The sequence below is a fragment of the Pseudoalteromonas rubra genome, from assembly GCF_004212645.1.
Lineage (GTDB): Bacteria > Pseudomonadota > Gammaproteobacteria > Enterobacterales > Alteromonadaceae > Pseudoalteromonas > Pseudoalteromonas rubra_G.
Genome location: NZ_PPUZ01000039.1, coordinates 115,344 through 173,014 on the forward strand (window position 1 = coordinate 115,344; position 57,671 = coordinate 173,014).

The 57,671-nt window shown below is 45.7% G+C and carries 51 protein-coding genes and 1 tRNA gene (2 of these 52 cut by a window edge); 19 read left to right on the forward strand and 33 right to left on the reverse strand.

Annotation, left to right across the window (positions count from 1 at the left end; genetic code table 11):
* The 7 genes from C3B51_RS14720 to C3B51_RS14750 form a co-directional block, all read left to right on the forward strand.
* A protein-coding gene (locus tag C3B51_RS14720) for a M4 family metallopeptidase (protein WP_130245528.1) crosses the window boundary here: on the forward strand, positions 1 to 2,539 show its 3' portion. 752 nt of this gene lie to the left of the window's left edge; only the last 2,539 of its 3,291 coding nucleotides appear in the window; its start codon lies off the left edge, out of view; its stop codon occupies positions 2,537 to 2,539.
* A gap of 84 nt (positions 2,540 to 2,623) precedes the next feature.
* Positions 2,624 to 4,678 (forward strand): Hint domain-containing protein, encoded by a 2,055-nt coding sequence (locus tag C3B51_RS14725; RefSeq protein ID WP_130245529.1) that lies wholly within the window; start codon positions 2,624 to 2,626, stop codon positions 4,676 to 4,678.
* Positions 4,679 to 4,726: 48 nt separating this feature from the next.
* Positions 4,727 to 5,974, forward strand: coding sequence for a hypothetical protein (locus C3B51_RS14730; RefSeq protein ID WP_130245530.1), 1,248 nt, complete (start codon positions 4,727 to 4,729; stop codon positions 5,972 to 5,974).
* A gap of 11 nt (positions 5,975 to 5,985) precedes the next feature.
* Positions 5,986 to 6,840: a GEVED domain-containing protein gene (locus tag C3B51_RS14735; RefSeq protein ID WP_125717311.1), complete on the forward strand. Its 855-nt coding sequence runs from the start codon at positions 5,986 to 5,988 to the stop codon at positions 6,838 to 6,840.
* An 11-nt stretch (positions 6,841 to 6,851) separates the two neighbouring features.
* Positions 6,852 to 8,330 (forward strand): internalin, encoded by a 1,479-nt coding sequence (locus C3B51_RS14740; protein WP_125717312.1) that lies wholly within the window; start codon positions 6,852 to 6,854, stop codon positions 8,328 to 8,330.
* 60 nt (positions 8,331 to 8,390) lie between these two features.
* A complete protein-coding gene (locus C3B51_RS14745; RefSeq protein ID WP_125717313.1) occupies positions 8,391 to 9,458 on the forward strand; it encodes a hypothetical protein in 1,068 nt (355 codons plus the stop codon).
* 188 nt (positions 9,459 to 9,646) lie between these two features.
* Positions 9,647 to 12,175: a TonB-dependent receptor plug domain-containing protein gene (locus C3B51_RS14750; RefSeq protein ID WP_130245531.1), complete on the forward strand. Its 2,529-nt coding sequence runs from the start codon at positions 9,647 to 9,649 to the stop codon at positions 12,173 to 12,175.
* Between the two features lie 80 nt (positions 12,176 to 12,255).
* Here C3B51_RS14750 and C3B51_RS14755 read toward each other — a convergent pair whose 3' ends face one another.
* Positions 12,256 to 13,119 (reverse strand): hypothetical protein, encoded by an 864-nt coding sequence (locus C3B51_RS14755; RefSeq protein ID WP_130245532.1) that lies wholly within the window; start codon positions 13,117 to 13,119, stop codon positions 12,256 to 12,258.
* A gap of 829 nt (positions 13,120 to 13,948) precedes the next feature.
* Here C3B51_RS14755 and C3B51_RS14760 point away from each other — a divergent pair.
* Together C3B51_RS14760 and C3B51_RS14765 are read left to right on the forward strand one after the other, a co-directional pair.
* A complete protein-coding gene (locus C3B51_RS14760; protein ID WP_130245533.1) occupies positions 13,949 to 14,554 on the forward strand; it encodes a hypothetical protein in 606 nt (201 codons plus the stop codon).
* Positions 14,555 to 14,565: 11 nt separating this feature from the next.
* A complete protein-coding gene (locus C3B51_RS14765; RefSeq protein WP_046004026.1) occupies positions 14,566 to 15,300 on the forward strand; it encodes a zinc-dependent metalloprotease family protein in 735 nt (244 codons plus the stop codon).
* 99 nt (positions 15,301 to 15,399) lie between these two features.
* Here the strand turns inward: C3B51_RS14765 and C3B51_RS14770 are convergent, their stop codons facing one another.
* The 15 genes from C3B51_RS14770 to C3B51_RS24170 all read right to left on the reverse strand — a co-directional run bounded on the left by C3B51_RS14770 (position 15,400) and on the right by C3B51_RS24170 (position 29,774).
* Positions 15,400 to 15,783 carry a metalloregulator ArsR/SmtB family transcription factor gene (locus tag C3B51_RS14770; RefSeq protein WP_130245534.1) on the reverse strand — a complete coding sequence of 128 codons (384 nt, stop codon included), beginning with the start codon at positions 15,781 to 15,783 and terminating at the stop codon, positions 15,400 to 15,402.
* A gap of 69 nt (positions 15,784 to 15,852) precedes the next feature.
* On the reverse strand, positions 15,853 to 16,647 hold the full coding sequence (arsM, locus tag C3B51_RS14775; protein WP_130245535.1) for a putative arsinothricin biosynthesis methyltransferase ArsM: 795 nt from the start codon (positions 16,645 to 16,647) through the stop codon (positions 15,853 to 15,855).
* 12 nt (positions 16,648 to 16,659) lie between these two features.
* The gene (locus tag C3B51_RS14780; protein ID WP_130245536.1) at positions 16,660 to 17,892 is read right to left on the reverse strand and encodes an MFS transporter; all 1,233 of its coding nucleotides are present in this window, start codon (positions 17,890 to 17,892) and stop codon (positions 16,660 to 16,662) included.
* The gene (locus C3B51_RS14785) at positions 17,876 to 19,123 is read right to left on the reverse strand and encodes an ATP-grasp domain-containing protein (protein WP_130245537.1); all 1,248 of its coding nucleotides are present in this window, start codon (positions 19,121 to 19,123) and stop codon (positions 17,876 to 17,878) included. Before C3B51_RS14785 ends, C3B51_RS14780 begins: the two co-directional genes overlap by 17 nt.
* Positions 19,123 to 19,437, reverse strand: a complete 315-nt coding sequence (locus C3B51_RS14790; protein ID WP_130245538.1) for a hypothetical protein — start codon at positions 19,435 to 19,437, stop codon at positions 19,123 to 19,125. The genes C3B51_RS14785 and C3B51_RS14790 overlap by 1 nt, the downstream gene beginning before the upstream one ends.
* A 14-nt stretch (positions 19,438 to 19,451) precedes the next feature.
* Complete coding sequence (locus tag C3B51_RS14795; protein WP_130245539.1) at positions 19,452 to 22,550, reverse strand: efflux RND transporter permease subunit; 3,099 nt, start codon at positions 22,548 to 22,550, stop codon at positions 19,452 to 19,454.
* A 17-nt stretch (positions 22,551 to 22,567) separates the two neighbouring features.
* On the reverse strand, positions 22,568 to 23,455 hold the full coding sequence (locus C3B51_RS14800) for a hypothetical protein (RefSeq protein WP_130245540.1): 888 nt from the start codon (positions 23,453 to 23,455) through the stop codon (positions 22,568 to 22,570).
* On the reverse strand, positions 23,437 to 24,711 hold the full coding sequence (gene arsL / locus C3B51_RS14805; RefSeq protein WP_130245541.1) for an arsinothricin biosynthesis radical SAM protein ArsL: 1,275 nt from the start codon (positions 24,709 to 24,711) through the stop codon (positions 23,437 to 23,439). Before arsL ends, C3B51_RS14800 begins: the two co-directional genes overlap by 19 nt.
* 33 nt (positions 24,712 to 24,744) lie before the next feature.
* Positions 24,745 to 25,494, reverse strand: coding sequence for a methyltransferase domain-containing protein (locus C3B51_RS14810; RefSeq protein WP_130245542.1), 750 nt, complete (start codon positions 25,492 to 25,494; stop codon positions 24,745 to 24,747).
* A gap of 10 nt (positions 25,495 to 25,504) precedes the next feature.
* A complete protein-coding gene (locus C3B51_RS14815) occupies positions 25,505 to 26,308 on the reverse strand; it encodes a phosphate ABC transporter ATP-binding protein (RefSeq protein ID WP_130245543.1) in 804 nt (267 codons plus the stop codon).
* Positions 26,305 to 27,156 (reverse strand): phosphate ABC transporter permease PstA, encoded by an 852-nt coding sequence (gene pstA, locus C3B51_RS14820; RefSeq protein ID WP_130245544.1) that lies wholly within the window; start codon positions 27,154 to 27,156, stop codon positions 26,305 to 26,307. Before pstA ends, C3B51_RS14815 begins: the two co-directional genes overlap by 4 nt.
* A complete protein-coding gene (locus C3B51_RS14825) occupies positions 27,153 to 28,022 on the reverse strand; it encodes a PstC family ABC transporter permease (protein WP_130245545.1) in 870 nt (289 codons plus the stop codon). The genes pstA and C3B51_RS14825 overlap by 4 nt, the downstream gene beginning before the upstream one ends.
* 2 nt (positions 28,023 to 28,024) lie before the next feature.
* Positions 28,025 to 28,828 (reverse strand): phosphate ABC transporter substrate-binding protein, encoded by an 804-nt coding sequence (locus C3B51_RS14830; RefSeq protein WP_130245546.1) that lies wholly within the window; start codon positions 28,826 to 28,828, stop codon positions 28,025 to 28,027.
* A 36-nt stretch (positions 28,829 to 28,864) separates the two neighbouring features.
* A complete protein-coding gene (locus C3B51_RS14835; protein WP_130245547.1) occupies positions 28,865 to 29,359 on the reverse strand; it encodes an arsenate reductase ArsC in 495 nt (164 codons plus the stop codon).
* Positions 29,360 to 29,597: 238 nt separating this feature from the next.
* A complete protein-coding gene (locus tag C3B51_RS24170) occupies positions 29,598 to 29,774 on the reverse strand; it encodes an ATP-binding protein (protein ID WP_430929844.1) in 177 nt (58 codons plus the stop codon).
* A 252-nt stretch (positions 29,775 to 30,026) separates the two neighbouring features.
* Between C3B51_RS24170 and C3B51_RS24175 the strand changes: the two genes are divergently transcribed.
* Positions 30,027 to 30,269: a transposase gene (locus C3B51_RS24175; protein ID WP_130245580.1), complete on the forward strand. Its 243-nt coding sequence runs from the start codon at positions 30,027 to 30,029 to the stop codon at positions 30,267 to 30,269.
* A gap of 380 nt (positions 30,270 to 30,649) precedes the next feature.
* Here C3B51_RS24175 and C3B51_RS14850 read toward each other — a convergent pair whose 3' ends face one another.
* Positions 30,650 to 31,138: a GNAT family N-acetyltransferase gene (locus C3B51_RS14850; protein WP_130245548.1), complete on the reverse strand. Its 489-nt coding sequence runs from the start codon at positions 31,136 to 31,138 to the stop codon at positions 30,650 to 30,652.
* A gap of 414 nt (positions 31,139 to 31,552) precedes the next feature.
* Between C3B51_RS14850 and C3B51_RS14855 the strand changes: the two genes are divergently transcribed.
* A complete protein-coding gene (locus C3B51_RS14855) occupies positions 31,553 to 31,990 on the forward strand; it encodes an ISAs1 family transposase (RefSeq protein ID WP_130245549.1) in 438 nt (145 codons plus the stop codon).
* 344 nt (positions 31,991 to 32,334) lie between these two features.
* On the opposite strand, the gene C3B51_RS14860 is transcribed toward C3B51_RS14855, so the two are convergent.
* Positions 32,335 to 33,987, reverse strand: coding sequence for an alpha/beta fold hydrolase (locus C3B51_RS14860; RefSeq protein ID WP_130245550.1), 1,653 nt, complete (start codon positions 33,985 to 33,987; stop codon positions 32,335 to 32,337).
* Positions 33,988 to 34,550: 563 nt separating this feature from the next.
* Between C3B51_RS14860 and C3B51_RS14865 the strand changes: the two genes are divergently transcribed.
* The 5 genes from C3B51_RS14865 (at position 34,551) to C3B51_RS14885 (ending at position 38,312) form a co-directional block, all read left to right on the forward strand.
* Positions 34,551 to 35,906, forward strand: a complete 1,356-nt coding sequence (locus tag C3B51_RS14865; protein WP_130245551.1) for a hypothetical protein — start codon at positions 34,551 to 34,553, stop codon at positions 35,904 to 35,906.
* Positions 35,907 to 36,023: 117 nt separating this feature from the next.
* The gene (locus tag C3B51_RS14870; RefSeq protein WP_240701909.1) at positions 36,024 to 36,656 is read left to right on the forward strand and encodes a hypothetical protein; all 633 of its coding nucleotides are present in this window, start codon (positions 36,024 to 36,026) and stop codon (positions 36,654 to 36,656) included.
* A gap of 168 nt (positions 36,657 to 36,824) precedes the next feature.
* A complete protein-coding gene (locus C3B51_RS14875) occupies positions 36,825 to 37,268 on the forward strand; it encodes a hypothetical protein (protein ID WP_130245552.1) in 444 nt (147 codons plus the stop codon).
* 269 nt (positions 37,269 to 37,537) lie between these two features.
* Positions 37,538 to 37,822 (forward strand): polymorphic toxin type 44 domain-containing protein, encoded by a 285-nt coding sequence (locus tag C3B51_RS24180; RefSeq protein ID WP_130245582.1) that lies wholly within the window; start codon positions 37,538 to 37,540, stop codon positions 37,820 to 37,822.
* Positions 37,815 to 38,312, forward strand: a complete 498-nt coding sequence (locus tag C3B51_RS14885; protein WP_130245553.1) for a hypothetical protein — start codon at positions 37,815 to 37,817, stop codon at positions 38,310 to 38,312. The genes C3B51_RS24180 and C3B51_RS14885 overlap by 8 nt, the downstream gene beginning before the upstream one ends.
* Before the next feature lie 393 nt (positions 38,313 to 38,705).
* Here C3B51_RS14885 and C3B51_RS14890 read toward each other — a convergent pair whose 3' ends face one another.
* The 7 genes from C3B51_RS14890 to C3B51_RS14920 all read right to left on the reverse strand — a co-directional run bounded on the left by C3B51_RS14890 (position 38,706) and on the right by C3B51_RS14920 (position 45,319).
* Positions 38,706 to 39,020 carry a DUF6693 family protein gene (locus C3B51_RS14890; protein WP_130245554.1) on the reverse strand — a complete coding sequence of 105 codons (315 nt, stop codon included), beginning with the start codon at positions 39,018 to 39,020 and terminating at the stop codon, positions 38,706 to 38,708.
* A 1,098-nt stretch (positions 39,021 to 40,118) separates the two neighbouring features.
* Positions 40,119 to 41,390, reverse strand: a complete 1,272-nt coding sequence (locus tag C3B51_RS14895) for a sensor histidine kinase (protein ID WP_130245555.1) — start codon at positions 41,388 to 41,390, stop codon at positions 40,119 to 40,121.
* A 7-nt stretch (positions 41,391 to 41,397) separates the two neighbouring features.
* Complete coding sequence (locus C3B51_RS14900; protein ID WP_206076640.1) at positions 41,398 to 42,093, reverse strand: response regulator transcription factor; 696 nt, start codon at positions 42,091 to 42,093, stop codon at positions 41,398 to 41,400.
* A 72-nt stretch (positions 42,094 to 42,165) separates the two neighbouring features.
* Positions 42,166 to 42,585, reverse strand: coding sequence for a hypothetical protein (locus C3B51_RS14905; protein ID WP_130245556.1), 420 nt, complete (start codon positions 42,583 to 42,585; stop codon positions 42,166 to 42,168).
* Between the two features lie 39 nt (positions 42,586 to 42,624).
* Positions 42,625 to 43,101: a GNAT family N-acetyltransferase gene (locus C3B51_RS14910; protein ID WP_206074706.1), complete on the reverse strand. Its 477-nt coding sequence runs from the start codon at positions 43,099 to 43,101 to the stop codon at positions 42,625 to 42,627.
* A 316-nt stretch (positions 43,102 to 43,417) separates the two neighbouring features.
* The gene (locus tag C3B51_RS14915; protein ID WP_164518162.1) at positions 43,418 to 43,750 is read right to left on the reverse strand and encodes a winged helix-turn-helix domain-containing protein; all 333 of its coding nucleotides are present in this window, start codon (positions 43,748 to 43,750) and stop codon (positions 43,418 to 43,420) included.
* A 447-nt stretch (positions 43,751 to 44,197) separates the two neighbouring features.
* Complete coding sequence (locus tag C3B51_RS14920; protein WP_240701910.1) at positions 44,198 to 45,319, reverse strand: type 1 glutamine amidotransferase domain-containing protein; 1,122 nt, start codon at positions 45,317 to 45,319, stop codon at positions 44,198 to 44,200.
* Between the two features lie 80 nt (positions 45,320 to 45,399).
* On the opposite strand from C3B51_RS14920, the gene C3B51_RS14925 reads away from it, so the two are divergent.
* Positions 45,400 to 45,849, forward strand: coding sequence for a DUF3293 domain-containing protein (locus tag C3B51_RS14925; protein WP_130245558.1), 450 nt, complete (start codon positions 45,400 to 45,402; stop codon positions 45,847 to 45,849).
* Positions 45,850 to 45,860: 11 nt separating this feature from the next.
* Here C3B51_RS14925 and C3B51_RS14930 read toward each other — a convergent pair whose 3' ends face one another.
* The gene (locus C3B51_RS14930) at positions 45,861 to 48,674 is read right to left on the reverse strand and encodes an EAL domain-containing protein (protein ID WP_130245559.1); all 2,814 of its coding nucleotides are present in this window, start codon (positions 48,672 to 48,674) and stop codon (positions 45,861 to 45,863) included.
* Complete coding sequence (locus C3B51_RS14935) at positions 48,671 to 49,606, reverse strand: cytochrome-c peroxidase (RefSeq protein ID WP_130245560.1); 936 nt, start codon at positions 49,604 to 49,606, stop codon at positions 48,671 to 48,673. Before C3B51_RS14935 ends, C3B51_RS14930 begins: the two co-directional genes overlap by 4 nt.
* A 227-nt stretch (positions 49,607 to 49,833) precedes the next feature.
* Here C3B51_RS14935 and C3B51_RS14940 point away from each other — a divergent pair, with 227 nt between their 5' ends.
* Positions 49,834 to 52,227, forward strand: coding sequence for a HAMP domain-containing hybrid sensor histidine kinase/response regulator (locus C3B51_RS14940; RefSeq protein WP_130245561.1), 2,394 nt, complete (start codon positions 49,834 to 49,836; stop codon positions 52,225 to 52,227).
* Here C3B51_RS14940 and C3B51_RS14945 read toward each other — a convergent pair.
* From C3B51_RS14945 to C3B51_RS14955, 3 genes are all read right to left on the reverse strand, one after another.
* Entirely contained in the window at positions 52,207 to 52,521 is a 315-nt protein-coding gene (locus tag C3B51_RS14945) for a cupin domain-containing protein (RefSeq protein WP_125717328.1), read from the reverse strand. The two genes, C3B51_RS14940 and C3B51_RS14945, sit on opposite strands and share 21 nt — an antisense overlap.
* A gap of 79 nt (positions 52,522 to 52,600) precedes the next feature.
* Positions 52,601 to 52,676 (reverse strand) — tRNA-Ala (locus C3B51_RS14950).
* A 161-nt stretch (positions 52,677 to 52,837) separates the two neighbouring features.
* On the reverse strand, positions 52,838 to 53,362 hold the full coding sequence (locus C3B51_RS14955; RefSeq protein WP_130245562.1) for an NADPH-dependent FMN reductase: 525 nt from the start codon (positions 53,360 to 53,362) through the stop codon (positions 52,838 to 52,840).
* A 143-nt stretch (positions 53,363 to 53,505) separates the two neighbouring features.
* Between C3B51_RS14955 and C3B51_RS14960 the strand changes: the two genes are divergently transcribed.
* Positions 53,506 to 54,414 (forward strand): LysR family transcriptional regulator, encoded by a 909-nt coding sequence (locus tag C3B51_RS14960; RefSeq protein ID WP_130245563.1) that lies wholly within the window; start codon positions 53,506 to 53,508, stop codon positions 54,412 to 54,414.
* Between the two features lie 40 nt (positions 54,415 to 54,454).
* Here C3B51_RS14960 and C3B51_RS14965 read toward each other — a convergent pair whose 3' ends face one another.
* The 3 genes from C3B51_RS14965 to C3B51_RS14975 all read right to left on the reverse strand — a co-directional run.
* Positions 54,455 to 55,477 (reverse strand): tetratricopeptide repeat protein, encoded by a 1,023-nt coding sequence (locus C3B51_RS14965; protein WP_130245564.1) that lies wholly within the window; start codon positions 55,475 to 55,477, stop codon positions 54,455 to 54,457.
* Positions 55,478 to 55,542: 65 nt separating this feature from the next.
* Positions 55,543 to 56,757, reverse strand: a complete 1,215-nt coding sequence (locus C3B51_RS14970; RefSeq protein ID WP_125717332.1) for a hypothetical protein — start codon at positions 56,755 to 56,757, stop codon at positions 55,543 to 55,545.
* 59 nt (positions 56,758 to 56,816) lie between these two features.
* Positions 56,817 to 57,671 carry the 3' portion of a trypsin-like serine protease gene (locus tag C3B51_RS14975; RefSeq protein WP_130245565.1) on the reverse strand. The gene runs 786 nt beyond the window's last position, so the window shows 855 of its 1,641 coding nt (coding positions 787-1,641); its start codon lies off the right edge, out of view; its stop codon occupies positions 56,817 to 56,819.

The window sequence follows — 57,671 nt, forward strand, 5'->3', positions numbered from 1 at the left end:
TATTTTTGCTAAATTTAGCGGTTTCCCTCTTGTCGTGAAGAAGGATGGGGATACCTGTCGACTGGAAAACCCTTATCTCAGCACTTTTGATGCCAGGGACAGCAATGCCCAAACGGTTTCTTACCCTTGCGGTACAAACAATGAAAATTTTGACTCTGCGGCTGTAACTCAAAACTTTAGCACCTGGTTTACCTACAGCCATGCCAGCGAAGCACACTTCAATGCCGGGCTGGTCATGCAATATTTTCATAAGCAGTTTGCCGAGCTGTACCCGTCACAATCCTCAGATTGTGACACCAATGGTTACTGCATAAAACCGCTCAAGCAAAAGGTCCATAGCAATACCATTTATGGTACCAACAAAGCATTCTGGGATGGCGAATACGTCAACTATGGCTCTGGTGATGGCTTCGATTTTTATTCACTCGCAACCTTGGGCATAGCGGCCCATGAAATTGGCCATGCCATTAATAGCTGGAATGCCGGGATAGGCTCTGATGGCATTGATGGCGCGATCAATGAAGGTTTTTCAGATCTGGTGACTATCGCAGTCATGGATTACTTTGAACACAACGCGAGCGGTCCATATACTCAGTCAGAGGCCTTTGTTAAGCAATTTCAGGATCAGGCCGGTCAATATAATCAAAACCGCAAATGGTGGTTTGGCTGGGACGCCATTTATCAGGATAATGGCGTACGTTTCTATGAATTACCTTCCTGGGATGGCACCAGTATCAACCATGTTGCTGACTTTTCACTGGCCAAAACAGAGCATGCCAATGGCGGCGTATTACGCAAAGCGTTTTATGAGTTGGTAAAAACTAAACAATGGTCAATTCAAGACGCGTTTAAGGTCTTTTTACGCGCAAATACCGCGGGCTGTATGTTTCCAAACATGAGCATGGACGAATTTGGCTATTGCGTAGCACAGCAGAGCGTGCACATTGATATCGCAGACAAGAGCGCTGCGCAGCGCAAAGAGGATGTCGTTGATGCCTTGCTTGGTGTCGGTATCGTCGCAGACAGCAACCTATCCAACCTGGAAGCCAATACTCAGGTCAGTTATGATGAGCTAAGTTATGACATCAGCCACTTAAACGCCGATGCGATTGAGCAAATTAGTGCACACTGGGGGGATGGTACAAGTAGTGTTTGGCGTAACAGCGACAATCAGCCTATTTACCCATTTTTGCAAAAGGTACATAAGCTCCCCGTCAATACAATGGCCAGAGCTGCAATCAGTGTCACGCTGACTGGAGGAGATACTCGCTCGGCTTATCGCCACTTTTTCAGCCGTCCAGCCAATGTAAACTGTCCACCCTATCTGAATACGCCAAAAGTACACACGAGTAGCCTGAAGATAGCCAATCAAGAGATAACATCCATATCGAACGATTACACTTCTGCTGTTGATACTCGTATTCCATTGGCTAAAAAACGCCTTTACAGCTTGACGTTCGATAAAGATTTAAGCGGGAAAAAGTTAACCGTTTTATATGATTTCAATAAAAATGGCGAATTTGCTTACACTGAACACTTGCTCGACGACGTGACTATCTCTGGCAACACCGCTTCTTTTGAGCTCAACAACAGTGTACCTTCAGGCATTGGTCTGATGCGGGTTGCTATTGCAGATGTTGACTATTCTTTCATCGACGGCTGTGGTGTTGTTGATGATGGTCAGGTCATTGACGTGATAATCGACGCGGACTCGCCTGACTTACCCATCATTGCCGATTTCACCTATCAATTGTTAGATGGAAATCGCGTGAAATTCACCAATAACAGCACCGCGAATCAAGCCAAGCAGCCAAACTACAGCTGGCACTTTGGTTTTGACAATCAATCTAGCAGTGCAGAAAATCCAACGGTGCAATTTCCACAGGAAGGGGGAACCTTCAACGTGTCACTAACAACTCACTATCAAGACAACAGTGACAGTGATACGACCACCCAGACACTGACCTTACAGCCTGTATCAAGCTGTAGTGCAAACATCACCGATCCGAGTAATGCCGGCGTGATCTACATCGACAAGCTGACATTGAACTACTATTCGACCGTACTGCGAGATGTCACTCAAGTGGGAGGCCAAAATGGTAGCGGATATAACTACACAGAACTCAACGACTTTTCACGGTCTGACAATAGCTATTTAACTGTGGTCGGCTCAACCAATTTTATGCCCCGTACAACCATAGATAACTTGTATGGCAATAATCAGATCGGCGCACGTTTCAGTGTTTGGATAGATAAAAACCACGATGATACCTTTACCAAGGACGAAGGCCATAATGGGTCTAACGACTATAGCTATGACTACTACACGACAGACTGCCATTCTCGTAATGATGGCCAGGAGTATTGCCGTGTCACGTCAAGTAAAATAATCCGCCTGCCTTGGGTTTCTAGAGATAAATTGTTCACGTTGAGAGCCAAATTTGAGGAAAATCCTCAATATCCCCTAAAGCAGGATGCTTGTAAATCCTTCGATTATGGAGAAGTCGAAGACATTCAATTCAAAATTACTAGATGGTAATTAATACCTTGTGCTCGCAGTTAGGTAGATAGGGCAAAGCCCTATCTACGAGCCTTTTCAAAAACAAATTAAAAGGAAAATTGTATGAAACTGGTTAGCCTAGCAGTCGCCGCTGCTTTGGGAGGAGCGTCTTTTGCCTCTGTATCAGCGCCAATGGTGTCAAAAGTCGAGAGCCTCCCTCAGCACATCGCTGAATTTCAACAACTCAGTGAATTGGAACAAGCTAAACAACGTTTGGCTAGACATGGGATCACGGAAAAAAACCGCCCTTTCCTGTTTCGCTCCATGCGAGAAACCATTAACAAAAGAAAGCTGCGTGCTCAAACCGCTGACATTATGAGCGAGGCGCAAATGTCGACCGCAGACTGTAGCACCGGCAAGCTGTGCTCATTTTTCAAGCATATGGGCATACGCTCAATGACACGCAAAGATGGTCAGGAATATCTGGTGTTGACCGCTGTCAACAGTGAGCTCAGTACAACCTACTACACTTTGATTGACCTGACACTCATGAATGAGAAAGGTGAAGAGCTCGTAATGCCTAGCTTCACCGAGTATTTCGGTCAGGGTACCGCTGATGAGCCACAAAAACGGGTCAGCGTCGCTTCATTAGGTCGAATGGAAGATGTACTCCCTAAACTGGTTAATTCAGAGCGTATTTTTGCCGACGCTTACGTCACAGTTTCCTATCAGGGACCAAATGGTGACACCATCACAGAAAACCGCAGTTCAGTGATTGAATACTCTCCTGAAACCCTGCTTGCCGATCTCGGGGTGTATAAAACATCTGGTACCGCAACACACCTAGCGGCGATGCAGGCGAACACAGCGGGTATCGCTTCAACGTTGCCACCAGGCTATGGCCGCAATCCAAACGCCATCTTGGAAAATGATGTGATCCACCCGGTAGATGTCAAAGAGCGTAATGAGGCCGATCCAAGCCTTAATCGAATCAAAGTCTGTCTCAACCGTAAGTACAACGACTGCGATTACGAGGCAATGTATGATCCAGGCACACCCAACGATCAGTTAAAGCTATTGATCCCATTCAGCGGTTATCGCGAAGTAATGGGAGAAGTAAAGAAAATCTATACACCTGATTTTCACCAACTGGCAGTCACATACGACGACAATACCGGCGTTGGTACCAAGAAATTGGTTACTGATGATAAAAACCAGCCTGTTGTCGAAAAGCCCGATAGCATTCATTACGGCTCTGAAATCTTTATCCAAACTCGCGAAGGCGGTGGCGCATCACGGATCGGTGATGATTATCAAGGCTCAGACTCCGTCAATTTATTCTCTGACTATCTGACACTGAGAAAAGGGGTGAAAACCGTCGGTGGCAACGAGTATCCGTACACCCGCATTTCCTGGAACATTCCCAGAAACATGGGCGTATTTGGCGATGCCACCTTGTACGGTCGCTACCAAGATGCTCATTGGATCATGAACCTGGCCGTTGAAGTGGAGCAAATACGTCGTAACCGTCCTATGATCCGCCACTTAACCTATGTGATCGGCAGCTCAGACATGCCAGAAAGTAACTGGAAGGACATCAAACACCCGCCAATGCAAGTGGTTTACAGTTGTCTGGCGAAAGGTTCAATGATCACGCTCGCAAATGGCAAGCACCTGCCCATTGAGCATCTGAGCGTCGGCGACACCGTTCTGGGTGCCAGCCAGTTTGCACCTGATCAGCACATGCCTCTTGAAATTGAAGATATCTCAGTCGGTGTTGAACTGATCCCTATGGTTAAGCTGACGACCGCCAGTGGCAAAACTTTGCTGCTGACCGAATCGCACCCAGTTGTGACGGTTTCCGGACTGTCGGCTTGGGCAAACAAGATCAAAACTGGCGATCAGATCCGCACTGAAAGTGGTGTTGAGATGATCACAGCCATTGAGGAAGTGAAATACAACGACAACGTATACAACCTCAAGCTGAAGCGCGCTGCTACAGACGAGACCCATGTTACAGGCGAAACCTTCACCATGTTCGCAAATGGCTTACAAGTCGGCGACCTGGCAATGCAAGGTGACAATGAGTTCTCGAACGGTGAAGTGACCACTCAGGATGTACTCAACAACCTGCCGGAAGCTTGGCACCAGGATTACTTAAACAGCCTTAAAGACTAAGGAACAAGCGAACAGAGGCCCATCGGGCCTCTCATGGAGAGACTAAATATGAATTATATTAAACTCATTCAAGTCACACTGGCCTGTGCGACTTTGCCAGCACTTGCCGCATCACAGGCGCTACCGACCAAACTGAGTGAAATACATGGTCAGGCTGCCACATCGAGCGCTGTTGATCTGGCCCCGCTCGGAACTGCCTTTCAAAGTAAGGGAGATATTTTGCTAGGGCTCAAGTCTGTCAGTGGTCAGACTGTTGAGCATCTCGGTAATACCAATATTGATTTTCGTGTTGGTGTTGACTTGAGTTACCAGCAAGCTTTGAAGTTGATTGACGGAAAAGTCGATGCTGGTTTTAAATTTCCTGCGGTACGTGTTGATGCTGGCGCCAACTATGCCAAGGATATCAGCGCCGATAAATACACCGGCACTTATACCGTGTATTCGTCGATCAAGCCCAAATCACGCATTCTGATGCCACTCACAGATGCTGGTTACCAGCCAACGCAGGCGGCACTGGACCTCGCGCAAGCATACCCAGGCAACAAAGCCGCCAACCTGGGAGACGGCTTCATTCAGGGCTTTGCCTATGGCTCCAACGTGGTGATCAACATGAAGATTGATTATCGCAATGAATCCGATAAACGCACTATCGGTGGCTACCTGAGCGTTGACTGGATCGGTAAGGTAAAAGTCGATGGTCAGCTACAAAAGATAGACGACAAAACACGTCAGTCGGTCAAAATTACCATTAGTGGTTACCAAAGTGGCGGCGATCCTAACCGCCTGCTGGACATCATACCCAACGGTATTATGCAGTGTACTCTGTTAAACCCGCAGCCGTGTTTCAACCTGTTTGAGTCAGCCGTCAACTACCTGAAAACTGACTACATCAACCAGTTTAACTCTTTAGACGACTACAACGTGACAGATACTTATGTCGCTCAGTACCTGGACTCAGGAGCAAGCCTGCAACAGCTGATCCCAGCACAAGGTTATGAGGCAGTTAACTATCTGACCAAAATTGTGGTCAAAGAGCTCACCGCTCGTTGGATAGAAGAGCGCCTGACATATCGTCGCGCGAAAAACTTACAACGCTATTATGCCGCCCAATTCACAGCAGAGCAGCTGAATCAATTATCGCAAATAGAGTCAGACAGTCGCGCCAATGCCAACCTGTTTGCCGATCTGGTCGATTATTGTGAACGCAACCCAGAGGGTAACTACTGCATTGATTACGAAGCCGCAAACCTGGGTTACTACCGTGACTACAGTGACTATAGCGATGTTTTAAAGTAAGGATACGCACCATGACTATGTTAACTAAACTATCAAAGGTTGCCCTACTGTGTGGCCTGTCGGCTACAGCCAACTACACCATGGCCAACCCAATTGAACAAGCCAGCTTTAACGAGCTGGGTGATATGCTCACAGTGACCGAAGCAAAAGGTCGCTACGACTGGCTTAAAAAGTGTTATGACGGACTATTGGTTGAAATGTGGGAGCAAATGTATGACTCACGTGAAATCATCAGTAAAGAGGAAAAGCTCAAGCAGTTAAAGCAACTTTGGCTGTCCGATGCTGCCCTTGCAGCAGGTAAGGCACAGTACCCGACCTTCGCCAACGAAGATTTCAGTAACCCCTATAACTGGTATGCGGGCACCAGTGCTGAACAGGCTTGTTCTACCATGCCACCCGAGTACCGGGCGATTGCACTCAAGACCACCGTTTTATCTCACCACTACTGTGAAAACCGCAGCTTCGATAACGAGTGGGAATGGATAGAGCAAGTCAAAGTAGATAACTTTGTTCACACTTCGGGAACTACTGCACATACGCTAGTTTCGGGCAAAGTACTTAATTTGCGCGCGAATCGTGATGCAAGTGTCGAGATTAAGCCCGGCTTGCTCGACCCTAACTATCCCACTTTATTTGCTGTGCGTGTATGGGTGGACTGGGATCACAACGGCCAATTTGACAACGACGAACTGGTCCACAATTCAACGACAGGTGCCACAGTGAAGTTTACTTTACCTGTACCTGCGAATACCCCTGAAGGGGTGACTGCCATGCGAGTCGCACTCGATGCCGGTGGCGGTTCAAACAACGCATGTACCAATATTCAGTACGGCGAAGTTGAAGACTATTTGCTAACGGTTCGTTAAGGAAAGATGATATGAAACCAGTCTATTTATCTGTACTTGCAATGGCATTTGCAGGACAGGGCCTAGCTGCTGAGCAAGCTAGCGCTGAAATTTCAAGCTCAAATGTATCTGGCTCAGTAATATCGGGTCTGATCAATGACCATGTGGCGATTGGTACCGCGTACGACAGCCAGAAAAAACGCTTTTTGAATGTGCAGCCGGTCGCCGGTGTCATTGATGAAAGCTACGGCAATACGGAGCTAAAGTTTAAAACCGGTATTGATATGAGTTACGACGATGTACTCAATACACTCAACGGTAGCGTCGATGTAGATGTAAACTTTCCCGTTGTGCGCGTCTCCGCCGGGGCTTCTTTAGCCAAAGAGATGGCATCCAGTTCATACTCAAGTTCTTATACTTTCAGCGCGTCCAGCACGCCGAAAAAACGTCTCTACCTACCCGAGAACCAGAACACTGGGTATACCCTCAGTAGTGTAGGTCAAGCAGTCGCTGACAACCATCAGGCCAAAATGCAAACCCTGGTTGGCGATGAATTTGTAACCGGTATCGAATACGGCGCAAACGTGCTGGTCAACCTTAAGATCGATTACGGTAGCAACAAAGACAAGTCTGATATTGGTGGTTATCTGGATGTCGACTTATATGGTGGCGTCTTTAATGTCGGCGGACAGTTGAGATATCTTAAAGATGAAACTAAGTCGTCAGTCAAGATCACAGTACGGGCAATCCAGCACGGAGGCGATCCTAAGCAACTGCTAACCATTATCCCTAATAACATCATCACGTGTTCACTGGACAACCCGAAGCCTTGCTTTGATATGTTCTATGAAGCCGTGAAGTATGCCAAATCAGGGTTCAAGTCGCAGCTAAACTCATTGAGTGACTATAATGTCGTGCGCTACTACACCACACGTTATGAGAACTCCTCACTGCCGCTGCGTGCACTGGTACCTGAATATCAGGTAGTCAGAAACGCAACCAAATGGTTGATCAGCGAACTTGAGGATGACTTTAAGCAGGCCATTTTGGATGAGCAACGCGCACAAAACCTGCTAAACAGCTACTATGCGTATCTGCCTGACGCACAACGTACTGCAGTACAGAGAATTAAAGATCTGGCATACAACAACGCCTGGTTCTTTTTCAATGCAGCACAGTTTTGTCGCGACAACCCATTTGGCTATGCCTGTGAGAACAAAGTCCAGGAGATGAAAACCGCATGTGAGCAACGTGGCAATGCTTGCCCGGCATCTTACGATGTAACTCAACTCCAGCTACCCAGCAGTGATGAGTTTGACTGGAAGCAATGTGAACTTGCACGCCAGGAGGCCGTCAGAGCTGGCATCGTCAGCGAAGAGGACAGCGCCCGTTTTAGAAACATGCGCTGGGCACCCACCTTCATTGATGTCACAGCCCCGGCCCGCGGGATCCTGAACTGGCGTTTATGTGAAGGTGCACTGACCACCTACGGTACGGCATTTGCGCAATAACCTGCCATACTTAATCGCAATGTGCCTGTGCACATTGCGATTTCTATTCAGGGAGCGGATATGAAAAGCTTTTTATCAGTTCTGGCGCTAAGCTGCTCATTCGCAGCACATAGCCAAATTTACTACAGCGAACAAGTCGGGCCTAACGATCTTGGCCGGGCATTTGACCCCACGATGCATCAACTGAACAATGCCTGTTTGCAAGGTACACCGGTGCAACATTCAGAGTTCAGTGGCAGCCTGGATTACTTTCAGCGCGTTGACGAAACCTTCATCAAGCGCCGTACTTTTGGCGAGGTTCACGGTGGCGTTAACCTGTTCATTATTGCCGGCAGTGTTTCAACCTCAATGACACACCGCAATGCCACCGACCAGCGTACCTTAACGTCGCAGTTGCACCTCAAGTTTGAAGAGGGCTACAGCACGCTGGAAGATCGCCAGGTAAAACCGGGGGTTGACCTGAAAAATTGTGGCAGTCATTTTGTCTATCAGGTGAACTACGGACGCGACTTGTTCGTCAACACCCGACTGCACTTCAAAACCGAGGAAGATTACAAACGGTTTGTGATCAAAATTAAGATACGTTTGTTGTTTTTCAAAAAAACCATCACCAAAGTCAAAGAAATCGAAAAGTATGCCGAAAACGCGGTATTCAGCGTAGACGTCAACTCCAACGGGCCCTTACCGGCAAAGCTGCAGCAGCAACTGAACGAGCAACCCACGTATTGTCGCGGTGGTAACATTACCCCATGTCTGCAAACCCTGCAAAACCTGGTGTCTTACAGCTTTGACCCCAATGGCCTGATGCTGGATTTGGCTGACCTGGACAAAGTGCCCCGAAGTTTTGTAGTAAAAAGCTATCAGGACTCTGGTCACTATGGCGCAGCCGACTGGGAGTCGGTAATGAGTAACACTTTATATGAACCGACCTGGCGTTGGGCGGAACATCAATACGGTGAAGCAGTCAGACACTTAGAGCGTACCAAGGCGTTTCTGAGCGTTGCCAGTGAAGCTGAAAAGCCAGCACTGGAGGCCCAATATGAAGCGGCTCAGATTGCACTGAGTGATGCCGAAATGCTACGTCAAACTTGTCTGGCTTCTCCCTGGTTAAGTCAGTGTGGTCCGTAAATAGGCATGTATTTTTCTCACTGAAATGGTTGGTTTTTTCAAGCCATTTCAGTGTGTTTTCCACTATCAATTGAATAAAATTCATATTCTACTTTGGTCCAATCCGATTGCACTCAAATTTGATTTATGTCAACGTCTGCTCAATCAACACAGAATAATTACATAACATCAACAGAGTAGTAGAAGTGATGACAACGACTATTAAACTTTCGCCAGTTGCACTGGCACTCTTTGCGTGCTCCGCCGCGATGGCCGAACAATCTAACGAACAAAACATGGAGACCATCTCAGTACTCGGTTCCAAAGTATCCAATCGGACGGCAACAGAGTCGACTTCTCCGATAGATATACTGGATACCGATCAGCTCAACAAAGGCGGCTTTACCGAATTAGGCCAGAGTCTGCAATCCATCGCCCCCTCGTTTAACTTTAGCCGAACTCAGGTTTCGGATGGCTCGGATCTGTTCCGCCCGGCAACATTGCGAGGGCTACAACCGGACCAAACATTGGTGCTGATCAACGGCAAGCGCCGCCATACTCAGGCTATCTTTGGTCTGTCTGGCACGGTGGGGGCAGGTGCAGCTGGCACAGATATGAACTCCATTCCCATGATGGCCTTAAAAAATGTCGAGATCCTCAGAGACGGCGCTGCGGCGCGCTATGGTTCAGACGCCATAGCGGGCGTTATTAACCTTTCTTTGAACGACAGCACTGGCGTCACCACCGGCTTTGTGCAGGCAGGATCGACTGGCGAGGGCGACGGGGACACCTATTCACTGGGCCTGAACCGAGGTTTTGAGCTAGGCAGTCAGGGCGGCTTTATCAATGTCTCTGTGGAATATCGCGATGCCGATGGCACCAACCGGGCCGAGCGTGATACCGGCGGCTCCTCGACCATCGCCCCGGGTAGCTTATCTGATGAGGTACGCTGGCGTCAGGGTAACTCACAGAGCGAATTTATGTCGGTATTTTATAACGCGGCACTACCGGTCGGTGACAAAGAGCTCTATTCATTCGCTGGGTTTTCGAATCGAACAGCACTGGGCAATGGCTTTTATCGCGACTTTAACCGCGCGGAGCGAAACATTCCCCAGGTGTACCCGGATGGCTTTCTGCCCAGGATAGATAACGAAGCTGAAGATCTGTCCTTCGCTGTTGGTCTCAAAGGCGATATCAACCCAGACTGGACGTTCGATGTATCCAGTGTATACGGCGAAAACCAGTACGACTATTCGTCATCCAATACCATTAATGCCTCTTATGCCGCTGAATACCTGGCAAATAATCCCAGCGCATCGGATCAGGACATTGCCAACAATGCCGGACCCAGAGGTGGCTACTCCGGTGGTTTCAGGTTCGATCAGTGGACGACCAACCTGGACATCAGCGGCATTATTGACATAGATGGTGGTGAGCCGATTTATCTGTCTGTGGGGGCCGAATATCGTAAGGAAAACTATCAGATAGTGCCGGGTGAAGTGGCGTCTTATGCATGTGGTTTATCTAACTCCGACCGCTCTTTCCCCTCTGTGATTGACGCGGAAGTGTTTGCCGACTGTGGTTTTCAGGCTTACCAGGGGCTCAGACCGGATGCAGCAAACAAAGCAGAGCGCTCCAGCCATGCTTTATATATAGAAGCTGAAACCCTGCTCAATGAAGACTGGCTGGTCAGCGCGGCGCTGCGCTACGAAGATGTGTCTGACTCAAACGATGACACCATCTGGAAGCTGGCAACCCGCTATGAATTGACCGAAGATCTGGCAGTGCGAGCGGCGGCCTCGACGGGTTTTCGGGCACCGTCCTTACAGCAGTCTGGTTACACTGCCTTCACCACCACACTAGGTGGCGATGGCTCGCTGGCAACCTCCTATACCGCAACAGCCGGCTCACCATTCCCGGCAGCTCTGGGTGTAGATGGCCTGAAGCTGGAATCTTCTGACAACTACAACCTGGGCCTGGCCTGGGATGTCAGCAGCGACCTCTCTGTTACGTTGGACTTCTATCAAATCAAGATTTACGACCGGATCAACCTGGGTAGCTTCATTGGCGTCAACAGCGATGAGCTGGAGGCTTTCCCGGCCGCCAATACTGCGCTGACCGCCACCGGGGCTGTACAGGGTAATTTTTTCTCCAACTCGCTGGATTCAACGACCCGTGGGGTGGATTTCATCGCGTCTTATTCGACGGCCGTCGCCAGTGGTGAACTGGACATTACCTTTGCCGCCAATAAAAATAAGACAGAAATTGATAAGGTTAACGCACCTGAGGGGATCCCTGAGGGCATCGTTCTGGATCAACAAAGACGCTCATTCCTGACCCATGGTCAGCCTAGAGAGCGGGCAACACTGACCTTTGATTATCAGCAAGACGACTGGAACGCCCTTCTACGCTTTAATTACTTCGGTAAAACCGAGGTCAGTTACTTTGCAGGCGGACACATTGTACTGCCAGACTTCCTGTCTCCCACCAACAGCTGGCAACAAACCAGTGTGGTTGAATCTGCCGTCCTGGTTGACGTAAATATGGGCTACCAGCTGACCGACAACATTAACCTGTCTGCCGGTATTGATAACCTGTTCGATGAAACGCCGGATGAACTGGGCGATGATGAGGTACTCAACTTCATTACCAATGGTGCTATGCGCTACCCGCTGCGCGCTTTGCCCTATGGCTTTGATGGTATGACGTACTACGCCAAGGTGAGTTTCAGCTTTTAACCATGATTGAGGGGTGATGTGAATCACCCCTCACTTTTTAGTAAAGATACGCAAGTGCATGCTTTGCACAGGTAGACTTATCACCCACCAATACTGGATGAAACTCTCTGGCTCATTTGCGCATCTTCAGCAAACTCACTCATACCGGGTCGCTTATAAAATAGGGTACGCGTGTAGTTTGAAATGGCCCAGATCACGCCGTCTCTGTCGACATCAATATTGTAAAAAGCACCAAACTTAACCAGCTCACCATTGTTCAGCGTATACACACTTTGCGGGCCATCATTACTACCGTACACACTGGCCACCAGGTAAACCTGACCACTTCCCACAGCGATATCCTTAAGTGTACACAGCTTGCCGCAGGCCAGTGATTGCTGCTCCCAGCTTACCCCATTAAACTTAAACAGCTTATCACTTTCAGTAATTGCCCAAATTTCTCCACCCAGTGCCACATCAATTTTGGTAATGACTTCGTTGTCAATTCGATAACTGCCTTCGAAGTTTTCCGTGTCATCATTGAATTTCTTTAAAGTGCCATCCCCGTTGACGCAGTAAACATGATCTACCGTGAATGAACTGACATCCGTTGCCCCCCAGCAGCCGGTCACAGGCTGCCAGTTACCGTCTTGATATCTGAATGCATTACCACTTTCAGAGACACTAAATGTCGCGCCTTCATAGTAAGCATAGCCTGGATCATCCGGTGAAGTGCCAAAATGATAATGGAAGTATCCTCCAGAAGCAGCGACCGCTTTTTGACCATAAGGCAGCGCAGCTTGTTGCCAGGCACCCAATGAGTCATCTTTTTGCACATAAGGTATGCCCTGATGATCAATCGCAACACGCACGGGTGAATTGACATGCCCTTCTGCCAATGCGCTCGCGGAAGAAAAAGTGGCCGATGCGATTATTAAAGCCCGTACTAGGTGTTTTATTTTCATTTCCTTACTCCTATAAACGGCCAGATTTAAAAAGGTACAAGCGGAACTGACGCGTAGCAAAAGCACTGCACCCAAAATCTAGCCAGCATTATTTTGGTAACATTTTTAACCATGCATGGCGATCGCAACCTTGATTTCAATCAAAGGTTTGCTTTAGTTCCTAAAATTAATACTTTTACCAAGATAACGGCCGCTCTGGTAATAAATTATCAGGCATTGAGACCACTATGAGCGAAGCTCCGAGGCGCCCGGTCAGTAGTTGAAGAGAGTTTCATTAAACACCGATATAATAAAAATGAATAATATATTCCCATGAGTTTATTCATAAACCTCATAAATATCTCACGTGAGAGTAAATATCTGCTCTCTTATTAACTACAAGCAAGCATTGATAACAAAAAACAGATAAAAAATTCGCTGCAGATAACACCCACGGGGCCATAAGGTTTAATCAGATAAAAATTAAAAAGCAACAAATACAAAAACATAGACTCTTATATTTGATGTGATCGAAGCGTTGTAATTGCTTATCTTTGCCCTGTAACTACCATTTCTTGCACGGATTTTGTGACTAATACTTATTCACTATTAACAACAACCATTCGTTATATCATAACAAAAACATCAAGAAAATATCACTTTGAAACCTATTTGACACATTTGTTAACTTTAATTATATTCACTTTCCTTCCAGCCAACCGAAGAATAAAAAATGAAGAAACTGACATTTTCGCTTATTTTAATAGGTATATTTATATCATATTGGCTTTTTTCCGGATCTGAATCAGAAGTCACCCAACCCCCATCAGTGCAAAAAGATGCGCTAATAGTGAATAAAAACGTAGATAAGGTAGCGCCTGTTGTTGTTTCCAGCTCCCCTAAGCAACAAACAGTAATTACCACAAACACAACAACAGAGCTAACGCAAGACATAGAGCGATTGCCGCTGGATATTGGGGAAATCGCATCAATCTCTGATGACGCAAGAGCCGTGTTAGTAGAGGCGGGCGTGCTGGCAAGGGATATCAGTGAAGAGGCCTATGTTGAGTTTAACCTTGCCGCCATGCAGCAACTGGAAGTCGGCGATACCTTTGACCTGACTATCCCTCAGACCACCGAAATGCACCGCGCAGAAGTCACTCAGGTGGATGTCTTTCCCAATGGTGATAAAAGCGTTTTTGCGACAGTCACCGGCTCTAATAACCGCTTTCATAATTCAGTGATGACGGTGGGCAGTGACGCAATTTACGGACAATTCACTGTCCCCTCTGGCAATTATGTTTTTGAATCCCATGGCAAGCATGGCTGGATTGCCGCCAAACGCGACCTTTATAAGAATCATGTAGAACACACGCCTCAGGCGCGTGCACCTGCTGAAGGGGCAAAAGATCTCTTTACCCCGCCCATCAACACTCAAACAACAAGTAAGAAGTAAGGAAAATCAATATGAAAAAAGCAATTTTAGCGACGGCGCTCACCTTAGCCTCTGGATTAGCTCAGGCAAACACCATAGATATTGCCATTTTATATAGTGATGAAGCAGCAGCTAAAACATCCAATATCCAGACAAAAATCAATCAGCTGATCTCGTTTTCCAATCAGGTTTACAGCCAAAACGAAATCAACCTGAGACTGAACCTGGTTGCTTCTGATTCAATTGGCAGTGCACAGGTCACAGCTGATGAAGACTGGCTAAATGCACTGACAAACAGCACATCCATCGCGCAATATCGTGATGCAAATAGTGCAGACATGGTAGCGTTACTGGGTGTTGGCTCAGCAACGGGCAGCAACCTGATCAGCTGTGGTATTGCCTGGGTTGGCCAGGGCAGCAACGGTAACCTGTATCCGTCTCAGGTCGACAAAATGTACTCTATTACCGCGGTAGATTGCGGCGCAACCACCTTTGTACATGAGCTAGGCCACAACCAGGGCTTGACGCACGCGCGCAGACAAGGGGACACCTCTGGTGGCGTATACACAGATGGCATGGGACATGGCGTTTATAATGTATTTACCAGTATCATGGCTTACCCGCATGTGTTTGGTAGCGCAACACAATACGACTACTTCTCAAACCCGAACTGGACAGCAAACGGCTATCCTTTCGGAGTTGAAGGCGAGTCATATGCCTGGAAAACCGTGAATGCAACCAAAGACGACATTGCTAATATGAAATAGCAAACAGCCTTGTTCTGCGATCAGCTAAACGGGCTTCGAGCGCTCTATAATGAGCGCTCCTTTTTGAATTAAGACCAGGTAGCGCAGAGCAAGCTCGTGTTATTTGACTTGTACTAGCTCAAGCTCATTTCCCGTCAAACAGTCCTTCTTCGTTTCGCCGTTAAACTTCCTCCCCCACGCATTTACGTCTTCTATTAAGTAAGATGCTGACGTATTTAAAATATCTAAAATCTCGTTTGGAATATCAGGGTGCAAAGAATAGTAAACCCATTGCATGTTCTTACTCGTGGTTAATATTTTGCACTTTCTCAATACCGCCAAGTGCCTAGAAACTTTTGGCTGAGAGGTCTTTTGGATCTTGTCAGTCAAATCACAAACACAAAGTTCACCACTTTGGTAAATTAACAATATTATCGTCAACCTTGTTTCGTCTGATAGACATTTAAAAAGCTGTAGTAACTTGTTGTATTTAGCTAAGTCCATTTGTTAACTCTTAATGAAAACAATGCGTAATAAGGTAAGCCAGTTCTGCTGGCTTACCTATCCAATCATTTATTTTTTAGCCATGATCACATAGTAGCCAATTTTGTTTTCTAAGAACTCCGCTGTTTCAGGGTGATCGGCAACAAACTTCTCCCATTCACTGCGCATTTCTTCACTTTCAGCTCTTAATTCCTCATAGCGCTTGTTCTTATCATCCGTGAAATTAAAAATTTCAAAATGCTCGAACCCTATCGATTCTAATTCTGAGATATTTTGACTCAAAGGCACGCTACCGGCACGACAACCGCTCACCAGTTTCAAGTTTTCTTTAATTGAATTTGGTGTATCTGCAAAGCTCACAAAGTCGGTATAAATAAAGTACCCACCTTTTTGCAACATGCGATATGCATTCGAAATAACTTCCATACGGTTTTCAGTTAAGTTAAGGACGCACTCACTAAAGATCAGATCAAACGTCGAATCAAAGTAAGGCGCTGAATGCACGTCATTAACATAAAATGATGTTTTGTCTTGAATCGATTGCTCTGCTTCAGCAAGCGTAGCATTCGCTTTTTCAATCATCTCTGCAACGAAATCAATTCCCACCACTTTTGTTGATGAAGGAACTTCTTCACTAACTCGAATAGCTGAACCGCCCATTCCACAACCCAAATCTAGAACAACTTCTGATTTTAGCTCGTTTGCAAGTTCAATGATTTTGTCAGTAGGACCTGATGGCGAAAATTTAGCATTACCCACAGCATACGGGCCGGCATCTTTCGCCGCACTCGTGTAAAAATCATGGATAGCTTGAATTTTTTCGTTAAATTTTGGCTTTTCAGCGCCGCAACAAGGTGTTGACATTGAATGTTTCCTTTATTTCTTATTTATAATTAAAAAACTCGCTAATGTGGCAATCGCCCAAAAGGAGGCTACTAAGTAAAATGTGTATTCACTCGAGAAACGGTCAACTAAGAATCCGCTTATCAAAGGGGTCATTGCAAAACCGAGGCTTTGAACTGTGCTGAGCTTACCCATAACAGTTCCCATACCGTGGCTTTTTCCGATTTGGGTTAACGCTGCCGAGGAAATCACTAAGGCTAAGGAGCTAGCTAACCCGGCCACCAGAATGGCGACAATTATCATGTATAAATGTTTGACGCTTGGTAATATGACACAAGCGAGCGTGACGACAATGCAGGCTAAACTCAACAAAACTCTGTTTTTTCCAGAATCAGCAAGCTTGCCAAACGGAACTTGAGTTAAGGCAATACTTAAATTGTACAGCGATAACAGTAAGCCGATGTATGCCGTGCCGATACCAATTTCATCAAGGTAAAAAACAAAAAATGAAATAGAATGCATCGAAAATGCAGCGGCTGAAAATCCAACCAATAACATAGCTAGAAGTATTACATTGCTATGAACAACGGCACTAGCTTCAGCATTTTTGGGCTCACTACTTGCCTTTCCTTTAAGGGGCTTCTCCGTCTCTTGTTGTTTAACAGGCTGAAGTCCAAAAGCACAGATAAGCAAAGAGATAGCAGCAAGTACAAATAAACTAGCAAAAGCGCCTACAAAACCATAATTGTCAGCAATAATACCGCCTAACAATGGTCCTATTGCATTGGCAAGAAAGACCGCGCTATTGTAATAGCCCATATACCTTCCTTCTTGGCCAGAAGGTGATAGCAAGCCTACGTAGGCCATGGCCATAGGAAGCATCATCGCAGAAGATAGACCATGAACAAGTCTTGCAGATAACAGGCCCGGATAATTAGCTGCTATAAAGTACAAACTTGCAACAACTAGATATATAACCAGACTGATCAACAGTACATTTCTTACCCCCAACCTATCTGACAAAATCCCAATTGGCGTGGCGAGCAATAACCTAACCGCATAGAAACCAAAGAATAATGTACCGAGCATAAAGCCATTGAGCCCCAAAGATGTGCCATAAGGAACCAATAATGGAGCAACAATGCCGGTACCAGTCACTAGCATCAAAACAACAAAGCACAGTACTAAAGCTGGGTGTGTGATGTTGCGTGCTTTTAATGATCCAACCATTCTCATAAGTGTTCGATCCCTAAGTACAACATCCATTGGCCGTTACTTTATAACCAATAGAGTCAATGTAGTTTTGTGTTACTTGCAACGCATCGTTGTTTGAAGAAATAGCCAACACATAACCAAGTCGATTGTAGTTATTCGTAGTTTCTACTACTTGACTATTTGGTTGCACAGTTATCTGAGACTTTAAAATTTGTTTCGAAGCTGTTTTAGGCGCAATATATTCCACTTCCCCATTTTTATCCGCTAAAAAGAACTGCACAGCAGCCGATTCAGCAATGACAGGGTGTTTTACATATGTATCAAACTCCTTGCCCATAGCGATGTGTGCACCCAACTCACTTAAACATATTCCCGTAGTATATTTGACTAATTCAGGAATATGATCGCCACCGGGTCGACCGTTAATTTCTATAATTTCTGGTCCTGACGGCGTTAATTTGAATTCGGTGTGTGTAACAACGTTATCAATCCCTACACGTTGGTGACTTTGAACAACGAGCTGTTTAATGCGTTGCTCTTGTTCACTGTCCAACTGTGCTGGCACAAAGTGGGACAGTTCAATAAAACGAGGTGAACCAGAAGTTTCTTTTTGCGTAATAGCTATAACATGAGTTACACCATTAACAGTACATGACTCAACACTGTACTCTGGACCAACAGCCATCTCTTCAATTAGTATTTCTGGATCGATACTCTGACCTACGTAATTGGTGGTGTTTGCTGTTATCTCATTGACAGCCGCACAGGCTTCCAACATGTCATCGCATTTAAAAACAAAACGGCTTCCAGCGTCATTAGATGGCTTAACGATGACAGGAAAGCGCAAAAACATTGATGCTGCCATTACCTCTTTTGAGCTTTTTACTAATTTGAACTTCAGTTTTGACAGACCATTATCGAAAAGTATTTTTCGTACCAATTTTTTGTTTCGACAATTTACGGCACCATCAACTGCAACCGGGTTACCCACTTTAAAATAATTTGCCAGCTTTGCCGCAGCTGGGACACGGTATTCATTTGTCGTGTAGAAACACGCTAACTCTACCCATGACGGCAATGCTTTGATTGCATCTATGACCGCAGCTTCATCATCAGGGTCGACATCAAGACAGTAGTCATACGTTAAGCTTTCCTTGAGTGTACATTTAGGCGACATTAGCAAAGAATAAATGTCCTGAGCTTTCAGCCAGTCAAGAAGCTCTTCTAAGCCTGCTCTGACACCAACAAATGCAACAAAGCGTCTTTTTTGAAAGTCTTGCATTAGCTACAGCACCCATCATTTTGCGTTGGCGCACAGCAGCTTTCACTCTCTAGGGGGGCTGCTAAGGATTGAAATCCTTTGCTCTGCCTTTCTAAAACTAACGCTGCTAGTTGACCTATATCATCATTCGTTAATTGTTGTTGTTTGGCTGAAATGATCGCATCAGTGATCAGCGCTTCATTATTCATAGCTAGACTGATTGCCGTTTTTGCTATCGCAATGTCTCGTGCAGTCAAACCGCAACCACATGACGATGTGGCCGATTGCTCGAATGTATTAAACAACTCAGATAATTTTTCATTATATTTCAACATATCTACTCCAATAGTTAATTAGAAACTGCTTTGTTATGAACATGATTAGTGAACTTGGCGAATAACCGTTGGTGCGCCGCCAATAAAACTGGGATAATCACGATACTCAGTAGTGCGATTGTGAGCATTCCACCACACATCGCTAAACCCAAAGGTTGCATGATTGGGCCACCGTTTCCGAAGCCATAGGCGAGTGGCAACATACCCAGAATTGTCGATATAGACGTGATAAATATTGCTCTGAGCCTAGATACAACCGCGCTAATAATATTCTCATAAACATTATTATCTGGATATTTAACCGCATTATCCTGATAACTATGAATTATCAAAATAGAACTATTAACACCTATACCAGAAAGCATAATCAACCCAATTAACGAGTTAACTGAAAATGTGCCATCAAAATAAAACAAACTAAATGATGCCCCCACCATACCAAACGGTATACAAGACAAAGCGACCAACGATAAAATTACACTCTTTAAATCTATAATTAAAACCAAAAAAACAATAATAACTGAAGCACAGAGAGCAAAAAGTAAAGAGCGAATATTATCATTTATCTCACCTTCTACACTCACAACGTTTACACCCAAACTTTGCACACCTACCCCCCCAATAACCTTGCTTATAATTTCATTGGCATTTCCAACATCTTTTGCCATCCAGAGCTCAAGCATATATACATCAGCACCATTTCTGCTGTGATAATATAAATAGTCATCGGAAGTAATAAATTTTGCCAACTGTCCAAAATTAACTGCAATACCATCCAGCCAAATTGGCAACTGCTCTATTTCGGCAATGCCACTTAAGCCATTTTGACCAACTTGAATTGATAATGGTGTATCTCCCACGTTCATATTAACGGAATATAAATACTCTTCTTTAAGAGATAGCTTTGAAAATAAAGATAAGCTTTTCTCCAAATCGCCATAGTCAAGTTCATTGCTCAAGCTAGACACCACCATCTGATTTAATTTTAGGTTTGCGATCGAAAACTTTTTAACCTTTGGATAGGGAACAACTTTTAAAACAGCAGATTCCGCTTTAAAACCTTTATATAAATCACTTACTAATTTAACACTTCTTTCATGCTCTCCGTTTGGTATATAGATTCTATAGTCAGGTTTATTTTCAACTTTAACTGATGCGCTAACCCATGGAGATATATCTACCGTATAGTCTTCATTATCTGGAACAGCCTTTTTTAACTTTTTAATTACATTGGGTGCCTGCTCGTAATTTTTCAAATGAATCGATATATAAACAACGCCTTTCCTAACGTCAGTAAATGAAAATTTTATTTCGTCTTTTAAAACTTGATCAACTCGTTCTTTAACAATAAATGCCAATTTCTGACGTTTAAATAATGGCAACTCAGTATCATTAAAAAACAAACCTACATCGACAATATTGGGGAGTGGCTGTGCTATCACATCGCGTTTAACATCATGCCAAAGTAATCCAATTGCATGGCTACACAGCCAAATGGTCAGCAATAATATGGGAGTTGTGATCCAAATATTACTGAGCAGCCTTTGAGTTTTGGGGTACAGACTGCCCGCACGACGTTTGTCTTGTTCAGCATTACCCTGATTGAAACTTGTCGTTTGCAAAAACAATTTTCCAGGAAACAGCAGGATTAACGCGGGTAAAACAAATAAGGAAAACACTATCGAGGCGAGTAGTAACACGATAATTACTATCGATAACTCTCCTATCAAAGCCTTTATAATTGGCTGAGTAAAGAGTAAAGGTAAAAACACCGCAATGCTTGTCATTGAGGTAGAAAGTACCGAACGGACAGACTCTCTTACTGCACCTATTACGGTGCGCGAATAACGTGTTGAGATCTCAGTAGATTTCAGTATAGCCAGCTTTAATCTAATTTTTTCGAGCACAAATACACAACTGTCAACCACTAAACCACTTGCAATACCAACAGCGCCCACCGACACTAAGTTAATGCCTGCATTAAACAAAAATAGCATGCACACACCAAATGTAATGGAGATTGGCATGCTGAGAGTTATCAAAATCGTCGCACTTAGCTTTCTAAAAAATATTAGCACGCTGAGCGCAGTAAATAGCATGCCGACTAATACTGCTACACCCATCTGATAAAGGCTTACACCGATGTACTTCATTGGGCTATTTAAGACGATCACCTCGCCAAGCCCATTTAGCTCTTTTGCAACAGCCGACTCAAACTGTTTGGAAATATCATACAAGTTTGTATCAGGAAGCGGCCATGCGGCTACCGCTACGACTTGCATATCGTCAACATAAAAATATCGACTTGATTCTTTCACCTGTAACTCGACGGTCGCAACATCAGACAGCTTTACTAGTCTTCCTGCACCAGAACTAAGTACAAAGTTCTCTATTTCATCAATAGTTTTTGCCGCTTGCCCAAGTGTCACTTGATATTCTGGCGCGTCACCAACGCTTCGAATCGTGCCTAAATGAGTATCAAAACGCGACTCTTTTAATTTATCAAGCACATCCTCTATACTGAGTTTGTACCTTACTAATGAATATGGGTTTACTTTTACAATAACCTCTTTTTGGTCTACTGGAGAGACATACACAGAGGAAATACCTGGAATGCTTGATAGAATGGGGGTTAGTCTTTGCTCTAAAGCAACACTCAACGCCTCACTAGACATCTTTTTAGATTTAACTGCAATATAAAGTTCCAGGCCTGCATCATAGTAATAGGTTTTGATCGGTGGATAATTGCTCGGCAGTTGAGATTGGTAAAAAGAAGCAACAGTCGCTACCTCCTTCATCGCTTCGTTTGAGCTTTTATTCCACTCAAATACAGCATAATAAGTCGTTTTACCCGGTCCATATTGTGCATCGACACGATCAACCCCTTCGATATTACGAAGGGATTTTTCCATTTTCTTTCCTACCACCTCTTTGAAAGAGCTCACATCCATATCATAGCTTGCAACTACTCTGACTGTTGGCTTGGTACTGTTAGGATATAGCGACACGGGCAGTAGCTCGACAACAAATGTGCTGAGCAACACCAAACAGAGTGTCAAACCTAATATAAATGCCCTATAAGGGTGCAGTTTTTTTGAGTAGAGATCTTGCATGCTATCCGTTCACACTTTTATAGTTGTTCTTTTACTACTGAAGGCTTTTCACCATCATTTGGAATGCGATTTGATTCGACAATGACGTTCATGTGCGTGCCATAAGCGAGTTTTACTCGAGCGTATTGGTCATCTAATTTCAAAATATCCACATGGGTCGTTTCAACAACACCATCATCGTTCAATACATACACGGCCTTCATTCCCTTTCTTAGATAACTGATGGGTATCTCCGCAACTTCATTTACGGTATTTTCCACTGTCACCTTTGCTACAGCAGAAGACAACTCTAAGCTGTTACAGTGTAAAGCTCGGCAATTTAGCTCAAACTCAACAATGTAAAATGGATTACTTTCAATAGGGCTCACGACATTGTAATCAGTCAAGGTAAAGTGCTGGCTATACTCAGTTTGCGGAAATAACTCTCCCGTAATAAGCGTCTTTCCTGATTGCAACAACGCCAACTCATTAGGAAGCATCTTGACTTCAATCTTGTACTCATCTAATGGAACTACATATGCCAACGTTCTGTTCTTTTCTACAAACTGACCTTGCCTTATCTTGGTTTGGATCACCTTGACCTCTCCAAACTCATTGTTAATAAAAACATTTCCAAATCCGGGATCAAGGATTTTTATTTCGTAAAGCGCGGCTTTATCTTCGATTACTTGCCCGTGAGTAACTGACGCATGTTTTACCAGACCGCTCACATGCGATACGATTTGATACACATCTTTATGCGCCACCATTCCGACAAAACTTCGTGAAGTCGTATTACTGAGCGCATTGACCGTTTTAACAGAAACTTCTAATTTATCCTGTTGATCCGCATAGCAAGGACTAGCATATACAACTGCCAGCCCTACTGCGTAAGGTATTATTCTAGTTAGCATTTTAAACAGCATCTTTTAAAGACACCTTCTTCAACTGGCGTTAAATTACTAAAATATAAATTATCTATTTCAGGGTTAGGATGCTTCCAATCGAAGTGAAACTCTTGTTCTTCCAACTCGAGATACTGGGTAGATTCTCGGTTAAGTAATGGCGAGCCTTTATACAATTTTAAGCGTGTTTCATACTGGATAGGATCGATGATATCTGCAAGCTCATTACGAACAACGAACTGTTGAAACTGTGATAACTCTTCCTTATCAATCCAAGGGTTATACATAATGAATGTTGGATTGAGTTTTATATTTGCGTTGTTACAAATTTCGATAGCACGCTCGATATCTTCTACGGTGATATCTTTTGCGACTATGTCTAAAACGTTTTGAGTTGGAAACTCCAATGCAGACGTAATAAATTTAACATTGCACTCGCTTAACACAGGGATCAAATCTTCCAGATCAAGAATAAAATCGACTCGTGTCGTAAAGTCGAAAGTCAACTGAGGGAACTTTTCGTGTAAAGTCTGTATTAACTCAACATTTCTTCGCTTAGCATTGAAAAAATCTGCATCCATGAAGGTTAAATGATCCATCCCTTGAGCGACCATTTGCTCTATATCATCAATAATATATTGCTCATCAACCTTCACCACCTTAGTATCGTAAGCGGCAAAAACCGAACAGTATGTACATTTATGAATGCACCCTCTAGATGTTTCTAAGCCACCTACAATCGCGCTTCTTTCGAGTAACTTTTCGACCTGAGGTTGCGGATATTTAGCCAATGGTGGAGCATAAGAGCGAAGTGGAGTTCTTATGTTATTCCTAGTAATGAGCGGATTAGGGATTGATCCGAGCTCAGCCATTTCACGCGTACAAATGCCCGCCAGGTCCAGCTCTTTACCTAATACTAAGTGATTAGCCAGACTCACAATTGGCCTCTCCCACTCTCCAACTATCGTGAAGTCAACATAATTTAAACTTAAGCGTTGCGGATTGAGCGTCGCATATTGCCCAAATGCAATCAGAATAGCGCTAGGGTTAAGTTCTTTAATTTGCAGAATAAGTTGAACGCCAGACTCAAGTGAATCGAACAATGGCATTGAAATTGCGATTACATTCGCAGCTTTAATTTTATCTTCATCAACACCATCTACATAAACATCTAATAACGTCGGGCTAAACCCTTCCGCTACCAAGGAAGTCGTTGCAGCTAGTGCAGAGATGGGTTGGTAACCACCTTCAAAAGTGGACACAATTAGAATATTCATTTCTACCTCAAAATTTTACTTAAAATGCTCATATCAACAACAAGATGACCCTGAACAGCAGCTTTCACTGCTCTCATTACTAACGCTACTTTTACGTGTATTGCGAACTGCTCTAATAACTTTTAACTGCTCAGTACCACAGCAGTTTGATTGCTCAAACTGCTGATTAAAGAAGTTAATACTTTCAAAATCGGCACCAGATAAGATTCGCTCGTACTGCTCAATGTTTTTCTCTAGCATTGAACTGCCAGAATGCGTCAACATAAAAAGTACCCCTTTGTCATTAAGTACCCTTGCAGCTTCATGAAAAAGTTCAACAACCTGGAAATGAGTCAATTGGCCAAGATCGACGCTTGAAAAAAGTACGTCTATAGAATGAGAGACAACGACTGGATTGTTGTTAAAATACTCAAGACTACGGTGCGTAAACGCCGAGAAATCGCTGAAATCATCCATTTTAAGACGCTTGAAGAGCGTTGATTGGCGATATACATCTGTTCTGAGCTCATGGTTTTGTCCGTGATAAAAGTACATATTGTCATAGCCTAGATCGTCAGCAACATCTGACATCATGCCGTAAACATCTCTTAAAACAGCTGGATCGCTCTCAATACCAATAACTTTTCCGCCAGCGCCAACTAACTTGGCAACTTTAAAAGCCAAACGACCATCGCTACACCCCAAATGTAAAAAGCGATTATTATTACTAAGTGATAAATCAAGTATATTCATCAATTCTCGCGTTAACGAATCACCTAGTAATATAGATAAACTGTTTTTCATTACGAACCTCTTAAGAAATTAATCCTGTTAAATACTCTCTTGAAACTGCAGTTGTAGGCGCCGAGAATAAAGCATGAGCCTCCCCCTGTTCGGCTAAATACCCCACTTCATCGTCGGTCCAAAACACACAGCAGTTATCAGCTATTCGCTTTGCTTGCGCTAAATTATGAGTTACCACAATGATTGAAATCTCTTTTTTTAATTCAATGAGTAACTCTTCAATTGCTTTGGATGAATATGGATCTAATGCACTGCACGGCTCATCCAGAAGTAGAATTTCTGGCTCCAGCGCCAAGGCGCGTGCGATACAAAGACGCTGTTGTTGCCCACCCGACAGCGCAAGTGCAGAGTCATCTAGCCGATTTTTCACATCGTTCCAAAGCCCAACTTTCTCTAGTGCGGCTTGCATTTTTTGATAGCGTGAGTGTTTGTCACTAATACCGTGATGCTTCAACGGGAACTCAATGTTTTTCCTAATTGAAAGTGGAAATGGTTGTGGCATTTGGAATATAGTACCAACAGTTCTTCTCAACTGAACTTTATTTAAACGACGAACACCTTTCATCGGCGTTTTTGAGGCAATACAAATCTCCCCGTCAAACGTACAGTTTTGATAATCGCAGTTAATAGCATTTATCACGTTTAATACACTTGACTTTCCACAGCCAGAAGGTCCAACAAATGCCGTTATTCTATTTTTTTCTACGTTCAGATTGATATTTTTTACTTTTTTCTCACCTGAATAGAAAACACTAACATTAGACAGAACTATTGCATGACGCTGCTTATCACACATTTTTATATTAAGTTTCACTGCATCACCCCTTCCATTTTAATATATAACATATGGAGCATATATATAACAAAATTAAAGCTCATAACAATCGCGATAAGTACAATCGCCGAAGCATATACGTTGTGATCAGCTCCTGATACATTCATCGACAAATCGAATATATGAACGGATATGCTTCTACCGGAATCCATTACTGATTCTGGTGTTCGAGTGACATAACCTGCGGTGTATAATAGAGCTGCCGTTTCCGCCAAGGCTCTGCAAACACTTAGTACAATTGTGAGGAAAATTCCCTTTGATGCCATTGGAATAACTAATTTCTTAATGCTGGCTAGCTTAGATAATCCGAGTGCACATGCGGAATATCTGAGCCTGTCTTCAACATCTTTAAAAGATTCTATACACCCAGTTATAAATAAAGGTAAAACCATTAATGCCAGAGTTAACCCGCCGGACAGTATTGAGAACCCCATACCAAGTTCAACACAAAAGAATTGATTTCCCATCAAACCAAATACAATCGAAGGTGTAGACGCTAGAATATCTAGAATAAAGTATATGAACTTGGATAGTTTTGAGTTTTTGTTGATATACTCAGAAATCAAAATAGATGCACCCAAGCCAATAGGTACAGCGACAGCAACACAAATGGAAAGTATCAATAGAGTAGACACTATAATGCTAAAAATGCCTCCCTCTCTACCTCCCATCTCAGGCATTTCGAAAAGAAAACCCGGTGAAAGGTGTTCCAATCCACCAGTAATAATAGATACAGCCATATGCGAAAACATAATCAAGCATACAATAGAGGCTGCGCTACACAGCATGTAGTTATGTAACTTTAAGTTCAGTTTTGAGATACTCATTGTGCGTCCCCTACTCGGGCGAGTGTCAACCTAGCCACAGACAAAAAAACAATAAGAACCAATAAGATGAAGCCACTAAAAAACAATGCAGAGCGATGCTCATCTACCGCGTACGCCATTTCCAAAGCTATGTTTGCAGTCAAAGTACGTACAGGCTCAAAAATTGAGTCAGGAACCGCCACAACATTACCTGTAACCATGGTGACAACCATGGTTTCTCCGATCACACGGCCAAAGCCCAATATAGATAAAGAGAAAATGGCAGGTAATTGGTTAGTCACATACAAAGGCCAAATCGCAGAATACTCGGCAATTCCAAGTGCTGAGACCTGTTGTTGGTGCTTTTTACGAACGGTTTCTAGCTGAGACTTGAATAGTGCAATCAACATGGGCGAAACCATCATTGCCAACACAATCTGTCCAGCAAATAAACTTGCACCGGGTGATTTGATCTGATTTATATAAGGAACAATATAAATCATCCCCCAAAACCCATAAAAAACTGAAGGCAACGCAGCGACAACAACAATGAATAGGTGAACTACAGGCTGAATTTTATTTGGTAAATAAAATACAATGTATATTGCGACTAACAAGCATAAGGGCACGGCAAGAGCCATAGCTCCCACACTAACCCAAATTGACCCCATCAACATAGGGACCAAACTCAGTTCGCCATCAAGCGGAAACCAACCCTGCTCAAACGACATAAGCTGCTTGATCCCAATATTACCAATAGCGAGCATAGAGTTATTTGCAAGTAAACTAAAAATCAAGCCAACACTCACAGCAATGCATATAACTGCAATAAACATCCAAGCGTACCAAGTGACTGTATACACCTTTGCTCGTACAACAAACATCATATTTATTCCGCTGGAACGAAGTTGAACGCTTCTATTAAACTGCTCTGCTGCAAAGAAAATTTAATAAATTCGTTTGTCGAGTCCTTCACATTCCCGTAAGTGACAAGGTTTAGTTCTCGGGTCATAGGGTAAGTACGCTTACGGACATTCTCCAAAGAAGGTATGTGACCGTCTGCGGAAATTAGTTTGATTGGAGCTCCATTCTCTGCCCGATATTTTGCAGCACCTATAGACACATATCCAATTGCGAACTTATTAGACTCTACTGCCTTTATACCTTGCTCATTATCGCCAATTACTATGTCAGCTTTTATTTTTGAATGTTTTATACCTAAATATGCTAAGAACAATTCAAGAGTTGATCTTCCAGCCGCCTTTGAAATAACGACAATTTCTTCGTCAGGACCGCCTAACACTTTCCAATTATTTATTTTTCCTGTGTATATATCTATGACCTGTTTTTTAGTTAAGTTACTCAGTGAATTGCTGCTGTGAGTAATTAAACTAATGCCATCAAACCCCAAAGTATAGGCCTTAAGATCTTGCTCGGATTGCTTTAAAGCTCTCGATACCATACCGATATCGCTCAAGCCGCTTCTAGAATCCATAACTCCCTTGCTAGAGCCACCCGTTTGAACGTCAACAAGTACTTTTTTTTGTTGCTGTTCATATACTCTCGCTATTTCTTGTACCACCGGAGAAACCGTTGAAGAACCAGTTATGAGCAACTTTTGCTTATCATTGGCATAGACTGAATTGGTACTCAATATGAGCGTTAAATAAAAAATTGAGTTTCTTATATTCATTATTATTCCTTGATACAACACATAAAGCACTGAAAGTTAAGCAAGCGTTGGCTTTTCTGCTTGCGCAAAGTAGTCATTTATATAACTAAGTGGCTCATTAGCCCTAAGCATTTCCAGAAATTTGGGAAGCGTTTCATAGAGATAGTTACCCACTTCAGCAAAGAACTTGGTTGATTCTTGTTCTGAACTATTAGGGACAGCAGGATCTGGGAGAATCAATCTCACTACCTGTGCTTTGAAATTAGGTAAAGGACAAACATCATCAATTGCGCCACCACACACAGCAACAACCATATCATCCTCTTTTAATTCAAAAGGTAATTGCTCTAAAGATTTAGAAGTAAGCCCTTCGGTAGGAATTTCCTTTGAGTCTAAAAAGGCTAGCGCATACTTGTTCACCATTCCACTTGATTTGCTACCTGCGCTGTAGACAGAAAACTCTTTTGGATTTAGATACTTAAATATTGATTCTGCCATTATACTTCTGGCGCTATTGGCGGTACAAAGAAAAACTATGTTCCTCGTTGACATGTTCAAAATTCCTTTCCATTCACTCTTAATTAACAAAAACAAAACAGTATAGTGTTTTTCATGCGATAAATTAGTACATAAAAAACAATAAGTAAAACACTTTTTACAACTTTAACCTAAAGAAAAATATTCCAACAACCAAAACAAAAAATCAACACAGGGAAACGTGAAAATAAATCACGTTAACAGCCATGGGCGTATTTCACTGATTCCGCTCGATCATTTCGCCGTAAACCGATTATGATTTTCTTCTCTTTTTCCAAGGCTCTTTTTGACCTGTGTGATCGGGTTGGTTCAATGGCGATTTTCTTAACCGCTCTCCTTTGAGCTCTATTTTGTGCCCGTTGTGAACTAACCGATCCAATGAGGCGTTGTATATCGTTGGGTTGTTGAGCAGGCTGTACCAGTTTGCCACCGAAACCTAGCTGGCAGTGGTGGTACTGTAAAGGTGCCGTAAAAAGCTGACCACACTGGCAAATAAAGCGGGTGTCAGATTAAAGTAAAGCTGCGCGAGACAGGGACCAAAGGTGGCGATGTAATGCGGGATCTACTCGCTGAGTCCACATCAGAGTTAGTGCACATGATGCTCAAGGCTGAGCAATTGTTAAAACAAGAAAAGCACAGCAAAAACACACTCTATAGTTTGCACTAGTCTGCTGTAGAGTGTATCGCGAAAGGAAAAAGTGCTAAGTCTTATGAATTCGATGTGAAAGTGAGTGTCGCAACGACAGTCAGATCGCAGTTTATAGTTGCTAGTCACGCAATGCACGGTAACCCATACGATAGCGATATCTTGCTGAAAACATTGCATATAATTTTTGATATGACCAACCAGCCTACGCAAGCCTGCTACGTTGACCGAGGTTACAAGGGACACATGGCGCAGCGGTATGAGATTGATATCGCATAGCAAAAACGCGGAGTTACACCATCGATTAGCGCAAACTGAAACGACACAATGCAATTGAGCCGATCATAGGACATATGAAACAGGACGGGCATCTGGGACTTTACCGATTGAAAGGGAAATTGGGTGACAAGCTAAATGCAATCCTGGCAGGTATTGGCCAGAATTGCCGAAAAATCCTCGCAACTCAGAGGCTTTTCTATGCCTGGAGTTTACAGTGGCCTATTTCAGTGAAGGTGCAGCAATTCACATACTCAGTTAGATACTAAAGTGAAGAAGCTCAAGGTAGTGCGAGCCGAGTGTACGTGCCTAACCACTTAAAAAGCGGGTTATTCAGGAGCGACTCCTTACCTGACCGAAGAAGGCTCTATGGGTAAGTTGCCCTATACACCAACAGTTTTACTACGCCTTTCCATTAGTACAACGTCACGCCAAATTTCATGCATTTTTCCAAGCTTTTCACGAACTCCAATTTGACGAAATCCATTTTTCTTGTGTAAAGCTATGCTGGCTTGGTTTTCAGGAAAAATAGCCGCTTGTAACATCCAAATATTGTGTATTTCCGACTCCTCAATCAACCGTGATAATAGCTTGTGACCTAAACCTTTTCCCTGAGCTTGGCTTGCAATATAAACGCTAACTTCAACAACTCCCGAATATACCGCTCGACCTGATACTGGAGAGAGTCCAGCCCAACCTACGACTTGATTACCTTCAATTACGACAAGACGACAAAAGCCTAATAGTGAGTTATTCCATTCATCCCAGTCTTTAGCTTGCTCTTGGAATGTTGCATTACCTGTATCAATACCTTGCTGGTAGATTTCTTTTACAGAATAAAAATCTCTTTCATCAAATTCTCGAATAATCACTATATCTCCTCGGGCAACTAGCAATCTTAATCATCTAGCGATAGCTCTTTTTTACCCTATTTCGCCTCATTATCGTACATCGTATACTTTTACCATTTATTCTAACTATATCGAAGTGTTAGGGCCCGGTAAACTGCCGTGGCTCAGGCAGTTCAGAGCATTCAAACACAGTATTCCAACACGACATAGCATTGCACGTGCTCTTAAAATAGTGGTGACTGATCCATTGGTTTTGGGCCTTGTTCAGTTGGGTCAACGAACAGCGCTCTCAGTCTGGTAAGCCAATCATTGCGTTTGATGGCAAAGCCCTACGCGGTGCCAGTAAGAAACGTGAGGTTAACTTACACTTGGTGTCCGCTTTTGACTGTGAGTCTGGTTTAACTTTGTATCAGCGTACAGTAGAAAGTAAATCCAATGAAATACCGGCACGCTCGATATTTCAGATTCTATCGTCACACTGGATGCACACATTGTCAGAAAGCGACACTCTCAGCACTGATTTCAAGCGGGGCTGATTACCTGGTTCAGGTCAAGGAAAATCAGAAAATACTCTATAAAGCAGTCACTTCATGCTTTGAAACAGCCTTTAAACAAGAGGAGAGTTTGCCTGAAGATATACAAGTCTGCAATGGTCATAGACGTCAGGAAACACACATTACTTATGCTCTGAAAGCAGACAAACTGCCTGAAGAAATAAAAGAAAAATGGCCAGAGCTTACTTCGCAGGTCTCAATCGAAAGGCACAGCAAATCCGGCCCGACAACAAAAATAGACACGTACTTTTATATTACTTCTGTCGAGCCAGGTGCACAGATGTTACAAAAAGCCATCCGCCATCATTGGCACATCTAGAACCAGCAGCATTGGGGGCTGGATGTCGTGTTTAAGGAAGATGCTTGCCAGACCAGCGAGCCGATTTCGACGGACGATATGGCACTGATCAGACGGGTAGTTCGCAATCTGGAAGAACAGCACACAGACCGTAAAGATTCGATACTTGGCAAGTGTGTTCGGCCAGTTTTAACGATGAATTCAGGGCAGAGCTTATCTTCGGTTAATGATCGTTAACGAAGTATGCTCTCACCCTGCCCAGATAGCTGTATGCCGATATGCAATTGTTGCTTTAACAGCCAGCGATGCTATTTCAGTTATGCTGGCCGCTTAAATTTGCAAACAGGATGAGCTCAGGCCCGCCTTTACCAGTCTACTAACCTGGCGAACGTGCCAACCGCTTGAGTAAACTGTGCCGGCTGAGCTTGTTTAAGCGCCATGCGCTGTTCAAATGTCATGGTTTGGGCTGTGCCCTCGTAGGCATCGCTTGCGCCGAAAAGCATTAAGCTTTCAAACTCTGAGGCCGAAAAGTTCAGCCCTTTGAGATCACTTAGACAACTGGTATCGGGTTCAGACCATACATTGTCTATAAAGCTCATCATCACTTGAGCACCGCAGGTTTCCGCTCCCTCGCTCATGTGCGAGACAAAAACTACCCCATGCTCGGTTTGCTGAAACTCTACATAACGTTGATTAATATTAGTAAAAGCAGCCTGTATCAGCGGTATATCATAGTGCGGTGTTTGTGGGTCAACATCACCGTTGATGACCAGAGTCGGCATATAGTGATGCATATTTTGATAGATAAATTGATCGCTATAGCGATTACCCCAAATGCTTTTATCAACTTCCTTTTGCAGCAGGAAGTAAGTGGGATAACAGGCCACAGCATCCCGACAGAATGCCAAACGCGCCGTTAAATCTCGATTTACGTCATTGAGTTCATTATTGCTAATTAACCGTGCAATGACACTGGAATAACCCAGCGGATCTTTGGCAGGCAGTTGGACTAACTCGCGGCCTTCTCCTCTCAATATAAACTGGTGCAAATTATTCAGCGCGACGACATCATCGCTGTTGCAACGCGCCAGGCGATAAAAAGCAGGCATTAATATTTGCTCTACCGAGCGTGTCATGGATACGGTGGCAAACGCTTGTAATTCATCGCGAATAAATGCCAGATCAGGACAATGTTCACCATTAAACACACGCTTTAGAAGCGAGCGAATTGTCTGCTCTGCCTGGCCATGAAACTTGCTGCTACACAGCGTATCCTGATCACAATAATGGCTTAACTGAGTAAAGATTTTGCCGTAGTTTTCATCCCAAAGATCTAACCCGGCCCCGGTGGCAGGAAACACGGAATCTAATATCAGACTTTGCGCGCCAGTCGGCGCCACCTGGCTAAAACGCTGCGCCCAAAATGTGCCATACGACACACCATAAACATGGCTTGGCTGCCAGTCTAATACCTTGCTTTTACCTATGACATAATCGAGATCTTTCGCGGCCGAAGTGGTATTAAACTGATATAGCCCCTCCCCCCACTGGTTATATAAGTCATCAAAACAATCTTGCCAATAGGCCTGGTAATCTTGAGAAGGTGGATTGTTACACCCCAGGTGAGTTGACCAACCTACGCCCCGGTGCTCTAGTACATATAAGTCGTAGTCATTGGTAAAGGGCGCCAGTGTACTGTCGAATTGATTAACAAAAAAGCTCCCGGAACCACCCGGCCCGCCCTGTAAAAACCAGATCTGCCCGCGACTGTTACCCGAACGTGCAGGGTGTTTTGAAACTAACACCTCAATTTGCTTGCCTGTCGGCTCTTCCCAATTCAATGGCACCTGAGCCAAAGTACATTCATTACTGCCATCACGGCTTTGGAATTGACTCGGGCATGACCCCCAGTCAAATGCTAAATATTGATTAAAGCTCGACTTAACCGGGTTATTTGCCCAGCCAGAAGTGCTGGCTAAACAGCCTGTCAGCACACAGGTTTTAACTAAAAAGTGCATATTATTCCTTGCTTATACTTGTTTAATAACTACCCTAAATAAGGGACAAATCAAAGTAACACATCGAGTTAAATCAGGATATGTATGAAATTTCACCTCCATTTATTAAATTTTTCATCATTGCTAACGACAAGGGAGCCCAAGAGACACCCATACCAAAACTTATCTGCCGACCTATGAAGAAAAAGATAACGCTGGATGTCTGCGCTTTTTCTTCTGTTATCGATCACGTTTGTAGCAGTAGTTTCAAGGGGCGTGCCAGAGTCAGATGGGCATAGTCACTTGTTTTTAATTAACTTTATTTTTCACATTGAAAGGTGAATGAAAGAGGTGTGCCGGTTTTGGTACAGATGAAACAGGCGGGTGTATCAAAATTGAGACAGAGGCTTTAGAGCGCTCAGAGAAGAAGACTCAGCACTGGCAATGTTCACTGTCTGTTCCCTAATTAATGATTGGCTAAGGCGCATTTCAGAGTCCCCAAAAAACGGAGTTATGTTACTATCGCTATTGTATTTATAGTCCTTATTTTATAAGGGGTTAACTATTCACAAGGAACAGCCAATATGGATATCTCAGACACCCGATGGCGCGCTAAAACGCACGCCTCACCTGCCCACTCATATCGCTCAAATACGACTATCAGCCAGAGCAGCGCACACAGTACACAGGTGTCTGTTTCTTCACTGGCAGTGAGACTTAAAGAAGCGCAGCAAGCCATTGACGCCGCCCGTTTGACTCAGCAACCCTTGCCTCAGAACAAAAGTGCGTCAACGTGGCAAGCTCTGAACAAACAAGCAGCGACTGGCTCGGCTAAGTTCGAGTTTGAGCAACTGTCTAAATCTCAGCTGGAGACCATCGCCATGGACCCCAGTCATACCTTTTCAGAGGCCGAAAAGGTTGCCGCTTATGAACAATGGCATGCACTTGATCAACGCGCGCTGTCAGAGTTGAAGCGGCATTCACTCAAAGATGATAATGCCGCGGCATCATTTGCCACTGCGTTAGACACACATTACCAGGCGTTTTCAGATCTCGCTAAAGCGATGCTCCCCAGTAATTACATGTCGCAAGCACAGTCACACTTTGAGTCTGCGATACAAGATATGAGCCTGTCGGCGAAGGCAAAGGGCAGTGAATCTGAGCAGTACTATGCGCTTATGGTGGCAGACTTGTTTGGCGGCAATGAACCTAAAGTACAAAACGGCGCACAAGGTATGTCTTTAAACAATTTAGAGCGCAGCAATTATGAATTTTTGAACCAGCAAGACCGAGATGTGCTGGCCGACATGTATCAATATGCGGATCAAAATGACATAGATTTTACCTACATTAAAAAACTCGCCAGTGATCTTGGCAACTACAGACGGCATGACGACGGCAAGTTACTGGGTAATTTCAATGAAGGGCATTTTAATGCCGACGGCCAAAAGCTGACCGTCGGATTTACACAAAAAGATCAAGCCTCAATAGATCGCCTGACGAACAGTGGTGCCCTGCCCGGCAGTGCCCTGGACAAAGGCTTTGTGCCTTTTATCACGCAGCCCGGTTTTGGCGCGCTTTCTCACCGGGGTAGCTACCAATTTCTGGCACACATGGCAGAAGTAACGGCAGGTATGCCTGCCAGTGACTCGCCCGCGCAATTTAAAGCTTTCACTGAAGCAAATAGCGCCAGCGAGCGCTATATTATCTCCCACTCTGAAAAACGCATTTCACTCCCCGAGCCGGATGTCTCATGCAAAAACGGAGTCTGTGAGGTCACTGAAAAAGGCCGTAAAAATGGTGTAACGTTGGCGCAAAACAGCCCTGGTTTTGCACCACCGGTTGAGCTGGGCCTCGCTCAATTTGATGCCTTATATCAGCTGAAAAATGACCCAGACACGCAGAAGTTTGCCTGGTTTGAGTGGTTTTTTGACAAGTAATTTAGTGACTTTTAGCGGGTGTTTTTTGGCGAATAAGTCCAAAGGTGGGCTAAAGATCGATAAGTGAAGCTGATAATGCTGGGTGTCTTCGTGATTCGTCAGCTCAAGGTTAATGTTATGAAAAAAGCAGAACTGAGAAAAATTGTTGAAAGTTACGGGTTTAAAAAAGGTCCGTCGGTTGATAGTTCTCTTATATATTTTTATGGTATCGATGAGCGATACTCGATTGGTATAATTATATCTAACCATAAAGTTGGGGATGTACCTCAAGTTCAGTACGGTATTTATGATCGTGACCTTGCAAAGGTGTGGGGGAATGTTAGTGGCTTTAGTCTGGCTGAAGAGTATTGTTTAACAATACAGCATTCATTAAACTATCGGGTTTTGCGAGATGGTAGAGTGCTGCCTATCGAGCAAGTCTTTGATGAAAAATTTTTTAGAGCTTTCATAGAAAGCTTTATAGAAAAAAAAGATGAGTTGGTTGAGCAATATGTTGCTTCTCTAAATAGCTTTAATTACCCAGAGCCACTAATTCCTGAAGAGAACTTTTTCGAAGCACTTACCAAGAACCAAGGCGTGTACTTTGGGTTTATGTTTAAGTTGTCTAACGGTGAAAGAGTTACGCTGGATGATATTGAAGTACAAAGAGGTGAGCTAAGAAAAACGTATGGGCTAAAAGGGTTTATTAAGAGAGATTTAGCGCTTTTAGAAAGCTATATACAGAATAACAAGGATAGCCACCCAGGTTGATAGCATATTTTGTTAACTCCCACCACAAGTAAGGTTAAGGTGGTATCCATTCAAAAACGGCGCTCATCGAGCGCCTTTTTCTTGTGCATTGATGTCAGTATAGTGTCTCAATAGCACTTGTGGACTGGCATGCCGATAGGGTAATAAATTTACAAACAGGAATGTAAAATGACAGAAAAGGTAATTAAAATTAGTTTGTTGGCTCTTCTAACGGTATGTTTATTGTATTTTGGTGAGTCTAGGGCTGACTGTAATGAAAGTACAAAGGTAACATCACAAAAATTAAGCTCGCAGGCTTTTTCTGGAATTCTTGACGGTCGAGAAAAAATAGAGCTGATGGGAGGGGTTTCACATCTTGATTTCAATTATTGCATATATTTCTATGCTAGGGAATTTGGCAATCGCCGTCTTGCAAAAAGGTTAATCATTCTAGATGGTAATGACGGGAGGTATATAGGAATGTTTGACGTGGATGACAAGCCAAAGGGTATTGTTGGAAATAGTATAATTTTCGATTATCACGATGACTTAGGAAATAAAATAATAGTTGGATCCTCTGGATTTCCTAAAAATACTTATCTGGATGGTGAGCCAAAAGAGCTGTTTAAGTAAAGAGAGTAAGAAGCGTAAGGTGATATCCATTCCAAAAAGGCGTTAAGTGGGCGCCTTTTTCTGTGCAAATACGCCAGCACGCAGCATGACGCCGGTATTGCACAGGGTATCGACACCAATTCATGCTGGCTCTAGCTTCAGTATCACCCGAGTGGCTGTGTCAACTATTGTTGATGGTGCAGATCCTAAACTCTCTGATGGCAAAATTTGCTAACGGTGCGGTGACAGGCTGATTTTCAAGTCTAACTGATTATGATTTTAGCTCAGAGCTGCTTGCTGATTTCGGCAACTTTCATTTTGGAGTAGTTGCAGCTGCATATGGTTTTAATCTTGAAGGGAGTATGTTTGGGGCCGGTGCAAACCAAGTGCTCAGACAAGGGGGTGATACCCCTAGACAACTACACTTAGCAATCCCTATTTTGGCTTATAGTGGCGGTGGATACTTGTTGCCAGACTTAATATCAAGAACAGCAACCAACTTTGGATTCTCATGGGGTGATAACCCCGGTGATTCAATAAATATAATGAATGGATGGGATTACTATAATGATTAAAGATAAATTAATGAAAGTGATGTTTACTGTTACTTTAGTAAGTATTTTAGGGTGTGACTCTTCAGGGGAACATAAACCTCCCTCAAATGACAGTGTTAGAATTTTTTATAATCAAAATAAAGTACGCATTGAAGGCTTTGTTGAGTTCTGTGCTTTGCATGAAAGCGTGAAATGGCTTGGAGTTAACGACATTGATTTATCATCTAAACCAAATGAGAATATAGATAGTTTTTCTGTTACTAACACTCGGTTGGTGATGAATAACTTGGGAATAGAGTCTATTTTTTGTGCAAGGGATTATAGTAAGGTTAACGCCCCACTTGTTTCTGTAACATTGCCACTATATAACTCTGGGTTATCAGTGTCGGGGATCAGTAAAGGAGTAAAGTTCATCGTTTTTGAAAGCGCTCGTGTTAAAGAGCAGCTCAAAAATGGTGAATTAGCCTACCTTGGAGATATCGGTTGGTATATTTACTATCGAGAAAGTTAATATTAAGATTTGGCTGAGCAACCCTTAAAGTAAAACCTATTCCAAATTGGTGCTCTTTGAGCGCTTTTTTCTTTGCAATGGACGCCAGCCAGCATGGTGTTCATGAAAACAAGTGCAGACGTGTATAACCGACTAGAGCTGTGAAGACTATTGGTGCACCTATCAGTTATAGCTTAGGTACCGCGGAGCCCATCCACTCCTGGTCGTATGTAAACGATTTTTTGGTCGCATCGATTTGACCAACGTGGTCGTATCCATCGACCTCGTGATTCGGAGGGAGTGTGATATCCAGTCGCCCTTAACTGGCACAAAGTAGCAGGCTGAAATTTGCGACGAAGGCGCGCTAGCCTGCTGTTTTGAATACTTTAGTTAAAGCGCTTTTTAGATTGAAAATCACTCAATGGTTGTATTATTTAAAGAGTAGTTCCAGACTTTGTAAAAATAAAAAGCGTAACCTAACCCAAGAGTAATTATAGATATGATAATCCATAAGATTACATGGCCTATATTTCCAAAGATATCGGTATGGCATACCATTTGTCTTGGATTTCCGTTGTCATCAATGACTTTTGAACGATTAATTATAAATTTAGAGAATGAGTACGGGAAAAAGAAAGCACCAATACCAAATGTTATTAATATTAGAATAAACCAGAGTATTAAATGACCTAGAATATCTAACGTCCCTACATCTGCCTGAATTCTCACTTTTACTCCTTTTTCTATTTTGGCCAAACACATCAGTATTTATTGTTGAGCATTACACATAACCGCTTGTTGCACTGGTCTGCTACCTGCACGCCGTATCCGGCTGGTGTGGTTTATGCTATGGGGATTTACTTTTGATGAGTAACTTTTGTTTTGAATCGTTTGTGACTTAACCCGTTACAACGTGACTCATTCCCTGCCTGAACAACGTTATTTATGCGTATCATTAGACCCACTTTTTTCCTGTTTAGCAAGTGGTTGTGATTTCGGAACAGCATGAATATCTCTCCCTTGCACATTGCATTGACAAGATGGCCGCACCGCTATATTCATTTGCCAGACAACCATAGTGCCGTGTTCTCATAAACCACCTTATGACTACACTTCCCGGATAACGAAGTGGTTTGTATGATTTTCCTATACAACATGCTGTCGTGTGGTCCTTAGGTAGATCCCGGCTCGCAAGCGTCCGGGACGACGGGGTTGTTTGGAAGTGACGGAATGATGTGTGATTTGGTGGAGTTGTTCGTCAGATTTGCTCGGTACAAAGCACGTCTGTGCGGTGTTTAAGTAGATCCCGGCTCGCAATCGTCCGGGATGACAGGGTTGTTTGTGAATTGGCAGAGTTGTTCGTCAGATTTGCTCGTAACAACGCACTTCTGTGTGGTGTTTTAGTAGATCCCGGCTCGCAAGCGTCCGGGATGACAGGGTTGTTTGTGAATTGGTGGAGTTGTTCGTCAGATTTGCTCGGAACAAAGCACTTCTGTGTGGTGTTTTAGTAGATCCCGGCTCGCAAGCGTCCGGGATGACAGGGTTGTTTGGAAGTGGCGGTGTTGTTCGTCAGATTTGCTCGGAACAAAGCACTTCTGTGTGGTGTTTTAGTAGATCCCGGCTCGCAAGCGTCCGGGATGACGGGGCTGTTTGGAAGTGACCAGGTTGTTTGTGAATTGGTGGAGTTGTTCGTCAGATTTGCTATCAACAAAGCGCGTCTATGTGGTGTTTAAGTAGATCCCGGCTCGTACGCGTCCGGGATGACGATAGAGACTATCAGCCTTACATTTTTAACCACTCCAACCTTGTGAGTAAACAATAACTCAGCTAATGGCTAACCTGGCTATCCCCGTCTGGAAACTTCAAACAAAACACACTACCCGCTTCTGAACTGGAAACACTCAGTTCAATATCCAGTTTTTCACACAAGCGTTTAACCATAGACAACCCCATGCCCATGCCTTTGCTGTCGGGGCCTTTTACCCCCGGCTCAAACAGGGTCTTTAGCTGCTGTGGCGCGATCCCCTGCCCCGTATCCGCAACCACAAAGGTTTGTGCGCTTGCGCTGATGGTCACCACCCCACTGTGGATATGGGTAAATGCGTTGCCTACCAGGTTATTTAACAGTAATTGCAGGGCACTCGGTGCAATGGGCAGCGTGACGGAGGTTGCGACTTCAACCTCTACATCAATGTCCTTATCGGCGATTTTCTCAGCCTGATTTAAGATCACCTGCTCCACCACCGGCAGCACGCGGGTCTGTGCGGTGGTTAAGGTTTCTTCTCTGGCCAGCGCCAGCAGCACCTCAAGGCTTTGCGTGATTTGATGCTGGGCGTCTGCTATCCGGCCCACCAGCTCAGTTTGTTTGTCATCCAGCTGTGTTTGTTTAAGTAAGGTGAGCGAGCTTTGTGTTATCGCAACGGGCGTTCTTAATTCATGAGAAACGTCTCGGGTAAATGCCTGCTCTCGGCTGATAAAACGTCGTATTCTTGCCAGTGCCTGCTCCAGCGTTTTAGCAAATGCACCAATTTCATCATTGACAAATTGCCCCGAAAAATTCTGTGGCAACCGCTCAACCGGCGCATCTTCTACTATTTTAACTAAAGTATCCAGAGGCTTAACCAGGCGCTTTGCCATCATCAAAGAGACAAAAGCCAGCACCAGCGCCACAACCAGCACGCCACCAAACAAAACCAGTATAAATGTCAGCATACCGCCTTTGATCTTGCGCACCACCAGTTGCTCGCTCACCTCGGCCACTAAGTAACCGCTTGGTAGTTTCTTAAGGTGGTAATGGGCCTCGCCTTCGCCGCTAAATTCAATACGGTTTGGCTCTTGCGCAAGCATGTCCTGCACGGCTTTGGGTAAGTCCGTTAGCTTGGGGTAATACTGAATGAACGCCAGTCTGGGTTTGGCTTGCTCGCCTGCTGCAAGTTGCGTGGCAATGGTTTGGGCTTCATCGTTCAGCAATGCGTTAAAAAACCGATCTTCAATGCTATAAGCAAACAAAAAGCTCGCTGCGCCAAATAAGGCGCTAATGAACAGCGCAATTCCCACAAAAAAGGCCAGGATCCGATTGCGTAACTGAGTGGCTTTCACAGGTCGCTTATCCTTCTATATCAAGCGCAAAACCAATGCCGTGAATGGTTTTGATGATCGGACTGACAAACGGCTTATCAATGGCCTTACGAAGTTGATAGATGTGAGAGCGCAGCGCATCGGAATCGGTCGGTTCATCACCCCAAATACGGTCGCACAACTCACTGCGACTGAGTGCCCTTGGGTGATGCTCCATCAGTAAGCGCAGAATTTTAAACGGGATTGGCTGTAGCGTAACGGGTGTTTCGGCACGCTCAACTTGCTGAGTCTGACTATTGAGCGACAATGCTTGCTCACCCTCCCCCAGGCGTAGTGTGTGCTCACTGTTAAGCAGGTGCCTTCTGGCCAGAGCATTACAGCGCACCCACAGCTCTTCAAGCGCAAATGGCTTAGTCAGGTAATCGTCTGCACCTAGAGAAAAGCCACTGAGCTTGTCGTCCAGTGTATCGCGGGCTGTCAGCATGATGATGGGAATATGGCGATTGGCCTCTGTACGCAATTGCCGACAGACAGCCAATCCATCCATTTTGGGTAGCATCACATCTAGGACCACACAATCGTAAAATTGTTCCAGCGCCAGTTTCGCTCCCAACTCTCCGGTGTGTGCAAAATCCACCACCGCACCCTGTGACTCAAAATATTCGCCAATGTTGCGGCTCAGATCCTGATTATCTTCAATGAGCAGTACTTTGATTTGTGCCATCCCGGCCACCATACTAATAAACAAGTGACTATAGACTAGTGCAAGGTTCGTGAAAACAATGTGAAATACCCTTTAGTGGGTGTGCAGCCAGCGACGAACATAATCTAACGATAGATACGCGTGTTTTAATTGCAGCCAGGAGTCACGTGACTGCTGCCAGTGCCATTGCTCATCGGCTAATTTCCTGAGCGAGCTCCTATCCTGTGCGCGACTATAAAACAGCAGATCTCCCGCAGCTGTTAACTTTGGCAGCGCGTCGGCCTGCATCGTCATGGTATGTTCGATTTGTGTGCGAAGATTAAGAATTAAGGCAACTACACTGCCCGTCGGTGGCTGGCTGTCCAGTAAAGTCAGAAGCGATTGTTCCTTGCTTAATGCAGGCACCGCATTGAGCTCAGTAAACACGCTACTGAGTGTCTCGGTCAGCACCTGTCTTTGGCCCTGAGGCAGCGTACAAAACCAGCTGGTCAGTTGTTGAAGTGGCGGCGCCATCATATCTCCTGGTTAGTCCTTTGATTCGGCGCCAGTCTATCATGCCCTGCTTATTTCGTAAAAATCATGACTGCACAGTGTATAAGAGACATCATTTAGCTCGTCCATTTCACCCCGTAACCAGCCTTGTGCATGATAAAAACCATCTGCACGCGTGTTGGCCTCGGTATATAATGAAATCACTTTATGTCCTTTACTAAACAGCCAGTCACACGCAAGGCCTAGCAAAGCCTTACCCATACCCAACCCTTCATATCCAGGTAAGATAAACAGTGCCCAGATTGATCCATCCTCACCGGCTGCGGACGAAAACCCGACAATCTGCCCATTGAACTCACACACCCAGCTATTTCCCTGCCCTGCTATGTGCGCCTCGTACATCTGAGGTGTAATTTTCCCAGGATCAGACAATTTATTCTCTGTCACTTGCAGGCGGATCTCGCTCATTCTGCTGATATCTTCACGTACTGCGATCCTGCAGGTATAAGCAACTGCGTTGTTAGAAACTTCTGACATTGTCAATTCCAAAATAAATAGGTTCTTTCTTTTAAAGGATCTGGCAGTGATTGGCAAGCGCCCAGGCTTTGACCTCTCAAGCCAAGAGGAAGAGTAAGCTCAACCGGTACTGAAGAAGCAGTTATAACCTCAAAATAATATGCAGATTGTGACGTAGGCAGGCAAATTATAAAAATTGGCCCACCAGCACGGGTATAACACTAGATTTGGTGCTGAGAAGCACTAAACCAGGACAAAATACGAAGAGATTAAGCACGACTGGCTGAGCGACGCCTGCCCAGCGGGCTTTTGGTTAAAAAGCCTGTTTTTTGATTGATCACTGTCCTTTGCATGGTACAGCCTGATGAAACCACTTAGCTATCCAACGGAACGGGTTTGGTCTGGGATCCAGTTCAACCAGCAGGTTAAAACTGTAGCCCTTGCGGTAATGCGTTCTGATCACGTCAACCCCAAGTTTGTGTTTGGAAACACAGCGCCTTAACTCGGACACAGCCCGATTTATGGCATTGTTGTCGACATACTCTTGTTGCCAGATCTCCCGGCACAATTCATCCCGGCCAATCACCCTATCTCTATGACAGATAAAATATTCTAATAAGTCATAGATAAGAGGTTCAAGGCGCACGCTTTCACCACAATATGTTAACAACCTTTTCCTTTTGTGAAGCTCATAGGGCCCAAATACTGCACGGCTAAAGTCAGTATCATATTTATCATTTAACTTCATAATGATAGACACACTTCCTTTGACGTTTTGAGTTATCAAGCACATTTAGTGTAGCGTCTGGCAGGTTTTTTTTAAATCCGATTTGCGATGAAAGCACATGACTTTTGTTAATAGAAAAATTATTGAGTTGCCCGCGCTTGAATGAAAGGAATTATTCACATTGTACAAGTCGAACACAAATATAAAACAAAAAAGATACATCTGAGGGGGTAAGATTGCGCCGGGCAAATTATTCCCCACCTTTTATACCGTTATTGGTTACAATGAACATAAAACAACCACTCATTCAGCTATTAGTAAATTTCATGGTTAATGCGGTTGGGGCAGACCTCACCCCAGTTACCGCAATTTATCTCGCTGAATAACGCGTTACAACGTGGCAAGCATGGCCTTTATTTTGGCATTGTCGGGGTAGGCCTTTTGGGCACGTAATAGGCTGGATTTTGCTTCGGCCTGATTATTTTGCCGCACATGGGCCTTAGCAATCGTCAGCTCAATCATAGGATGGTTAAACTGCGACTGTACAAAGGTCATCAGCTCTATGGCATGGTGCAGCTGCAATTGAGTAGTCGCAAATTTAGCCTGATACACCCCCAGCATGGCCAGCATCTGGACATCATAGGTGTCTGGCGACTTGTTGAATTGTGCCACGGCGGCCGCTTTGTCTCTGAATAGCAACTCGGCCAGCTTTACGCTTTGATCGTCTTTATAAACGGGTTCGCTAACCTCCTCTATGCCCATGGCACGCACCATGGCAACTGCCGTATCTGCGGTTGAAAAGGGGTTTTGTCCTGTGATCAGGCGACCGTCAATGGTGACCTGGTTGAGCATTAAGCCATCTTGCTCAAATAAACCGCCACGCTCCTTGAGCTTATCCTCCAGTAAAAACTCAAACTGAGGACGCCATTTTTTACCAAACGCCGTTTCTTCAAGATTAGTAAAGCCATTCACTCTTCGGCCATTGACCAGGTATTCGCCGTTGCTCAGCTTCACGTCAACCAATGCTGCCGGGCCATGGCACACGGCGCCAACCACGCCCTGTTGCTCATAAATTTCCCGGATCAGACGCTGCAACTCGTTATCCTGATGCAAGTCAAACATGGGGCCTTTCCCCCCCACAATGAATACCCCGTCGAATGATTGCCCATTAAGACTGGCAAGCTTAACGGTATCAGACAGCGCGCTCATCGCCTGCGGGTCGTTTAAAAACGCCTGGTTATAGGATTTATCCTTGTTGTACTCATCTGCCAGTGGCTGGCCACCCGCCGGTGAGGCCAGCGTGATCTGAATACCATTGTTACTGAACACCTGGTAGGCTTTACTCAGCTCATCAAATTCAAAACCAGGCTGGGTGGTTTTACCATCAACCTGCTTACCATAACTACTTAACACCATGAGTACATGTGGCTCGTCTGCGGCAATGGCCGAATTGATTGTACCTGCGCTTACCAGCGACCATAAAGATGCAACTATCAGTGGTCTTTTCATCATTGAGTCTCCTTTGTTTGGACAGACTCAACGTATCCCTGTTACTGTGAAGCCACCGTGAAATTAGTCACTCATCAACATTGATGCACCATCAAATCGAAAACGCGCTTTGGCAGCAGTATCAGCAGGTTTGGTTTCGGCCTTGCGGTGCACTGCCAGCAACACTTTGCGGCGCTATCATCAGCCTGTGGAACCCCAACGGCGTAAAACAAACACAGGCCAAAAACCGCCGATTCCAGCACCTGCTGTACCAGGCAATCAAGCGCAGGGGCTATCAGATGCATGCCATGTGGGGGGCCAGTGCCAACCTGGATTATCGTGAATTCAGTGTCCTGATACTCTGTTCCGAGCGCACCGCCGCGCGCCTGGCTGCTTTGTGTGCCCAGAAGGCCTACTATTTTGTGGATAGTGGGCAAGTCTGGTTGTGTAACACATATAACCCTCAACAGCGTGTGGAGCTTGGCACGTCATTCAGAGCCCGTCTGACCTATGATGCGCTGCCTAACCACAATCACGCGATTATGAGTCGGTGAGCCTCACGCCGCTAGGCCAGGCTCTGAGTGTGCTCCTGAGCAAACTCGCTGCACCAGATCTCCAACTCTTCCAGTGACATAGGTTTGGCATACACATAACCCTGTACCAAGTCACATTCCATGGCTTTTAAGCCTTCGAGTTGAGCCACATGTTCAACCCCTTCGGCGATAACCGACAGCCCCAGACTGGCGGCCATGGATAATATCGCGCGCACCAGGTTTTGCGAGTCCGGGGCGTGTGCAAACTCGTGAATAAAGCTCTTATCAATTTTAATGGTGTTGATGGGGAAGCGGCGCAAATAGCTTAACGAAGAGTACCCTGTACCAAAATCGTCTATCGACAGGTGAGCGCCTGTTGCCCTGAGCCCCTCAAGCCAGGCCAGGATCGCCTGGTCATCATCCAGTAAAATGCTCTCGGTGATCTCAAGCGCCAGATTAGCCGGCTTAAACCCGGTCTGGCGCAGGATATGACGCAAAGTGGTGGCATTAAACCCAAGCCGATACTGCTGGCTGGAAATATTGGCCGACAGACAACAATCCAGGCCCAGTTTAGTGTTTAACTCAGCAATGTCTGAGGTTGAGCGCATCAGCATCCACTCGCCCAACTCAGAGATCAAACCGCTTTCTTCGGCAACAGGAATAAACTCATCAGGTGAAATAAACTGGTCATGATGCGGCCAGCGGGTCAGGGCCTCAAAGCCATACAACTGGCCCGTTTTTAGCTCAATAATGGGCTGGTAGAATACTGCCAGCTCGTTGTTTGCAATGGCTTTACGCAGCAATTGCTCCAGCTCAACGCGACGGTTAACCTGCTGCTGCATGGATGGCGCAAAATAGTGATACTGATTACGGCCACTTTCTTTGGCCTTGTACATAGCAAGGTCGGCCCGGCGCAGGATCTCCTGTTGTTCATTGGCATCATCAGGCATGATGGCAATACCAATGCTGGCACCGCTGATCACCTCAAAGCCATTGATGTTAAAAGGCTGAGCCAGCGACGCGAGGATCTTTTCTGCAACTTTTGCGGCGTCTTCCACCTCGCTTATCTGGCTCAGCAGCAGGACAAATTCATCGCCCCCGAAGCGAGCCAGGGTGTCTGTGCGTCGTACCAAATGGTTAAGCCGGTTGGCGACTTCCAGCAGCAAGTTATCACCGGCGTCATGCCCCATCGTATCGTTAATGCGTTTAAACCTGTCCAGATCAATAAACAGCAAAGCACTCAGGTGTGGCTGGCGTTCAATTTGTTTCAGATCCTGACAGATCCTGTCCAGTAACAGGCGTCGGTTTGGCAGCCCGGTTAATGCATCATACATGGCCTGATAAGCAATTTTGGCCTCCTGCTCCTTGCGCTCCGTCATATCGGAGAGCACCGCAATATATTGCTGTACCTGCCCCTGTTCATCCTCAACCGCACTGATGGCCAGCCACTCGGGATAAATGGTGCCATCTTTACGCCGATTCCAGATCTCGGCGGCCCACTCCCCCTTAGTTTCAAGCGTATGCCACATGTGCTCATAAAAACGTTTATCATGACGCCCCGAGCTGAGCAGGTTCGGTTTTTTGCCCAACACTTCCTGTTCCTGATAGCCCGTAATGCGGGTAAAGGCCGGATTGACCGCCGTTATTTCAAGGCTGGCATTGGTGGTCATGATCCCTTCCTGGGTCGCCTGATATACCGCCGCTGCGGTCTTCAGCTCAGCTTCAACCTCCTTAAACTCAGTGACATCCACACTGATATAAACGTATCCGCCGTCTTCGGTGCGGGCATGACGGATCTGTAGCCAGCGCCCGTGCGCCGTTTTTTGTAATCGTTGTGGCGTATCACTTTGCTCATGCACAAACTCAGACTGGCGCTGTTGCCACTCATTCAGCGTTTGCGGAAACTGAGTGCGACACGCCACGCCATAGTGGCGCAGCCAGCACTGGTTGGTCAGCATCAGGGTGCCTTCACTGTCGTAAAGTGCAAACCCTTCCTGCAACCGCTCAATGGCATCATGCAGCAACTGGCTGGCCTGTAGTGCCCGGTTTTTTGCCTTGTTTAAACGCTGCAAAATAAATAACAGCATCAGCAGTAAAACCACAGCCAGGCCAAATAACTGCTCGCTCAGCGTCCGGGTTTGGCGCAACTGAGCGCCGTGCAAATCCATTTGTGCCCGATACAGCCGGGCAAAGGCTTCTTTGCTGTTAATGGCCAGGTATTCCTGACGGGTTGCGTGTACCTGACGATAGTAATCGACGGCAACCTGAATATGATTGACGAAGCGGCGGCTAAGCAGTGCGTGCTCAGGTTCGGTTACCGTCGCCTGTGCCAAAGTGCGGATCCGGGTATCCAGCAGTAGCTCATCCAGCGACTGTCCAGAGATGACCAGGCTTGCCAGTATGGTGCTGCCAAGCAGTGCCTGAGGGTGATTAGACGCAACCATTTCATCGAGCACCACCGGCAGGTAGGTCAGGCCATTTCGCATCCCTACCGCCTGGGTTTTTAATTGCTCCATAAGGACCATTTTATGCCTGAGCAACCTGAGATATGCCAGATACTCAATGCCTGCCTGGCGCGTTTGCTGCCTCTCTACCAGCTGCTGCAATGTCCTGTCTAGCTGCTGAAGCTCGTCAAAATGACGCAAACTGCCCACACTGAGTTCAAGCGCGAACTTATCTAATTTGGCATCAATGGATTTGGCATCAAACAAATGCGACACCTGCTCGTGCTGACGCTCGCCGGTGGCAATATGTGCACGGAAGAAGTACACCATTAATGCCGTCAGCACCACGACTAACAAGCACTGGCCTATCACCGGCAAGTTGATCTTTACATTACGCTTCATGGCGTCATTTCCTGATGATGCCCAACCAGGCTTTCGAGAAAGGCCGCAATGGCTGCCAGCTCCGCCTTACTGAGCGAGCGACCAAGCTGATAGCGGGCCATAGTATCAATAGCACCTTCGAGGCTTTGCTCACTGCCATCATGAAAAAAATAATCCTGCCTGGCAGCCATTCGTAAACCCGGCACCTTAAAGGTGAACCTATCGGCTTCACGTTTTGTGACATTGTACCTGCCGTAGTCTGCGGGCTCGATTGGGGTGCCGCGATCGCCAAAATAGTCACCAAAAGTGCCCATTTTGGCAAACATATTACCGCCCACATTTTTGCCCTGATGGCAATTGATGCAACCATAATACTTAAACAAACGATAACCTTCCTGAGCCTGCTCAGACAAAGGCCCTTTGCCTTGCAACCACAAGTCAAACGGCGCATTCAGGGTGATCAGACTGCGCTCATAATGGGCAATGGCGTCGCTGATGGCATCACTCGACAAGCCGCCCTTGTAAACCTGCTTAAACGCGCTGACAAATGACTTATCCTCGTTGAGTGTGGCTATCAGCTCAGGCCAGGTCGTTGCAAATTCCTTGGGGTTTTCTACGGGCAGCGTGACCTGCGCTTTTAAATCTATCGCCTTGCCATCCCAGGCCTGACGAATATTGAATACTGAGTTGTACACTGTGGGCGCCCTTACATCGCCAAGCCGTCCGGCTACGCCCTTTGAGCGCGGTACCTTATCGGCACCATGGGTTGCCAGCTGATGACATGACGCGCAGCTCACTTCGTTAGAGCGCGACAGCCGGGTGTCAAAAAACAGCTGCCGCCCCAGAGCCACTTTACGCTCATCCGTTGCGACACTATGTAAAGGTAAAATGGGTTCGGCTGCCACACACACTGAACTGCTTAGCAATGCCCAAATCAGAAATCTCAGTATCACGCTTTAGTACCACTCACAGGGGCTAAACACCTTACTAATGTAGCAATTGCAAGTGTCGGCTGATTTGATTTGGAATAAAGAAACCGCTATCTCAAACGCATCGCGCTCAGCTTAGGCCAGTTTATTTCGCCTTTTTTAACTCCGGCGACAATAAATTTTGATAACGAGAGGTGCAACTTAAAATTTTGTCTAAACTTGTGAGATAAGAAGCTTTTTTACTTTAGTTTATGCAATTAAAAACGCGCCTGATGGTGATCCTGGGTTTAACTGCGCTGGCCCCGATGCTGGTGATTTTTTTGCTGGCAATGCTGCACAGCACCGAGCAGGCAAAACGCCTGAGTATCTCGGCTGCCCAGGCCAAAGTGTATAACGCCGCAGCCATCTTTGACCGTTACTTTGCCAAGCGTAAAAGCGAAGTGGCCACGCTGGCACGACAGCCCACCTTAAAATCCATGAACTTTGAGCAAATCGCGCCCATTTTACACAGCGAAAAAGCCGCTCATCAGCAAACCTACGAAAAGTTTATACTTGGCCGGCCCGACGGCAGCTTTCATAACACCGAAGGCGGCAACCCTTTTCAAAACATGCTCAGAACATTTGACGACAAGGCCCCCGACTCGCGTAAAAGAACCATAGCCCGGCGCGATTACTGGCAACAGACCATTGGCCGTAATGTCAATCAAAAAGCCGAAGTGTATGTATCTGAACCCATGATCTCCTACACCACGGGCGTCAAACAAATTGTGGTTGCCGCCACCATACTGGCAAACGATGGCAAAGTGGCCGGTTTACTTGGTGGCAGTATTCCCTGGCGTGAAATTGACCGGCTGGTGCAGGCGGTGTCTAAACAGGTTGTACATCAATTTTACGACAATGCCCGGTTTATGCTGGTTTCCCAGGAAGGCATTTACATGTACCACTGGCAGCCAGACAAAATCATTCAACTCAAACGCGAGCAAGGGCAGTTTGTGGTTAATGACATTGGTGAGAAAATCGCCATTCGTTTAAAAGTCACTGAAGAGTCTGATCCACAACTACAAGAAATCGGCCTGAAAATGATCGCCGGGTTTAACGGCTACGCCAAGTTAGCGCAAACCCCCACTCGTCCTAAGTCGTACATTTTTTATGCCCCGGTAAAATCCGCCGGCTACAGCATTGCCTTAACTTTGCCTGAGCATGTGGTGTTTGCCCCTGTGTACGCGTTGCGTCAGCAGCTGCTAATCATTTTGGGGTTTGCCGTGGCGATTTCATTGCTGGTCGCCTGGCGTTTTTCCAACAGTATTTATCAGCCCATTGCGAAGCTTACCAAGGCCGCACAGGCACTGACCGAGGGTAACTTTAATGTGTCGTTATCTACCCGGGGTAAAGACGAGCTGGCCAATCTCGGCCGTGCCTTTGCCCAAATGCGCGATAAAGTGTTCCAGCGCGAATCCGAACTGGAACAACGGGTCGAAGAGCGCACTGAAGCTTTGGAGCTGGCAAAACAGGCCGCGGAAGAAGCCGCCAATGCCAAAAGCCGTTTTCTGGCCAATATGAGTCATGAAATACGCACTCCAATGAATGGCATTTTAGGCACTTTGCAGTTGCTGAACCAACAAAACAACTTCAACGAAGAGCAGGCTATACTTATCCGGGTTGCCAATGAATCTGGGCAGAGCCTGCTGACGCTTATCAACGACATTCTCGACATTTCTAAGTTAGATCAGGGCGAGGTGTCGCTGTATTTTGAACCCTTTGATCTGCACGCTGTACTGCACCACCTGGAACAGCTGTTTAGCGAAAAGGTCATCGAAAAGCGCCTGCGTTTTCAATTGGTGATCGGCGACACTGTGCCCAAAGAGGTGGTAAGCGATAAACACCGTCTGCAACAGGTACTACTGAACCTGCTCAATAATGCCATCAAGTTCACTCACGAAGGCTTTATCCGGCTGGAAGTCGAAAATATTGGCAATATGGAGCAGGTAATGCTCAAGTTTACTGTCTCTGACAGCGGCATTGGCATTGCGAAAGATAAGCTCCCGCACATCTTTAACCCCTTTTATCAGGAGGACGAAAGTACTACCCGACGTTACGGCGGCTCCGGACTGGGTTTGTGTATTTGTCAGCAGATCATTGAACTATGCGGCGGCCACCTCAACTGCCAGTCACAGCAAGGAGAAGGCACACAATTTGACTTTAACTGGCCTGTTGCGCCATGTTGCCTGATCTATTCTGAAGACAGCGACCAGATAACACTGGGCGCGCTTCATGGCCATGTTTTGCTCGCAGAGGACAATGCGGTCAACCAAATTGTCACCAAAGCCATTTTGGAGAAACTGGGCCTGAGTGTCACTATAGTCACCGATGGCCAGCAGGCGCTGCAACAGCTGGAAAAAGAACATTACGATCTGGTTCTGATGGACATGCATATGCCCAATATGGATGGCATAGAGGCAACCAAAGCGATCCGCAAAATGCCACAACACATGCAGCTGACCATTATTGCACTGACCGCCAACGTGCTGATCAAAGACATTGAAGCCTGCTTTGCCGCCGGTATGGACGACTACATCAGTAAGCCCATTGCGCTGGAGCAACTCAAAACCGTGCTCGATAAATGGTTAGCGGTAAAAAATGGCTAACCAGATAGTTTCCTGCTCAGGATCGGTCCAGCTGACTTTATGCTTGCAGTGCGCAGGAATGTTGAGGTGATCTCCGGCGCTCAGGCGCTCAACCCGGCCATCTTCAAATGTGAGTTCACCTGTCCCTTGCAGCACCAAAACCCACTCATGCTCATCCTGGTCGTACCACCCCTGAGGTGGCGAGGTGTGCCCTTTGGATACAATACGTTCTATTTTGAGCTGATCATGAGATAGTAATGTCTGGAAGACTTCATCGCTGAGGTCTGCAGGAATATCAGAAAACAGGTTATTCATTGCTCACCGGAGTATTTTAAAAAAGATATCGTAACTTAGGCGAACGAAAAAGAAAATAAATTGAAAGGGAAGAGAGATTTGGTGGAGCTAGGCGGGATCGAACCGCCGACCTCTTGCATGCCATGCAAGCGCTCTCCCAGCTGAGCTATAGCCCCAAATCGACGACAAAGATACTAGAAGATTTTTCTGCCTTTGAAAACCCCCAAATGTAACTTTTTTAAAGTAATTAAGCTGTTAGACTAATTTTCAACCAAACAGGGCGACGATTACTATCGCCCTGTCCACTGTACTTCTGCAAATGCGCCCCAGTGACTGCTTAGTGCAAGAGTTGTAATGCAGCTTCAAGCTGTTGTTTGAGCTCGATATTTGTCAGCTCGCCTGCTTCTGAGTCGAAGTTATCGAAAAAGCTTGGCACCGACAGGCTGGCTTTAACGTCTGCGGCAAAGAAAGGGGCCGATCCCACCGCCGATGCCAGCACGCTCTGTGCGCCGCCCGGACCCGGTGATGTTGCCATCATCAGCATCGGCGTATTCTGGTAAACCTGTTTATCAATGCGTGACGTCCAGTCAAACAGATTCTTGTAAGCGGCGGAATAACTGCCATTGTGCTCGGCAAAAGACACAATGATTGCATCAGCGGCACCAATTTTGGCGAAAAAGCGCTGAGCCTGGTCTGGAATACCGCTCTGGGTCTCGCGCTCAATGCTGTAAATCGGCATTTCGTAGTCATTCAGGTCAAGCACTTCAACGTCGGCATTGGGGATCAACGAAGCTGCATAACTGGCTAACTGCTGGTTGATTGACTGGCGACTGTTACTGGCTGCAAATACTAAAACTTTCATGGTGTTACCCTCTCAAAATAAGTCTGAATTTAGATTCACCTGATGCCACACTTCACGCTGTGTTTGCCTCAAGCTGATGACAACCAGTGTATATTAGGTTTTAATAATGATTAATAGGGCAAAAGTAAAGTTACTATTTCCATATGAATAACAATCTTTTTGAAGGCATAGAGATCTTCACTGAAGTGGTCGAGAGCCAGAGCTTTATTGCCGCAGCCCAGAAGCTGGGGCACTCGCCCTCTCATATCAGCAAAGTGATTGCCAGGCTTGAGGAGCGGCTGGGTGTCCGGCTGTTAAACCGCACCACCCGCACCCTGGCTTTAACGCCCGAGGGTGAATCGTATTACCAAAACTGTACCCGGCTTATCCAGGATGCGCAGGCAGCCGCTCAGCAGCTGAATGTGGCCGATGATATCCCGCGCGGCACGCTGAAAATCACCTGTCCGGTAGCATTCAGCACGGATTACTTGCAACCCGTTTTAGCCGAGTATCTGACTCGTTATCCCAATGTTTCGCTTGAATGGGATCTTGAAGACAAAGCCGTTGATGTAATTGGCGATGGCTATGATCTGGCAGTACGGGCAACGCCTCAGCTGGAGGAGTCCAGCCTGATCTGTAAACGGGTCTATCGATGCAGGACCTATATTGTTGCCAGCCCAGATTATCTCAGCCGGTTTGGGCAGCCACATCACCCGAAGGAGTTACAAAAACACCACAGCATTTGTTATAGCAACCTCAAAACCCCCGACCGCTGGGAGTTTAAAGATAAGCAAGGTAACGCATTTCATGTGGACGTAAGACAAAGGATCTTATGTAACAACGGTCATATGCAAACCGCCATGGCACGCGACGGAATAGGCATTGCGCGTCTGCCCGCCTTTTATGTCGACAGCTTAATCGCACAGCAGCAGCTCGTCACTCTGTTTCCCGACTATCCGCAGCCCGATGTGAACGTGTATGTGGTGTATCCCAGCCGCCGCCACCTCTCACCCAAAGTACGGCACTTTATCGACCTGCTGTCAGCGCATTTTGAGCAAGCAAATGGCAACTAGTACCAGCGCAATTACCATCGCGCTTAAAGGGCCACCCCAATCAACTGGCTGTTGCCCAGTCACAGGCTTTGACGGCGTTGTACCAGCGGCGCTCGAATGGCCTGTTCACCAGGGGCTTAGGTAGCTGAACATCTACGCCGAGGGGCGTTGCCAGATGCTGAAACACCAGGCGGCGCACATTGTCATCCTGAAGCTGTGTGTAGGCCAGTTTCAGGGCACTTTTACTTTGCTGACTCACCGGGTGCCCTTCCAGCTGCATAAAACGGGCATTGACCCATAACAACATGGCCTGCTTGGTCTCGTTGGGAAATGACTCGGTTAGCCTGGCGGTCGGTCCGTATAACCGCTGATAGTTCAGCAGCTGCTTTTGAATAATAAAAGTAAACAGTAAATTCACGCCTGCGGAGATCTGCCCGGAGCGTTTATCGATTTCCTGATAGTTCGCCAGCGCTTTACGAAACTGCGCTTCGGCCTCGGCCACTTTGCCAAGCTCCAGTGCAATGATCCCCAAATTATTGGCAATAATGCCATTTTTAGAGGTGATCCCGGCTTTATCTGCGATGTTAATCGCTCTGTCATACAAAGTTTTGGCTTGTTCATAGTCACCGATCTGGCGAGAAACCAGCGCCAGGCTGTTGGTCAGGGTCAGCCGTTGTTGATCAGACTGCGCATACTTATAAGCACACTCCAGGCTGAGTCTGGCATCATTCAGGTAATCGTGGCGGCGTAACCAAATCCCCAGCGCGCTCATGGCGGTGGGAATTTTTTCGATAAAATAGGGGTGAGTATGGTGCGAAAATATCGCTTCCAGTGAGTGCTCCATTGTTTCCATTTGATGGGTTGGCACGGCTGCACGCAAGCGAATAAAGTGCCAGCGCAGAAATAAGGGTGTAGGCAGTCTGTCTAGTTGCTCAACCTGCTCCAGTAGCCTTAGCGTGGTTGCAGGGTCTACCGTTAAGTAATCTTCGGCTTCCTGCAGGGTGTCGACCACCGCGCCTGGCGCTTGCGCCCAAGCGATCACAGGTATCAGCAACATCCACAGCCCAACAATCGCTCGTAACATCACCCAACTCGCTTTTACCTACCTCCTGAAACTATAGAATGCACGCTGCAAATGTTCAAAGCGGCTCACTGATGCTCGAAATAAATGCGGTAGGTGCTCGACCAGATAGGATAATCTACTTCCATCAGATAGCAGCGGTAGTTAGCCGGGTCCAGCTCGGCGTAACGAAACAAGTAATCGAGCTTTTGCTGCTGTAGTTCGTCCCATTGCAATGCTCGGGCACCAGCTTTTAAGTCAATCAAGCGTAATTCAGGAAACTCCGGCAAACGCTCGGTCCACATGTCCTCTACGCTGAGCTTGCCTTCTTCGACTTTCTGATTGCCATGGTAACAGCCAACATTAACACAACTGTGGCGGTCCAGCTGTTGCTCTATCAATACCAGCAGGCGCAATTTCTTGGCCGGATTTTTGATTGAAATACTGGTGGAGCTGCACTTGCTGGCGTGACTGAGCGGGTCTACCAGCTCATCCGGGTTATTAAAAATAAAGGTCGCGTCAAAGTGCTCCTTGCCCGCTATGGGATCAAACACCAGCCCGCTGTTACCAGGGGAATAACTGGCAAACGCCTGATACAATCCGGGGGTTGATAGCTCCTCGGCAATACCAATGCTAAAGCGCTGTGCCTCAACCCGACTGTTGGCGTTAATGTGCAAAGGTGCGATGAAATCATCATTATGAGGATGAGTGTAAAACTGCACGAAAGGCGCGGCACCGGTTTCACGCTTGATCTGCGACTTGCTGATCATCGCCACTTCCTGCAAAAACCCCTCCCGGCCTCTTCCACGGGTTAACACATAAGCACAGAAGATCTCATCCATGCTTGTGCCAAGCAAAGACTTTGCCGCGTAATACAACTGTGCCCGTTTGTCCTGGCCGGATAGGTTTTGGTCTTGGTTAGTCACCTTATCCTCTTCACGAGACGTCAGCAGCCGTTTTAGCTGCGCATGGCTTCTGGCGTACTGAGGCATGGTGGTTTCGAAACGCTCACTGACCTGACACCACTGCGCGACCAGGTCGTGCGGCACATGCCCTGTCAGTTGCTCACCCAGTGCATTGAGTGCCTGTTGCCCGGGTAAATGATAAAGCACCTGCTCGCCAGATTTGGCTTTGTATGCATTAAATAAACGCTGACTGGTTGAGCGATGGCAGCCAATATGGCGGGCAAACCCGCCTATGGTTTGCGCCTGGGCAGGCATTGCCCGCATAATCGCCGTGAGCACTTTTTTGACCCGCTCACCCAGTCTGCGTAGTTCACTGTGTGCCTGATGACTCAGTCCCATGATCTTCTGTATTACCGTTCAATTTCTGATAGATTACCCGGGACTGAGCAAAAAAGCGACTAGTTACAGGCGCCTACAGTTTTCCACGGACCCCAAGGACCAGATTGAGCCGGGTCTTCACCCTGCACCCACCACTGTGCTTCGTACACAACGCCGCTTTTGGCTACACGGTCGCCGGTATTGTAAACGGCACTCGCATCCCAGCCAGGAATACCCTGACAGTTGTCGTCACCGCCCACAGTCACCGTTTTAGACACTGTGCTGCTTTGCCCCTGGTCGTCTGTTACCGTCAGGCGAATAGTGTAGCTGCCTGCGGCGCGATAAGTATGCGTCACAGAGGACCCAGAAGCACTCTGACCATCACCAAACTGCCACTGGCTGGATACAATCTGACCATTGTCTGTGCTGGTGTTGTTCAGGGTGACGGTCAGGCCTGACTGAGCCACAGTGAAATTCGCAACGGGGGCAGGGTCACCTGAACCGTCACAGTTATCCAGCTTTTTCCAGACATTGGGATAGACATCCGGCTGTGCACCTGAAGACCACCAGATGGCTTCGTAAATACTGCCCTGATAAGACACTTTATCGCCTAATGCGTATGACGTTGTGCTGTTCCAGGCTTCTACATCACACACTGGCGGCTCACCAATTGAGACCACTTTAGATACGCTTGCTGTTTGTTGTGCGGTATCGGTTACCGTGAGCGTCACATTGTAGCTGCCGTCTGCTGCATAAGTATGGCGTGGGTTTGCAGCGCTGGAGCGATTACCATCTCCAAAGTTCCAGTCGTACGCAGTAATGCCATTGTCATCCGTTGCGCGGTTAGCAAAACTTACGGTCAAACCCGATACCGATGAGCTGAAATCGGCAACTGGTTTTTCATCCGTTGGGTTATCCGGGTTGCCCGGTTTCAG

Excerpts from the sequence above, each read along its gene's own strand:
- C3B51_RS14725 (WP_130245529.1), top strand. The coding sequence starts at position 2,624 with ATGAAACTGGTTAGCCTAGCAGTCGCCGCTGCTTTGGGAGGAGCGTCT.
- C3B51_RS14835 (WP_130245547.1), bottom strand. The coding sequence starts at position 29,359 with ATGTCAACGAGGAACATAGTTTTTCTTTGTACCGCCAATAGCGCCAGA.
- C3B51_RS14940 (WP_130245561.1), top strand. The coding sequence starts at position 49,834 with ATGCAATTAAAAACGCGCCTGATGGTGATCCTGGGTTTAACTGCGCTG.
- C3B51_RS14860 (WP_130245550.1), bottom strand. The coding sequence starts at position 33,987 with ATGCACTTTTTAGTTAAAACCTGTGTGCTGACAGGCTGTTTAGCCAGC.
- C3B51_RS14785 (WP_130245537.1), bottom strand. The coding sequence starts at position 19,123 with ATGCAAGACTTTCAAAAAAGACGCTTTGTTGCATTTGTTGGTGTCAGA.
- C3B51_RS14755 (WP_130245532.1), bottom strand. The coding sequence starts at position 13,119 with ATGAAAATAAAACACCTAGTACGGGCTTTAATAATCGCATCGGCCACT.
- C3B51_RS14745 (WP_125717313.1), top strand. The coding sequence starts at position 8,391 with ATGAAAAGCTTTTTATCAGTTCTGGCGCTAAGCTGCTCATTCGCAGCA.
- C3B51_RS14770 (WP_130245534.1), bottom strand. The coding sequence starts at position 15,783 with ATGGACTTAGCTAAATACAACAAGTTACTACAGCTTTTTAAATGTCTA.
- C3B51_RS14810 (WP_130245542.1), bottom strand. The coding sequence starts at position 25,494 with ATGAAAAACAGTTTATCTATATTACTAGGTGATTCGTTAACGCGAGAA.
- C3B51_RS14790 (WP_130245538.1), bottom strand. The coding sequence starts at position 19,437 with ATGTTGAAATATAATGAAAAATTATCTGAGTTGTTTAATACATTCGAG.
- C3B51_RS14875 (WP_130245552.1), top strand. The coding sequence starts at position 36,825 with ATGACAGAAAAGGTAATTAAAATTAGTTTGTTGGCTCTTCTAACGGTA.
- C3B51_RS14905 (WP_130245556.1), bottom strand. The coding sequence starts at position 42,585 with ATGGCGCCGCCACTTCAACAACTGACCAGCTGGTTTTGTACGCTGCCT.
- C3B51_RS14925 (WP_130245558.1), top strand. The coding sequence starts at position 45,400 with ATGCACCATCAAATCGAAAACGCGCTTTGGCAGCAGTATCAGCAGGTT.
- arsL (WP_130245541.1), bottom strand. The coding sequence starts at position 24,711 with ATGAATATTCTAATTGTGTCCACTTTTGAAGGTGGTTACCAACCCATC.
- C3B51_RS14865 (WP_130245551.1), top strand. The coding sequence starts at position 34,551 with ATGGATATCTCAGACACCCGATGGCGCGCTAAAACGCACGCCTCACCT.
- C3B51_RS14930 (WP_130245559.1), bottom strand. The coding sequence starts at position 48,674 with ATGAAGCGTAATGTAAAGATCAACTTGCCGGTGATAGGCCAGTGCTTG.
- C3B51_RS14740 (WP_125717312.1), top strand. The coding sequence starts at position 6,852 with ATGAAACCAGTCTATTTATCTGTACTTGCAATGGCATTTGCAGGACAG.
- C3B51_RS14800 (WP_130245540.1), bottom strand. The coding sequence starts at position 23,455 with ATGCTGTTTAAAATGCTAACTAGAATAATACCTTACGCAGTAGGGCTG.
- C3B51_RS14945 (WP_125717328.1), bottom strand. The coding sequence starts at position 52,521 with ATGAATAACCTGTTTTCTGATATTCCTGCAGACCTCAGCGATGAAGTC.
- C3B51_RS14765 (WP_046004026.1), top strand. The coding sequence starts at position 14,566 with ATGAAAAAAGCAATTTTAGCGACGGCGCTCACCTTAGCCTCTGGATTA.
- C3B51_RS14830 (WP_130245546.1), bottom strand. The coding sequence starts at position 28,828 with ATGAATATAAGAAACTCAATTTTTTATTTAACGCTCATATTGAGTACC.
- C3B51_RS14825 (WP_130245545.1), bottom strand. The coding sequence starts at position 28,022 with ATGATGTTTGTTGTACGAGCAAAGGTGTATACAGTCACTTGGTACGCT.
- arsM (WP_130245535.1), bottom strand. The coding sequence starts at position 16,647 with ATGTCAACACCTTGTTGCGGCGCTGAAAAGCCAAAATTTAACGAAAAA.
- C3B51_RS14750 (WP_130245531.1), top strand. The coding sequence starts at position 9,647 with ATGACAACGACTATTAAACTTTCGCCAGTTGCACTGGCACTCTTTGCG.
- C3B51_RS14795 (WP_130245539.1), bottom strand. The coding sequence starts at position 22,550 with ATGCAAGATCTCTACTCAAAAAAACTGCACCCTTATAGGGCATTTATA.
- C3B51_RS14885 (WP_130245553.1), top strand. The coding sequence starts at position 37,815 with ATGATTAAAGATAAATTAATGAAAGTGATGTTTACTGTTACTTTAGTA.
- C3B51_RS14965 (WP_130245564.1), bottom strand. The coding sequence starts at position 55,477 with ATGTTACGAGCGATTGTTGGGCTGTGGATGTTGCTGATACCTGTGATC.
- C3B51_RS14870 (WP_240701909.1), top strand. The coding sequence starts at position 36,024 with ATGAAAAAAGCAGAACTGAGAAAAATTGTTGAAAGTTACGGGTTTAAA.
- C3B51_RS14900 (WP_206076640.1), bottom strand. The coding sequence starts at position 42,093 with ATGGCACAAATCAAAGTACTGCTCATTGAAGATAATCAGGATCTGAGC.
- C3B51_RS14970 (WP_125717332.1), bottom strand. The coding sequence starts at position 56,757 with ATGGGACTGAGTCATCAGGCACACAGTGAACTACGCAGACTGGGTGAG.
- C3B51_RS14730 (WP_130245530.1), top strand. The coding sequence starts at position 4,727 with ATGAATTATATTAAACTCATTCAAGTCACACTGGCCTGTGCGACTTTG.
- C3B51_RS14735 (WP_125717311.1), top strand. The coding sequence starts at position 5,986 with ATGACTATGTTAACTAAACTATCAAAGGTTGCCCTACTGTGTGGCCTG.
- C3B51_RS14960 (WP_130245563.1), top strand. The coding sequence starts at position 53,506 with ATGAATAACAATCTTTTTGAAGGCATAGAGATCTTCACTGAAGTGGTC.
- C3B51_RS14855 (WP_130245549.1), top strand. The coding sequence starts at position 31,553 with ATGAAATACCGGCACGCTCGATATTTCAGATTCTATCGTCACACTGGA.
- C3B51_RS14920 (WP_240701910.1), bottom strand. The coding sequence starts at position 45,319 with ATGATGAAAAGACCACTGATAGTTGCATCTTTATGGTCGCTGGTAAGC.
- C3B51_RS14780 (WP_130245536.1), bottom strand. The coding sequence starts at position 17,892 with ATGGATGTTGTACTTAGGGATCGAACACTTATGAGAATGGTTGGATCA.
- pstA (WP_130245544.1), bottom strand. The coding sequence starts at position 27,156 with ATGAGTATCTCAAAACTGAACTTAAAGTTACATAACTACATGCTGTGT.
- C3B51_RS14955 (WP_130245562.1), bottom strand. The coding sequence starts at position 53,362 with ATGAAAGTTTTAGTATTTGCAGCCAGTAACAGTCGCCAGTCAATCAAC.
- C3B51_RS14910 (WP_206074706.1), bottom strand. The coding sequence starts at position 43,101 with ATGTCAGAAGTTTCTAACAACGCAGTTGCTTATACCTGCAGGATCGCA.